Annotated in this window: 54 protein-coding genes and 6 pseudogenes (2 of these 60 running past the window's edge); 32 read left to right on the plus strand and 28 right to left on the minus strand. The window is 58.6% G+C overall.

Features of this window, described 5'->3' with window-relative positions:
• Positions 1-706, minus strand: partial view of a tonB-system energizer ExbB gene (exbB, locus tag JBE38_RS11325; RefSeq protein WP_090367961.1) — the 5' portion only. The gene continues 275 nt to the left of window position 1, outside the view; only the first 706 of its 981 coding nucleotides appear in the window; the start codon lies at positions 704-706; its stop codon lies beyond the left edge, outside the window.
• Between the two features lie 188 nt (positions 707-894).
• Here exbB and JBE38_RS11330 point away from each other — a divergent pair, with 188 nt between their 5' ends.
• Positions 895-1,752, plus strand: coding sequence for an SDR family oxidoreductase (locus JBE38_RS11330; RefSeq protein ID WP_161548603.1), 858 nt, complete (start codon positions 895-897; stop codon positions 1,750-1,752).
• A 163-nt stretch (positions 1,753-1,915) separates the two neighbouring features.
• Here JBE38_RS11330 and JBE38_RS11335 read toward each other — a convergent pair whose 3' ends face one another.
• From JBE38_RS11335 to JBE38_RS11360, 6 genes are all read right to left on the minus strand, one after another.
• Positions 1,916-2,659: a hypothetical protein gene (locus JBE38_RS11335; RefSeq protein WP_060753674.1), complete on the minus strand. Its 744-nt coding sequence runs from the start codon at positions 2,657-2,659 to the stop codon at positions 1,916-1,918.
• A gap of 57 nt (positions 2,660-2,716) precedes the next feature.
• Complete coding sequence (locus tag JBE38_RS11340) at positions 2,717-3,097, minus strand: RidA family protein (RefSeq protein ID WP_060753673.1); 381 nt, start codon at positions 3,095-3,097, stop codon at positions 2,717-2,719.
• A gap of 39 nt (positions 3,098-3,136) precedes the next feature.
• On the minus strand, positions 3,137-5,242 hold the full coding sequence (spoT, locus tag JBE38_RS11345) for a bifunctional GTP diphosphokinase/guanosine-3',5'-bis pyrophosphate 3'-pyrophosphohydrolase (RefSeq protein WP_205344318.1): 2,106 nt from the start codon (positions 5,240-5,242) through the stop codon (positions 3,137-3,139).
• A 60-nt stretch (positions 5,243-5,302) separates the two neighbouring features.
• Positions 5,303-5,566 (minus strand): DNA-directed RNA polymerase subunit omega, encoded by a 264-nt coding sequence (gene rpoZ / locus JBE38_RS11350; protein ID WP_060753671.1) that lies wholly within the window; start codon positions 5,564-5,566, stop codon positions 5,303-5,305.
• Positions 5,567-5,733: 167 nt separating this feature from the next.
• Entirely contained in the window at positions 5,734-6,354 is a 621-nt protein-coding gene (gene gmk / locus JBE38_RS11355; RefSeq protein ID WP_126871035.1) for a guanylate kinase, read from the minus strand.
• Between the two features lie 10 nt (positions 6,355-6,364).
• Positions 6,365-7,228 (minus strand): YicC/YloC family endoribonuclease, encoded by an 864-nt coding sequence (locus JBE38_RS11360; RefSeq protein ID WP_060753669.1) that lies wholly within the window; start codon positions 7,226-7,228, stop codon positions 6,365-6,367.
• Between the two features lie 186 nt (positions 7,229-7,414).
• Here JBE38_RS11360 and rph point away from each other — a divergent pair, with 186 nt between their 5' ends.
• Both rph and JBE38_RS11370 read left to right on the plus strand, forming a co-directional pair.
• Positions 7,415-8,137, plus strand: coding sequence for a ribonuclease PH (gene rph, locus JBE38_RS11365; protein WP_060753668.1), 723 nt, complete (start codon positions 7,415-7,417; stop codon positions 8,135-8,137).
• 22 nt (positions 8,138-8,159) lie between these two features.
• Positions 8,160-8,531, plus strand: coding sequence for a DUF4870 domain-containing protein (locus JBE38_RS11370; protein ID WP_060753667.1), 372 nt, complete (start codon positions 8,160-8,162; stop codon positions 8,529-8,531).
• Positions 8,532-8,604: 73 nt separating this feature from the next.
• Here the strand turns inward: JBE38_RS11370 and JBE38_RS11375 are convergent, their stop codons facing one another.
• Entirely contained in the window at positions 8,605-9,384 is a 780-nt protein-coding gene (locus tag JBE38_RS11375) for an exodeoxyribonuclease III (RefSeq protein ID WP_003195493.1), read from the minus strand.
• A gap of 82 nt (positions 9,385-9,466) precedes the next feature.
• Here JBE38_RS11375 and pyrE point away from each other — a divergent pair, with 82 nt between their 5' ends.
• Positions 9,467-10,114 carry an orotate phosphoribosyltransferase gene (gene pyrE / locus JBE38_RS11380; protein WP_104995021.1) on the plus strand — a complete coding sequence of 216 codons (648 nt, stop codon included), beginning with the start codon at positions 9,467-9,469 and terminating at the stop codon, positions 10,112-10,114.
• A gap of 60 nt (positions 10,115-10,174) precedes the next feature.
• Here pyrE and argB read toward each other — a convergent pair whose 3' ends face one another.
• Both argB and JBE38_RS11390 read right to left on the minus strand, forming a co-directional pair.
• Positions 10,175-11,080 carry an acetylglutamate kinase gene (gene argB, locus JBE38_RS11385; RefSeq protein WP_060753665.1) on the minus strand — a complete coding sequence of 302 codons (906 nt, stop codon included), beginning with the start codon at positions 11,078-11,080 and terminating at the stop codon, positions 10,175-10,177.
• Between the two features lie 19 nt (positions 11,081-11,099).
• Positions 11,100-12,503: pseudogene (locus JBE38_RS11390) on the minus strand (phosphomannomutase/phosphoglucomutase); the annotation flags it as partial.
• A gap of 34 nt (positions 12,504-12,537) precedes the next feature.
• Between JBE38_RS11390 and JBE38_RS11395 the strand changes: the two are divergent.
• Entirely contained in the window at positions 12,538-12,759 is a 222-nt protein-coding gene (locus tag JBE38_RS11395) for a hypothetical protein (protein ID WP_205344319.1), read from the plus strand.
• On the opposite strand, the gene dut is transcribed toward JBE38_RS11395, so the two are convergent.
• Positions 12,760-13,215, minus strand: coding sequence for a dUTP diphosphatase (gene dut, locus JBE38_RS11400; RefSeq protein WP_016975923.1), 456 nt, complete (start codon positions 13,213-13,215; stop codon positions 12,760-12,762).
• 5 nt (positions 13,216-13,220) lie between these two features.
• The gene (gene coaBC / locus JBE38_RS11405; protein ID WP_060753663.1) at positions 13,221-14,429 is read right to left on the minus strand and encodes a bifunctional phosphopantothenoylcysteine decarboxylase/phosphopantothenate--cysteine ligase CoaBC; all 1,209 of its coding nucleotides are present in this window, start codon (positions 14,427-14,429) and stop codon (positions 13,221-13,223) included.
• A gap of 157 nt (positions 14,430-14,586) precedes the next feature.
• On the opposite strand from coaBC, the gene radC reads away from it, so the two are divergent.
• Complete coding sequence (radC, locus tag JBE38_RS11410; protein ID WP_090367974.1) at positions 14,587-15,261, plus strand: RadC family protein; 675 nt, start codon at positions 14,587-14,589, stop codon at positions 15,259-15,261.
• A 28-nt stretch (positions 15,262-15,289) separates the two neighbouring features.
• Here radC and JBE38_RS11415 read toward each other — a convergent pair whose 3' ends face one another.
• On the minus strand, positions 15,290-16,882 hold the full coding sequence (locus tag JBE38_RS11415; RefSeq protein ID WP_090367976.1) for an ABC transporter substrate-binding protein: 1,593 nt from the start codon (positions 16,880-16,882) through the stop codon (positions 15,290-15,292).
• A gap of 459 nt (positions 16,883-17,341) precedes the next feature.
• Between JBE38_RS11415 and rpmB the strand changes: the two genes are divergently transcribed.
• Together rpmB and rpmG are read left to right on the plus strand one after the other, a co-directional pair.
• Positions 17,342-17,575: a 50S ribosomal protein L28 gene (gene rpmB, locus JBE38_RS11420; RefSeq protein ID WP_010207494.1), complete on the plus strand. Its 234-nt coding sequence runs from the start codon at positions 17,342-17,344 to the stop codon at positions 17,573-17,575.
• Between the two features lie 11 nt (positions 17,576-17,586).
• On the plus strand, positions 17,587-17,742 hold the full coding sequence (gene rpmG / locus JBE38_RS11425) for a 50S ribosomal protein L33 (protein ID WP_003176906.1): 156 nt from the start codon (positions 17,587-17,589) through the stop codon (positions 17,740-17,742).
• A 71-nt stretch (positions 17,743-17,813) separates the two neighbouring features.
• Here rpmG and JBE38_RS11430 read toward each other — a convergent pair whose 3' ends face one another.
• Positions 17,814-18,176, minus strand: a complete 363-nt coding sequence (locus tag JBE38_RS11430; protein ID WP_060753660.1) for a cupin domain-containing protein — start codon at positions 18,174-18,176, stop codon at positions 17,814-17,816.
• Positions 18,177-18,406: 230 nt separating this feature from the next.
• On the opposite strand from JBE38_RS11430, the gene JBE38_RS11435 reads away from it, so the two are divergent.
• Complete coding sequence (locus tag JBE38_RS11435; RefSeq protein WP_205344320.1) at positions 18,407-19,900, plus strand: aldehyde dehydrogenase; 1,494 nt, start codon at positions 18,407-18,409, stop codon at positions 19,898-19,900.
• A 150-nt stretch (positions 19,901-20,050) separates the two neighbouring features.
• A complete protein-coding gene (locus tag JBE38_RS11440) occupies positions 20,051-21,193 on the plus strand; it encodes an MFS transporter (protein ID WP_205344321.1) in 1,143 nt (380 codons plus the stop codon).
• A gap of 100 nt (positions 21,194-21,293) precedes the next feature.
• Here the strand turns inward: JBE38_RS11440 and JBE38_RS11445 are convergent, their stop codons facing one another.
• Both JBE38_RS11445 and JBE38_RS11450 read right to left on the minus strand, forming a co-directional pair.
• Positions 21,294-22,868 carry a phospholipase D family protein gene (locus tag JBE38_RS11445; protein WP_205344322.1) on the minus strand — a complete coding sequence of 525 codons (1,575 nt, stop codon included), beginning with the start codon at positions 22,866-22,868 and terminating at the stop codon, positions 21,294-21,296.
• A 62-nt stretch (positions 22,869-22,930) separates the two neighbouring features.
• Positions 22,931-24,355 carry an aminotransferase-like domain-containing protein gene (locus tag JBE38_RS11450; RefSeq protein ID WP_104995016.1) on the minus strand — a complete coding sequence of 475 codons (1,425 nt, stop codon included), beginning with the start codon at positions 24,353-24,355 and terminating at the stop codon, positions 22,931-22,933.
• A 166-nt stretch (positions 24,356-24,521) separates the two neighbouring features.
• On the opposite strand from JBE38_RS11450, the gene JBE38_RS11455 reads away from it, so the two are divergent.
• On the plus strand, positions 24,522-24,734 hold the full coding sequence (locus tag JBE38_RS11455; RefSeq protein ID WP_205344323.1) for a DUF1127 domain-containing protein: 213 nt from the start codon (positions 24,522-24,524) through the stop codon (positions 24,732-24,734).
• A 1-nt stretch (position 24,735) separates the two neighbouring features.
• On the opposite strand, the gene JBE38_RS11460 is transcribed toward JBE38_RS11455, so the two are convergent.
• On the minus strand, positions 24,736-26,028 hold the full coding sequence (locus tag JBE38_RS11460) for an NAD(P)/FAD-dependent oxidoreductase (protein ID WP_205344324.1): 1,293 nt from the start codon (positions 26,026-26,028) through the stop codon (positions 24,736-24,738).
• 114 nt (positions 26,029-26,142) lie between these two features.
• On the opposite strand from JBE38_RS11460, the gene JBE38_RS11465 reads away from it, so the two are divergent.
• Complete coding sequence (locus JBE38_RS11465; protein WP_017135860.1) at positions 26,143-26,496, plus strand: YkgJ family cysteine cluster protein; 354 nt, start codon at positions 26,143-26,145, stop codon at positions 26,494-26,496.
• A gap of 39 nt (positions 26,497-26,535) precedes the next feature.
• Here JBE38_RS11465 and JBE38_RS11470 read toward each other — a convergent pair whose 3' ends face one another.
• Positions 26,536-27,024, minus strand: coding sequence for an Lrp/AsnC ligand binding domain-containing protein (locus JBE38_RS11470; protein WP_003176896.1), 489 nt, complete (start codon positions 27,022-27,024; stop codon positions 26,536-26,538).
• A 155-nt stretch (positions 27,025-27,179) separates the two neighbouring features.
• Here JBE38_RS11470 and dadA point away from each other — a divergent pair, with 155 nt between their 5' ends.
• The 7 genes and pseudogenes from dadA (at position 27,180) to JBE38_RS11500 (ending at position 33,315) form a co-directional block, all read left to right on the plus strand.
• Positions 27,180-28,481: a D-amino acid dehydrogenase gene (gene dadA, locus JBE38_RS11475; protein ID WP_205344325.1), complete on the plus strand. Its 1,302-nt coding sequence runs from the start codon at positions 27,180-27,182 to the stop codon at positions 28,479-28,481.
• The gene (locus tag JBE38_RS11480; RefSeq protein WP_060753653.1) at positions 28,453-28,806 is read left to right on the plus strand and encodes a RidA family protein; all 354 of its coding nucleotides are present in this window, start codon (positions 28,453-28,455) and stop codon (positions 28,804-28,806) included. The genes dadA and JBE38_RS11480 overlap by 29 nt, the downstream gene beginning before the upstream one ends.
• Positions 28,807-28,883: 77 nt before the next feature.
• Positions 28,884-29,957: an alanine racemase gene (alr, locus tag JBE38_RS11485; protein WP_205344326.1), complete on the plus strand. Its 1,074-nt coding sequence runs from the start codon at positions 28,884-28,886 to the stop codon at positions 29,955-29,957.
• Between the two features lie 116 nt (positions 29,958-30,073).
• A complete protein-coding gene (locus JBE38_RS11490; RefSeq protein WP_003176893.1) occupies positions 30,074-30,622 on the plus strand; it encodes a cupin domain-containing protein in 549 nt (182 codons plus the stop codon).
• Between the two features lie 316 nt (positions 30,623-30,938).
• Positions 30,939-31,175, plus strand: a pseudogene (locus JBE38_RS28005) (hypothetical protein); the annotation flags it as partial.
• Positions 31,164-31,256: pseudogene (locus JBE38_RS28010) on the plus strand (c-type cytochrome); the annotation flags it as partial. The pseudogenes JBE38_RS28005 and JBE38_RS28010, both read left to right, overlap by 12 nt.
• A gap of 136 nt (positions 31,257-31,392) precedes the next feature.
• The gene (locus JBE38_RS11500) at positions 31,393-33,315 is read left to right on the plus strand and encodes an acetyl-CoA hydrolase/transferase family protein (protein WP_205344327.1); all 1,923 of its coding nucleotides are present in this window, start codon (positions 31,393-31,395) and stop codon (positions 33,313-33,315) included.
• A 147-nt stretch (positions 33,316-33,462) separates the two neighbouring features.
• Here the strand turns inward: JBE38_RS11500 and JBE38_RS11505 are convergent, their stop codons facing one another.
• Together JBE38_RS11505 and rep are read right to left on the minus strand one after the other, a co-directional pair.
• On the minus strand, positions 33,463-34,035 hold the full coding sequence (locus JBE38_RS11505) for a xanthine phosphoribosyltransferase (protein ID WP_003195447.1): 573 nt from the start codon (positions 34,033-34,035) through the stop codon (positions 33,463-33,465).
• A gap of 58 nt (positions 34,036-34,093) precedes the next feature.
• Positions 34,094-36,103: a DNA helicase Rep gene (rep, locus tag JBE38_RS11510; protein WP_060753649.1), complete on the minus strand. Its 2,010-nt coding sequence runs from the start codon at positions 36,101-36,103 to the stop codon at positions 34,094-34,096.
• 256 nt (positions 36,104-36,359) lie between these two features.
• Between rep and JBE38_RS11515 the strand changes: the two genes are divergently transcribed.
• Complete coding sequence (locus JBE38_RS11515) at positions 36,360-38,024, plus strand: putative bifunctional diguanylate cyclase/phosphodiesterase (RefSeq protein WP_060753648.1); 1,665 nt, start codon at positions 36,360-36,362, stop codon at positions 38,022-38,024.
• Between the two features lie 13 nt (positions 38,025-38,037).
• Here the strand turns inward: JBE38_RS11515 and JBE38_RS11520 are convergent, their stop codons facing one another.
• Complete coding sequence (locus JBE38_RS11520; protein ID WP_205344328.1) at positions 38,038-39,441, minus strand: NorM family multidrug efflux MATE transporter; 1,404 nt, start codon at positions 39,439-39,441, stop codon at positions 38,038-38,040.
• A 151-nt stretch (positions 39,442-39,592) separates the two neighbouring features.
• On the opposite strand from JBE38_RS11520, the gene JBE38_RS11525 reads away from it, so the two are divergent.
• Together JBE38_RS11525 and JBE38_RS11530 are read left to right on the plus strand one after the other, a co-directional pair.
• The gene (locus JBE38_RS11525) at positions 39,593-40,513 is read left to right on the plus strand and encodes a LysR substrate-binding domain-containing protein (RefSeq protein ID WP_060753646.1); all 921 of its coding nucleotides are present in this window, start codon (positions 39,593-39,595) and stop codon (positions 40,511-40,513) included.
• 167 nt (positions 40,514-40,680) lie between these two features.
• Positions 40,681-42,657 (plus strand): methyl-accepting chemotaxis protein, encoded by a 1,977-nt coding sequence (locus JBE38_RS11530; protein ID WP_205344329.1) that lies wholly within the window; start codon positions 40,681-40,683, stop codon positions 42,655-42,657.
• Between the two features lie 38 nt (positions 42,658-42,695).
• Here JBE38_RS11530 and JBE38_RS11535 read toward each other — a convergent pair.
• Positions 42,696-43,574, minus strand: a pseudogene (locus JBE38_RS11535) (YifB family Mg chelatase-like AAA ATPase); the annotation flags it as partial.
• Positions 43,575-43,984: 410 nt separating this feature from the next.
• On the opposite strand from JBE38_RS11535, the gene JBE38_RS11540 reads away from it, so the two are divergent.
• The 4 genes from JBE38_RS11540 to JBE38_RS11555 all read left to right on the plus strand — a co-directional run bounded on the left by JBE38_RS11540 (position 43,985) and on the right by JBE38_RS11555 (position 46,570).
• Positions 43,985-44,173: a hypothetical protein gene (locus tag JBE38_RS11540; protein ID WP_205344330.1), complete on the plus strand. Its 189-nt coding sequence runs from the start codon at positions 43,985-43,987 to the stop codon at positions 44,171-44,173.
• A gap of 43 nt (positions 44,174-44,216) precedes the next feature.
• Positions 44,217-44,543, plus strand: coding sequence for a helix-turn-helix domain-containing protein (locus tag JBE38_RS11545; protein ID WP_205344331.1), 327 nt, complete (start codon positions 44,217-44,219; stop codon positions 44,541-44,543).
• Positions 44,479-45,522, plus strand: a complete 1,044-nt coding sequence (locus JBE38_RS11550) for a reverse transcriptase family protein (protein WP_205344332.1) — start codon at positions 44,479-44,481, stop codon at positions 45,520-45,522. The genes JBE38_RS11545 and JBE38_RS11550 overlap by 65 nt, the downstream gene beginning before the upstream one ends.
• A gap of 400 nt (positions 45,523-45,922) precedes the next feature.
• Positions 45,923-46,570, plus strand: coding sequence for a YagK/YfjJ domain-containing protein (locus JBE38_RS11555; RefSeq protein ID WP_205344333.1), 648 nt, complete (start codon positions 45,923-45,925; stop codon positions 46,568-46,570).
• A gap of 156 nt (positions 46,571-46,726) precedes the next feature.
• On the opposite strand, the pseudogene JBE38_RS27660 reads toward JBE38_RS11555, so the two are convergent.
• Together JBE38_RS27660 and JBE38_RS11565 are read right to left on the minus strand one after the other, a co-directional pair.
• Positions 46,727-47,011: pseudogene (locus JBE38_RS27660) on the minus strand (energy transducer TonB); the annotation flags it as partial.
• A gap of 551 nt (positions 47,012-47,562) precedes the next feature.
• Positions 47,563-47,787: a hypothetical protein gene (locus JBE38_RS11565; RefSeq protein ID WP_205344335.1), complete on the minus strand. Its 225-nt coding sequence runs from the start codon at positions 47,785-47,787 to the stop codon at positions 47,563-47,565.
• Between the two features lie 120 nt (positions 47,788-47,907).
• Between JBE38_RS11565 and JBE38_RS11570 the strand changes: the two genes are divergently transcribed.
• Positions 47,908-48,156 carry a helix-turn-helix domain-containing protein gene (locus JBE38_RS11570; RefSeq protein ID WP_205344336.1) on the plus strand — a complete coding sequence of 83 codons (249 nt, stop codon included), beginning with the start codon at positions 47,908-47,910 and terminating at the stop codon, positions 48,154-48,156.
• A 3-nt stretch (positions 48,157-48,159) separates the two neighbouring features.
• On the opposite strand, the gene JBE38_RS11575 is transcribed toward JBE38_RS11570, so the two are convergent.
• Entirely contained in the window at positions 48,160-49,011 is an 852-nt protein-coding gene (locus JBE38_RS11575; protein ID WP_205344337.1) for an exonuclease domain-containing protein, read from the minus strand.
• A 137-nt stretch (positions 49,012-49,148) separates the two neighbouring features.
• Between JBE38_RS11575 and JBE38_RS11580 the strand changes: the two genes are divergently transcribed.
• Positions 49,149-49,364, plus strand: a complete 216-nt coding sequence (locus JBE38_RS11580) for a hypothetical protein (protein WP_126870595.1) — start codon at positions 49,149-49,151, stop codon at positions 49,362-49,364.
• A 131-nt stretch (positions 49,365-49,495) separates the two neighbouring features.
• Entirely contained in the window at positions 49,496-50,113 is a 618-nt protein-coding gene (locus tag JBE38_RS11585) for a recombinase family protein (RefSeq protein ID WP_126870596.1), read from the plus strand.
• Positions 50,114-50,203: 90 nt separating this feature from the next.
• Here JBE38_RS11585 and JBE38_RS11590 read toward each other — a convergent pair whose 3' ends face one another.
• From JBE38_RS11590 to JBE38_RS11600, 3 genes and pseudogenes are all read right to left on the minus strand, one after another.
• Complete coding sequence (locus JBE38_RS11590; RefSeq protein ID WP_205344338.1) at positions 50,204-51,997, minus strand: recombinase family protein; 1,794 nt, start codon at positions 51,995-51,997, stop codon at positions 50,204-50,206.
• 43 nt (positions 51,998-52,040) lie between these two features.
• Positions 52,041-52,688 (minus strand): annotated as a pseudogene (locus tag JBE38_RS11595) (magnesium chelatase domain-containing protein); the annotation flags it as partial.
• A gap of 164 nt (positions 52,689-52,852) precedes the next feature.
• Positions 52,853-53,113: an accessory factor UbiK family protein gene (locus JBE38_RS11600; protein WP_060753624.1), complete on the minus strand. Its 261-nt coding sequence runs from the start codon at positions 53,111-53,113 to the stop codon at positions 52,853-52,855.
• Positions 53,114-53,535: 422 nt separating this feature from the next.
• Here JBE38_RS11600 and glnK point away from each other — a divergent pair, with 422 nt between their 5' ends.
• The 3 genes from glnK to JBE38_RS11615 all read left to right on the plus strand — a co-directional run.
• Complete coding sequence (glnK, locus tag JBE38_RS11605) at positions 53,536-53,874, plus strand: P-II family nitrogen regulator (RefSeq protein ID WP_002555808.1); 339 nt, start codon at positions 53,536-53,538, stop codon at positions 53,872-53,874.
• A 36-nt stretch (positions 53,875-53,910) separates the two neighbouring features.
• The gene (locus tag JBE38_RS11610; protein WP_104995009.1) at positions 53,911-55,251 is read left to right on the plus strand and encodes an ammonium transporter; all 1,341 of its coding nucleotides are present in this window, start codon (positions 53,911-53,913) and stop codon (positions 55,249-55,251) included.
• Positions 55,252-55,462: 211 nt separating this feature from the next.
• Positions 55,463-55,854, plus strand: the 5' portion of a protein-coding gene (locus JBE38_RS11615) for a secondary thiamine-phosphate synthase enzyme YjbQ (RefSeq protein ID WP_060753622.1). 34 nt of this gene lie beyond the right edge of the window; 392 of the gene's 426 nt are visible here — the first part of the coding sequence; its start codon is at positions 55,463-55,465; the stop codon falls past the right edge of the window.

Below are 55,854 nucleotides of genomic sequence, written 5' to 3' on the forward strand. Positions count from 1 at the left end.
CCCATACGGTGCCGAACAGGCCGACGAATGGCGCGGTAGAGCCGATGGTCGCGAGTACACCGGTGCCGCTGCTCATGTTGCGACCGCAGGCGGCCACCAGGCGCTCCAGGCGGAAGCTGACGCGTTCCTTGATGCCTTCTTTTTCACGCGTGTTGGCCGACAGGCGCATTTCTTCCAGTGCGTCGTGCACCAGCAGGTTGGCCAGGGTGCCCTTTTTGGTCGCGGTGTCGCTCGCTTCCTTGAGGGTAGTGGCCTTTTTCAGGTGGGCGATTTCACTGCGCAGACGACGCTTGGCGCCCAGCAGTTCAAAGCCTTTGGCGATCCAGATGGTCCAGGTAATGATCGAGGCGATGGCCAGGCCGATCATCACGGCTTTTACCACCACGTCAGCGTTCTGGTACATGCCCCACGGCGACAGGTCATGGGCCATGCCCAGGGTGTTGTCTTCTTCCAGCACAACGCCGGGTTCGGCGGCAGGCGCTGGAGTGGCGGCCTGGGATGGGTCAGTGGCAACCGGTGCGGCGGCAGGAGCCGCCGGGGTTGCAGCGCTGTGCTCGGCAGTGGCCGGAGTGGCGGGGGCAGTGGCGTCAGCGAATGCGGCGGTCGGCGCCAGCAGTACGCTGAACAGCATCGCAGCCACCGCACGCCAGGCGCGGGAGGGACTGTGAAGCAGGGTTGGCGAAGCGGGGTTGATATTACGTGTCATGCTGGCCGGACCTGAGAGAAGAAAATGGGTGATCGCCCTTCCAGACCCTTTGGGCCGAGGACAAATGGGCGGACATTATTGCAAGTAATTCTTGTTAACTAAAGTAATACAGTTACTTTATTTGTCCTTTTGCTGGCCGCTGGTCATCTTCGGCGGCTAATCTGCGCCTTTAAGAACGGAGTTTGGAAATGTCTGCGCCTTCTGTTGTGATTGCCGGTTGCGGTGATGTGGGTAGTCGGTTGGCTAGCCAATTGCTGGCCTCGGAATGGGAGGTTCACGGCCTGCGTCGCGATATTTCGCGGCTGCCCGACGGCGTAATCGGCATTGCCGGTGACCTGTTCAACAAGGACTGCCCTGACACCTGGCCGATCGGCGGGGTGGATTACCTGGTGTATTGCGCTGCCGCAACGGACCACGATGAAGCCGGCTACCGCGCCGCTTATGTGCAAGGCTTGCAGCATGTGCTGGAGTGGCTGCAGGACTACGGCCAGGCGCCGAAGCACCTGTTGTTTGTGTCCAGCAGCAGCGTGTATGGACAGCAGAATGGTGAGTGGGTCGATGAAACCTCCGACACTCAGGCCAAAGGTTACTCCGGCCAAGTGATGCTGGAGGCTGAGCAAGTCGCCCTCAACAGCGGTATTCCCGCGACCGTCGTGCGCTTGACCGGTATTTACGGCCCGGGCCGTGAGTGGCTGTTGACCCAGGTTCGCCAAGGTTATCGCGTGGCGATCGAGCCACCTTTGTATGGCAACCGGATCCATGCGGATGATGCGGCAGGCCTGCTGGCGTTTTTGTTGCGCCATGTGGAGCAGGGTGGCTCGCTGGACAAGATCTATATCGGTGTCGACGATGCGCCTGCGCCGCTGGCTGAAGTGGTGGCTTGGCTACGCGAGTACCTGGGCGTGACCGAATGGGCCGAAGACGCCAGTGTGCGGCGTGCCGGCAGCAAGCAATGCAGTAATGCTCGAGCTAAAGCACTGGGTTGGCGCCCGGCCTATCCGAGTTACCGCGAAGGGTATGCGGCGATTCTTGAAGGTAAGTGCTGAATAAAACGACTAATTCTTGTAGTGAGCGGGCTTGCCCCGCGCTGGGTGGCAAAGCCGCCCCAACAAAGACGCCGCGGTATTTCAGGAGGACTGAGGTGCCTGGGTTTGGGGCGGCTGCGCCGCCCAGCGCGGGGCAAGCCCGCTCACTACAGAGCTGCGTGCGTCATTGCTTTTCCAATAGCCATTGACGAGGCCCCGGCGTAAACGAAGGTACTTCGTCCGCCTGAGCAGTGTTCACCGCCTGGAATATTTCCAGTTGCTTGCCCTTGCGGGCGAAGATCCATGGGTTGCCCTTGCCGTTCAGTTGCAGCCAGATGCTGTCGTAGCCGCCGCTCATGGAGGCGCAGTCGCCGGCCAGGCACAGCGAGTAGTGATCGACCCCAGGCAGGCCGGCGACCTTGCCGTTGGCCTGGAACTGCACCGTGGAGCCGTCACCGTTGCCGTCGGTGATCTTCCAGTCGCCGCCCATATAAGCTGCATACAGTGCCCGCTCGAAGTTGGCACCCAGCGGTGCGCCTTCCGGGGCCGGGTCTTTGGCGCGGGCGAACAACTGTTCAGGCTCGTTGTCGTTGGCCACTTGCAGCAGTTGTTTGCCTTTGCGCTTGAGTTCGGTGGCTGCGCTGCCGTAGAAGTCGACGCTCCAGGCACCTGGTTTCTCGCCGATCAACTTGCCTTCGGCGACTTCAAAACCGTTGTAGTAGCGCGCCTGCAGCGCTTTGGTATTGACCTCCCATTCGAGGTTCGGCCCATTGCTCTGCAGTGCTTCACGCAAAGGGCCGCCCTTGGCTGCTGCGTCGATGGCGGCCTGGTTGATCCAGGTGCCACTCACATCCAGGTCTGCAGGGTTGCTGGCGCAGCCGCCCAGCAGCAGGGCGAGCAACGAAGAGGCTACAAGCGCTTTGCGCATTACGAAATCCTTTTAAAACAAAGTCGGCGCGGCCTGTGGAGGCTGCGCCGGGTGTTTTTACTCGATGACCAGAATCGCGTCCATCTCAACCTGCGCGCCCTTTGGCAGAGCGGCCACGCCAATGGCGGCGCGGGCTGGGTAGGGTTGTTCGAAGTACTTGCCCATGATCTCGTTGACCTTGGCGAAGTGGCTCAGGTCAGTCAGGAAGATGTTCAGTTTGACGATGTCCTTGAACGAACCACCAGCAGCTTCGGCGACGGACTTGAGGTTTTCGAAGACCTGTACGGTCTGTGCTTCGAAGCCTTCAACCAGTTCCATGGTCTTTGGGTCCAGCGGGATCTGGCCGGACATGTAGACGGTATTGCCTGCCTTGATCGCCTGGGAATAAGTACCGATGGCGGCCGGGGCCTTGTCGCTGTTGATAACAGTCTTGGTCATTTGAGACTCCTTGTAAGAGAGGATGACTTATTTGATGCGCTAAGCACGCATGCGGGTGATGCGGATCACCCCGGTCAGGGCGCGCAGTTTCTTGATCACGCGGGCCAGGTGCACGCGGTCGTGGACGCTGACCACCAACTGGACCACGCTGATGCGGCCGTCGCGTTCATCCATGCTGATTTTTTCGATATTGCCATCGGCCGCGTTGACGCTGCTGGCCAACAGGGCAATCAAGCCGCGCTGGTGTTCCAACTCCACTCGCAACTCGACGTTGAATTCGCCGGTGACATCCTTGGCCCACGAGAGCTGGATGCATTTTTCCGGGTTGTGGCGGATTTCGCTGATGTTGCGGCAGTTGTCCAGGTGCACCACCATGCCTTTGCCGGCGGACAGATGGCCGACAATCGGGTCGCCCGGGATCGGCGTGCAGCACTTGGCGTAGCTGAGCACCAGGCCCTCGGTGCCGCGAATCGCCAGCGGGCCTTCGGGGCTTGGCAACTGCTCGCCTTCGCCCAGCAAGCGACGGGCGACCACGTAGGCCATGCGGTTTCCCAGGCCGATATCTTCCAGCAGGTCTTCGATGTTTTGCTGGTGGTACTCGTTGAGTATCGCCTGCACACGCTCGTGCGGGATCTTGTCGAGGGCGCTGTCGAAACCGTTGAGCACCTTGTTCAGCAGGCGTTCGCCGAGGCTGATGGACTCGGAACGGCGTTGCAGTTTCAGGGCGTGGCGGATGTGCGTGCGTGCCTTGCCGGTGACGACGAAATTGAGCCACGCCGGGTTCGGGCGTGCGCCCGGGGCGCTGACGATCTCGACCGTGGAACCGCTTTGCAGGGGCTCGGACAGCGGCGCGAGGCGACGGTTGATCCGGCAGGCAATGCAGCTGTTACCCACGTCGGTATGCACGGCGTAGGCAAAGTCGACCGCCGTGGAGCCTTTGGGCAGCTCCATGATGCGGCCTTTGGGCGTAAATACGTAGACCTCGTCCGGGAACAGGTCGATCTTCACGCTTTCGATGAATTCCAGGGAGTTACCGGCACGTTGCTGCATTTCCAGCACGCCTTTTACCCATTGGCGGGCGCGGGCATGGGTGCCTTTGGGTTGCTCGTCGCCGCTGGACTTGTAGAGCCAGTGGGCAGCGATGCCATTGTTGGCCATTTCTTCCATTTCCCGAGTGCGGATCTGGATCTCGATCGGCACCCCGTGCATACCGAACAGTGTGGTATGCAGCGATTGATAGCCGTTGGCCTTGGGAATGGCGATGTAGTCCTTGAAGCGACCCGGCAGCGGCTTGTACAAATTATGTACGGCGCCGAGTACGCGGTAGCAGGTGTCGACCTTGTCGACGATGATCCGGAACGCATACACGTCCATGATCTCGTTGAAGGCCCGACGCTTGCCGCGCATCTTTTTATAGATGCCGTAGATGTGTTTCTGCCGGCCGCTGACTTCGCCTTCGATCTCGTCGATCGCCAGGCAATGGCTCAGGGACTCTTCGATCTTGTTGACGATTTCCTTGCGATTGCCACGGGCGCGCTTGACGGCCTGGTAGATGCGCGCCGAGCGCATCGGGTGCATCGCTTTGAAGCCGAGGTCTTCGAATTCGATACGAATGGCATGCATGCCCAGCCGGTTGGCGATGGGTGCATAGATTTCCAGGGTTTCCTTGGCAATGCGCCGACGTTTTTCGCCGGACAGCACTTCCAGTGTGCGCATGTTGTGCAGCCGGTCGGCCAGCTTGACCAGGATCACCCGGATATCGCGGGCCATGGCCATGGCCATCTTCTGGAAGTTTTCCGCCTGGGCTTCGGCCTTGGTCTCGAAGTTCATCTGGGTCAGTTTGCTGACCCCGTCGACCAGTTCGGCCACGGTTTCGCCAAATTGCGCGCTCAGCGCTTCCTTGGCGATGCCGGTGTCTTCGATCACGTCATGCAGCATCGCGGCCATCAGGCTTTGATGGTCCATGTGCATGTCGGCAAGAATATTTGCCACCGCAAGAGGATGGGTGACATACGCCTCGCCACTGCGGCGGCGTTGGCCGTCGTGGGCTTGTTCGGCGTAGAAATACGCTCGGCGGACCAGGTTGACCTGGTCTGGGCCGAGGTAGGCCGATAAGCGATCGGCGAGGGCGTCTACGCTCGGCAAAGTGCGAACTCCTGCCGTTGGCTGTGACCCTGCGCCGTGCTACGTCGACCAGGCATAGGCTTAGACGGCCTCGTTGGACTCGTCCTCGAACGCTGCAAACAGCGGTTCGTCCTGAACGATTTCCTGCTCGGCGATGAACTCGTAGCTCATCAGGCCTTCAGCGATTTCACGCAGGGCTACAACGGTAGGCTTGTCGTTTTCCCACTGGACCAGAGGCTCTTTGCCACCGGTGGCCAATTGACGGGCACGCTTGGTAGAGAGCATGACCAGCTCAAAGCGGTTATCCACGTGTTCTAGGCAGTCTTCAACGGTTACGCGGGCCATGGTATTCCTCGGAGCGAATGCAAGATGCGCGCTGCCCGGTTGGGCGAGCGGACTAAACAGTTTAAAAAATCACCAGCGTTTAGGGAAGCGCTGATTTTCCGCAGGCCCTCGCAAAACCGCTACAGGCATCAATGTAAAGCCCTTGCGGCGGTTTTGGGAAGAGCCAATCAACCAAGCAGTTCGGCGAGCAATTTGCCGAAACGCTGCTGTTGGCGCTTTTGCTGCAGCTGATTGGTGCGGAAAATGGCCTTCAGATCATCCAGTGCGTGGGCAAAGTCGTCATTGATGATCAGGTAATCGTAATCGACGTAGTGGCTCATTTCACTGACGGCTTCGCGCATGCGACCTTCGATGATCTCGTCGCTGTCCTGGCCGCGATTGGTCAGACGCTGGTGCAAGGCTTCCAGGGACGGCGGCAGGATAAAGATCGAGCGCGCCTGGGGCATCAGCTTGCGTACCTGTTCGGCGCCCTGCCAGTCGATTTCCAGGATCAGGTCGTGGCCTTCGTCCAGGGTCTGCTGCAAGTGGCTCTGCGAGGTGCCGTAGAGGTTGCCGAAGACTTCGGCGCGCTCCAGGAAGTCGCCGTGCTCGATCATCTTGACAAACTCGGTGCGCTCGACGAAATGGTAGTGCTCGCCGTTGACCTCGCCCGGGCGCATGGCGCGGGTGGTGTGGGAAACCGAGATGCGGATGTGCTCGTCAGCGTCGGTCAGGGCCTTGACCAAGCTGCTCTTGCCCGCGCCCGAAGGGGCGGAAATGATGTAAAGGGTGCCGGTGCTGTGGGTCATGGAAGTTGCCTTACTCAATATTCTGTACTTGTTCGCGCATCTGCTCGATCAACACTTTGAGGTTGACCGCCGCTTGTGTGCTGCGTGGGTCAAACGCCTTGGAACCCAGTGTATTGGCTTCGCGGTTGAGTTCCTGCATCAGGAAGTCCAGGCGCCGACCGGCGGCACCGGCGGACTTGAGTACGCGGCGCACTTCGAGGATGTGGGTGCTGAGGCGGTCGAGTTCTTCCGCAACGTCGCTCTTCTGGGCCAGCAGGACCATTTCCTGCTCCAGGCGTGTCGGGTCCAGGTCGGCCTTCATGTCGGCAAAGCGATCGAGGACCTTCTGGCGCTGGGTGGCGAGCATTTGCGGCACCAGTTCGCGCAGGATGACCACGTCTTCTTCGATTGACGTCAGGCGTTCGTTGATCAGGCGGGCCAGTTCGGCGCCTTCGCGCTCGCGGCCGGCCTTGAGCTCCTTCAAGCCCTGATTGAACAGGGCCAGGGCTTCGGCGTTGAGCGCTTGCGGGTCGGTAGCGTCGGCTACCAGTACGCCGGGCCAGGCCAGCACTTCCAGTGGGTTAAGCGCGGCGGGCTGTTGGATCAGGCCGGCGATGGTTTCTGCTGCAGCGACCAGTTGCGCGGCGCGGTCGCGATCAATCTGCAAGGGCTTGCCGGTGGTTTCTTCGGTAAAGCGCAGGGTGCATTCCAGCTTGCCGCGCGAGATGCCTTGGCGCAGTGCTTCACGCACGGCGCCTTCGAGGTCACGGAAAGACTCCGGCAGGCGCAGGTGCGGCTCCAGGTAGCGGCTGTTGACCGAGCGCAGTTCCCAGCTCAGGGTGCCTTGGGCGCCGGCTTTTTCGACGCGGGCGAAGGCGGTCATGCTGTGCACCATGGAGGTACCTCGCGTTGCAGCCCAGCAAATACGGGCTGATGGTTAGGAAGGCGCAGGATTGTAGCGTAGTGGGGCGGGCACGCCCAAACCCGAGCATTCGTAACCGAATTTTTTAGCAGTGCCCCGAATCGGCTCGCGGCTCTATAATGCTCGGCAGTTTTTCGTCCTCAGTACAGGTGTCTCCCTATGAAACGTCCAAGTGGTCGCGCTGCCGATCAGCTCCGCTCGATCCGCATCACCCGCAACTACACCAAACACGCCGAGGGATCTGTACTGGTCGAGTTTGGCGATACCAAAGTCATCTGTACGGTCAGCGTCGAAAATGGCGTACCACGCTTCCTCAAAGGCCAGGGTCAGGGCTGGTTGACCGCCGAATACGGCATGTTGCCGCGTGCAACCGGCGAGCGGAACCAGCGTGAAGCCAGCCGTGGCAAGCAAGGTGGCCGTACCCTGGAAATCCAGCGCCTGATTGGTCGGTCCCTGCGCGCCGCGCTGGATATGTCCAAGCTGGGAGACGTGACCCTGTATGTCGACTGCGACGTGATCCAGGCTGACGGCGGCACCCGCACGGCGTCTATCACCGGCGCCATGGTGGCCCTGGTCGACGCGTTGAAAGTGATCAAGAAACGTGGCGGCCTGAAGGGCGGTGACCCGCTCAAGCAAATGATCGCCGCCGTTTCGGTGGGCATGTACCAGGGCGAGCCTGTGCTGGACCTGGACTATCTGGAAGACTCGGCTGCCGAGACCGACCTGAACGTGGTGATGACCAGCACCGGTGGTTTCATCGAAGTGCAGGGCACCGCTGAAGGCGCACCGTTCCAGCCGGCTGAGCTGAATGCCATGCTGGCCTTGGCCCAGAAGGGCATGACCGAAATCTTCGCACTGCAGACCGCCGCACTGGCTGACTGAACCCGCCTCAAGGAGAAGCGCCATGAATGACAACAGCCAAATGCCTGTACCTACGCCTTCCTACGAAGTGCGCCAGGGCGCGATGTTGTGCCATCTCGCGGCGTTCCTGGGGTTTGTGTTCCCCTTCGGCAGCGTCGTGGGGCCGCTGATCCTGTGGCAGATGAAGAAGGAAGTGGACCCGTTCATTGATGACCAGGGCAAGGAAGCCTTGAATTTCCAGATCACCGTGGCCATTGCCTGGATCGCTTGCATCGTGCTGGCCTTTGCGGTGATTGGCTTTTTCCTGATGTTCGCCCTGGCGATCGCCACGGTGGTGCTGACCATCATTGGCAGTATCAAGGCCAACAAGGGGATCGCCTACCGCTATCCCTTGACCTGGCGTGTGATCAAGTAACGCGCGCCCAGCTGACCGGCAGGCACAAAAAAACCGACAGCGATGTCGGTTTTTTTGTGCCTGGAAAAAGACCTCAGATGGTCAGTGTCCAGTCGTAGTCCACGATCAGCGGCGCGTGCTGCGAGAAGCGTGGCTGGCGTGGCAGGCGTGCGCTGCGTACAAACCGGCGCAGACCAGGGGTCAGCAACTGGTAGTCGAAACGCCAGCCCAGGTTGAGCATCTCAGCCTGTTCGTTATCCGGCCACCAGCTGTACTGGTCACCTTCGCGGCTGACTTCGCGCAGGGCATCGACATAACCCATGTTGCCGACAATCTCGTCCATCCAGGCCCGTTCCGGCGCCAGGAAACCCGGGGATTGCTGGCTGTCGCGCCAGTTCTTGATATCCAGCTTCTGTTGCGCCACGTACAGCGAGCCACAATAAATGTACTCGCGACGTTTGCGCCGCTGTTTATCCAGATAACGGGCGAAATCGTCCATTAGCTTGAACTTCTGGTTCAAGTCTTCATCGCCGTTCTGCCCCGAAGGGAGCAGCAAGGTCGCGATGCTGACCTTGTCGAAATCGGCTTGCAGGTAGCGCCCGTAGCGGTCGGCTGTCTCGAAGCCGAGGCCGCTGATGACCGCCTTGGGTTGCAACCGCGAGTACAAAGCCACGCCACCTTGGGTGGGCACTTCGGCATCGCAGGCATAAAGGAAGTAGCCATCCAGTTGGAAGGCTGGGTCGTCCAGTTCAAAGGCGGAGGCGCGGGTGTCCTGCAGGCAGATGACGTCGGCATTCTGTGCTTGCAGCCAACTGAGCAAACCACGCTCGACTGCAGCCTGAATACCATTAACGTTCACACTGATGATCCGCATAAATGGCCCCAAAAATCGCGTGCGTGTATGATACACGCCGTCTACCTAATTAGCTAAATCCGTGGTATCTGAGGCTTTTTTCATGCAGGCGTATCAACGCGATTTCATTCGTTTTGCCATCGATCGCGGCGTTTTGCGCTTCGGTGAGTTCACTCTCAAGTCCGGGCGCACCAGCCCGTACTTCTTCAATGCGGGCTTGTTCAACTCGGGTTCGGCCCTGGCCCAGCTGGGTCGTTTCTACGCGGCGGCCATCGTTGAAAGCGGTATTTCGTTCGACGTGCTGTTCGGTCCAGCCTACAAGGGTATCCCCCTGGCGGCGGCTACTGCTGTGGCCCTGGCTGAACATCATGGCCAGGACCTGCCATGGTGCTTCAACCGCAAAGAGGCCAAGGCCCACGGCGAAGGCGGTAGCCTGGTCGGGGCACCGCTCAAGGGCGAAGTGCTGATCATCGACGACGTGATCACCGCCGGTACTGCGATCCGCGAAGTGATGCAGATCATTGCGTCCCAGGAAGGCGCCAAGGCTGCCGGCGTACTGATCGCGCTGAACCGTCAGGAGCGTGGCAATGGTGAATTGTCGGCCATCCAGGAAGTCGAGCGCGATTTCGGCATTCCCGTAGTGAGCATCGTATCGCTGAACCAGGTGTTGCAGTTCCTGGAAGATGATCCGCAGCTCAAGCAGCACCTGCCGGCGGTGAAGGCGTACCGCGAGCAGTTCGGCGTCCAGTAAGCGCCGCACAACAAAAAGCCCCACCTCCTACAGGAGGTGGGGCTTTTTAGTACCTATTGATCAAGGACGCTTGCGGTTACTGATCAACGTACCCATGCCGGTATCCGTGAAGATTTCCAGCAGTACCGCGTTCGGTACACGCCCATCAATGATCAACGAGCTGCCGACGCCGCCTTGCACCGCTTCCAGCGCGCAACGGATCTTTGGCAGCATGCCGCCATAGATGGTGCCGTCGGCGATCAGGTCGTCCACTTGTTGGGTGGTCAGGCCGGTGAGGACCTTGCCTTGCTTGTCCATCAGGCCGGCAATGTTGGTCAGCAGCATGAGCTTTTCAGCTTTCAGCGCTTCAGCCACCTTGCCCGCCACAAGGTCGGCGTTGATGTTGTAGGACTCACCGTTGGCACCTACGCCGATTGGTGCGATTACCGGGATGAAATCACCCTTGACCAGCAGGTTCAGCAGGTCGGTATTCACGCCAACCACTTCGCCCACCTGGCCGATATCGATGATTTCCGGCTGGGTCATTTCCGGCGTCTGACGGGTCACCGTCAGTTTTTTCGCACGGATCAGTTCGGCGTCCTTACCGGTCAGGCCGATGGCGCTGCCGCCATGGCGGTTGATCAGGTTGACGATGTCTTTGTTCACCTGGCCGCCGAGGACCATCTCCACCACGTCCATGGTCTGTGCGTCAGTCACACGCATACCATCGATGAAATGACTCTCGATCGACAAGCGCTTGAGCAGGTCGCCGATTTGCGGGCCGCCACCGTGAACCACCACCGGGTTGATGCCCACCGCCTTCATCATAACGATATCGCGGGCAAAGCCGGTCTTGAGCTCATCGCTTTCCATGGCATTGCCGCCGTACTTGATCACCAGCGTCTTGCCGACGTAGCGTCGGATATAAGGCAACGCTTCGGACAGGACCTTGGCGGTGTTGGCGGCGGCTTCGCGTTCGAGGGTCATTCAGGGCTCCGGTAAAAAATCAGAACGGTAATTGGAGATCAGGGGCAACACGTTTCAACTGGGCGTGGAACACGTCCTTGATGCGCTGCAACTCAGCCTCGGTATCCGCCTCGAAACGCAGCACCAGCACCGGTGTGGTGTTGGATGCGCGAACCAGGCCCCAGCCTTTGGCGTAATCGACTCGCACACCATCAATGATGGTCAGGTTGGCGCCTTCACCCCATTGTGCATCGTGCAGTGCATCAATGATGCTGAATTTGCTCTCCTCGGTCACATGGATATTGATCTCTGGAGTAGAAATATCATTCGGGAAGGTCTGAAACAGTTCTTCGGCGGAGGAGTTTTCCTTGCTGAGGATCTCCAGCAGGCGGGCGGCGCTGTAAATACCGTCGTCAAACCCGAACCAACGCTCCTTGAAGAACACGTGGCCGCTCATTTCGCCGGCCAATAACGCACCGGTTTCCTTCATTTTCTTTTTGATCAACGAGTGACCGGTCTTCCACATTAGCGGGCGACCGCCATACTCCTTGATCAGCGGGGTGAGGCGGCGGGTGCATTTCACGTCGAAGATGATCTCGGCGTTGGGATTGCGGGCCACCACATCACGGGCGAAAAGCATCAGCAGGCGATCCGGGAACACGATCTCACCGGTTTCAGTCACCACGCCCACACGGTCGCCGTCGCCGTCGAAGGCCAGCCCCACATCTGCGCCTACTTCCTTGACCTTGGCGATCAGGTCCACCAGGTTTTCAGGCTTGCCTGGGTCCGGGTGGTGGTTGGGGAAGTTGCCGTCGACTTCGCAGAACAGCGGGATGACTTCACAGTTCAGGGCTTCGAGCAGTTGCGGCGCAATTACGCCGGCCGCGCCGTTGCCACAGTCCACCACCACTTTCAGGCGGCGTGCGAGTTTGACGTCGCGGGTGATTTCATCAGAGTAGCGCTGCAGGATGTCGACTTTGGTGATGCTGCCCTTGCCGCTGGTCAGGTCGTTGGTTTTCAGGCGGTGGTGCAGGGCCTGGATCTGTTCATTGGCCAGGGTGTCGCCCGCGATGACGATCTTGAAGCCGTTGTAGTCCGAAGGGTTATGGCTGCCGGTGAGCATCACCCCGGACTTGCCTGCCAGGACGTTGGCTGCGTAGTACAGTGCCGGCGTCGGCACCAGGCCGACGTCGCTCACATGGCAGCCGCTATCGGCCAGGCCCTGGATCAGTTGTTCCACCAACTCGGGGCCGGACAGGCGACCGTCACGGCCGACCGAAACGTTGGGCTCATTCTGCGCCAGGCTTTGGGAGCCGATAGCACGGCCAATCCAGTAAGCGGTTTCAGCGGTCAGGGTCTTGGGCACCACGCCACGGATGTCATAGGCGCGGAAGATGCTGTCGGGGAAGGTCGGGGCTACTCGGGCTGCGGTACTCATCGCGGGGGGACTCCATCTGAAGGGGGCAAAGCTGGCCTTAATGTGGCTGACCGGCAGGCTCAAACTGAAGGGTAAGACGACGTTTTCGGCAGAGAGTTCGTGGTGCAAAAATGCCATCGGCGTGCTGGCTTCGCTATGGCAGTCGCGTAATCCATTGATTTCTTTAGGGAAATATCGCTGGTTAAATCCGCGCATTCTTCATCCTGAAAAGCCGTGCGGTGGTATCGGGCCGGACAGCAGCATCCGGCCTGATTCAGCTTAGTCAGTGGCTGCCGGAATGCCCAAAACCACCTGCGCCGCGCTGGGTTTCGTCGAACTCCTGTACCAGTTCGAAGTGCGCTTGTACCACCGGTACCAATACCAACTGGGCGATGCGTTCGCCGACGGCAATGTTGAAGGCTGTCTGGCCACGGTTCCAGCAGGACACCATCAGTTCGCCCTGATAATCGGAGTCGATCAGGCCCACGAGGTTGCCCAGCACAATCCCGTGTTTGTGGCCCAGGCCGGAGCGCGGCAGGATCAATGCCGCCAGGCCTGGGTCACCCACATAGATCGATAGCCCAGTGGGGATCAGGATCGTCTGGCCTGGTTCGAGGACCGTGTCCTCTTTGAGCATGGCGCGCAGGTCCAGCCCGGCGGAGCCCGGTGTGGCGTAGGCCGGCAGTGGGAATTCGTTGCCGATGCGTGGGTCGAGGATCTTGGCTTGCAAAGCGTGCATGGAAATTAAACCTGGTTCAGCCGTTGGGCGATAAAGGAGATCAGTTGGCGGGCAATCTTGCCCTTGCTGGTCTGGGCGAAAAGGGTGGCGTGCAGTTCGCGGTCGATCACGCTGCAGGCATTTTCCTCGCTGTTGAAGCCGATGCTCGGGTTGGCGACATCATTGGCAACGATCAGGTCGAGGTTTTTGTCTTTCAATTTACGTGCGGCATAGTCCAGCAGATGCTCGGTCTCGGCTGCAAAGCCGACGCTGAAGGGGCGATCCGGGCGCGTTGCGATGCTGGCAAGAATGTCCGGGTTGCGCACCATTTGCAGGAGCAGGCCGTCACCGTTTGTAGGGTCTTTCTTGAGCTTTTGCGGGGCTACGACTTCCGGGCGGTAATCCGCTACCGCTGCCGAGGCGATAAACAGGTCGCACGGAATGGCTGCTTCGCAAGCCGCCAGCATGTCGCGGGCGCTCACTACGTCGATTCGCGTGACGCGATCAGGGGTCGGCAAATGAACCGGGCCGGTGATCAGGGTGACGCGTGCGCCTGCCTCAACCGCGGCCTCTGCCAAGGCAAAGCCCATTTTTCCTGAGCTATGGTTGGTGATGTAGCGCACCGGGTCGATGTTTTCCTGAGTGGGGCCGGCAGTAATCAATACGTGCTTGCCGGTCAGGGCCAGGTGCTGGAAGCACTCTGCGGCACACAGTGCCAGGTCCGTGGCTTCGAGCATGCGGCCCATGCCGACGTCGCCGCAGGCCTGGCTGCCGGATGCCGGGCCGAATACCTTGAGGCCACGGCTTTGCAGGAGCTGGGTGTTGGCCTGGGTGGCCGGGTCGCGCCACATGGCCTGGTTCATGGCCGGTGCAATGGCAACGGTGGCGTCGGTGGCCAATACCAGCGTGGTCAGCAGGTCATCGGCGATGCCTTGGGCCAGGCGGGCGATCAGGTCGGCGGTGGCCGGGGCGATCAGTACCAGGTCGGCCCATTTGGCCAGTTCGATATGGCCCATGGCGGCCTCTGCCGCCGGGTCGAGCAAGTCCAGGTGAACCGGGTGGCCGGACAGGGCCTGCATGGTCAGCGGGGTGATGAACTCACTGCCGCCGCGGGTCATGACCACCCGTACTTCGGCGCCTTGGTCCAGGAGCCTGCGAACCAGCTCTGCGCTCTTATAGGCGGCAATGCCGCCTCCGACGCCGAGAACGATGCGTTTCCGATACAGACGCTGCATTGGTTTGCCTTTCCAGTTCAGTGTTGCCAGTTCAGTGACGCCTGCGATCCCCCCTCCCCAGGTGAAATCGCACGCAAAAAAGAGGGCCTACGATAACACAGCGTCCGCCAGGCAACAGCGACGCACATGCCATGGGGCGTATGGAGAGGGAGGCGGTATGAGTATTCGTGATTGGCCCGTGGCGGAACGTCCGCGGGAGAAACTTCTGGAGTGGGGTGCGGCAAGTCTGTCCGATGCCGAGTTGCTGGCAATTTTCCTGCGCACTGGGGTTTCCGGCAGAAGCGCGGTCGACCTGGCGCGCCATCTGTTGGTGCAATTTGGTGGGCTTCGTCAGCTTCTGGAGGCCAGCCAGGCACTGTTCAGCCAGCATCTGGGGCTGGGGCCGGCGAAGTTCGCGCAGTTGCAGGCGGTATTGGAAATGTCCCGGCGTCACCTGGCCGAACGGCTGCGCACAGACTCCGTACTGGAAAGCCCGGTGGCCGTGCGCGAATACCTCAAGGCATTGTTGCGCCATGAGTCCCACGAAACCTTCGGCTGCCTGTTTCTCGACTCGAAACACCGGGTGCTCGGGTTTGAGGTGTTGTCCCAGGGCACCATCGATGCGGCGATAGTCTACCCCCGGCAAGTGGTCAAGCGTGCGCTGTCGTACAACGCAGCAGCCTTGATCCTGTGCCACAACCACCCCTCTGGAAGTCTGGAACCGAGCGCAGCTGATCGGAAATTGACCAAGTTGCTGCAAAAGACGCTGGAGTTGGTGGATGTACGGGTGCTGGATCACATCATCGTGGGGGATGGAGACCCGTTATCGATGGCGGAATATGGGTGGATGTAAGCCCGCCCCGGTGGGGCGGGCCTGGTTTTCAGGGCTTGACGCTGACCTTGGAAAAATCCTGGCGACCAAACGGGCTCACCTGATACCCCTCGACATTCTTGCGTGTGAGGGCAAACGCCGTCGGATGCGCCAACGGCAGCCACAGCGCCTGTTGCTGGATCTGCGCCTGGGCCTGTTGATACAGCTTGCTGCGCACGCCTTGCTCGCTGGTGGTCTTGCCGGCGCTGATCAGTTTGTCCAGCGTCGGGTCGCAGTAGCGGGCGAAATTCGTCCCGGATTTCACCGCGGCACACGAGAATTGCGGGGTCAGGAAGTTATCCGGGTCGCCGTTGTCGCCAGCCCAACCCATGAACAACAGGTCATGCTCGCCCGCCTTGGCACGACGAATCAGCTCACCCCACTCGATCACCCGAATCTCGGCCTGGATGCCTACCTTGGCCAGGTCCGCTTGCAGCAGCTGCGCGCCGAGGTTCGGGTTGGGGTTCAGCAGGCTGCCCGTAGGGCGCGTCCAAATGGTGGTCTTGAAGCCGTCCTTGAGCCCGGCACGCTCCAGAAGCGTCTTGGCCTTGGCGAGGTCCTGCGGGTAACCCAGCAAGTCCTTGGCGTAGCTCCAGGTGTTGGGCGGGTAGGGTCCATTGGCGGCTTCGGCGGTCCCTTCGAACACGGCCTTGAGGTAACTGCCCTTATCGAAGGCGAGGTTGATTGCCTGACGCACTTCCGGTTTGTCCAGAGGCGGGTGTTGGCTATTGATGGCCACGAAGGCCGTCATGAAGGCGGCCGTTTTCTCCACCTTGAGCGCTGGGTCCTTTTCGGTTTCGCCGACGTCCAATGGCTTGGGCGAAAGAGCGATCTGGCATTCGTCACGATGCAGTTTCTGCAAGCGCACATTGGCATCCGGGGTGATGGCGAAGATCAGGTTGTCCACAGCCGGTTTGCCGGCGAAGTAGTCCGGGTTGGCCTTGTAGCGAACCACGGCATCTTTTTGAAAACGCACAAACACGAACGGGCCAGTCCCTATCGGTTGGCTGTTGAGTTTGTCCGGTGTGCCGGCCTTGAGCAGTTTGTCGGCATATTCCGCTGAATAGATCGATGCGAATCCCATGCTCAACGCCGCGAGGAAAGTGGAGTCGGCGTGATCGAGGGTGAAACGCACGGTGAGCGGGTCAAGGGCGTCGATTTTTTTGACCAGTGTGGGCAGTTGCAGCGACTGCGCATGGGGGAAGCCGCTTTGGGCGATCTGGTGCCATGGGTTGGCCGGGTCGAGCATGCGCTCGAAGCTGAAACGCACGTCTTCGGCGGTCAAGGTGCGGCTTGGGGTGAAATATTCGGTGCGATGAAACTTCACATTCGGGTGCAGTCTGAAGGTATACGTCAGGCCGTCCGGGGACACTTCCCAGCTGTCTGCCAGGCTGGGTACCAGCTTGCCGCTGGCTACGTCGTAATCCACCAGGCGATTCATCAGTACGTCGGCCGAGGCGTTGGTGGTGGTCAGCGAGTTGTATTGCACCACATCGAACCCTTCGGGGCTGGCTTCGGTGCAAACACTCAAGCTGGTGGCGGCAACGGCCGGCGGCGCGATAAATAGAGGGGCTAGCAGTAGCGGTAGGGCTGCGAGGCGCATATTCGGTTTCCTGTGCAGATCGAAGGCCCATCTGCGAGTGCAGTCTGGAAAAAAGCCTACCGTAGTGGTCTGCCGGATAAATGACTAGCCCATTTTTGCCTGTGCTTTTGCCTCAAATGCTGTTTTGATGACGGCCTGGTGCATTTCGCTGTGCGCTTCATCCGCGCGCGCAGGCTGTGCAAATCATTCTGTGCGACGAGCGGTCGGCTGTTCAGCGGGCCCTGCCGGCAATGGTTCAGGCGTCCGAAGCCGAGATTTAAGTCGGCAAAAACGCACGGGCTGTTGTTGCACCTGGGTCTTTCTGGTATAAAGCAGCGCTCTTTTCTAGGGGCCCGGTTCCTTCGCTTGTAGGTGTAGCCGGTAAGACCCTAAAGAAACGCGGCGCCTGGCGCCAAATGACTGAGAGATTAAGCGGCCAACCCATGCCGGGTTGGGCATGTGGTTTTAGAGGGCTGAGGCATGTCGAGAGTCTGTCAAGTTACCGGTAAGGGTCCGGTGACTGGGAATAACATTTCCCACGCAAATAACAAAACCCGTCGTCGTTTCCTGCCGAACCTGCAGCATCACCGCTTCTGGGTTGAAGAAGAGAAACGTTTCGTCCGTCTGCGCGTATCTGCCAAAGGCATGCGCATCATCGACAAGCGTGGCATCACTGTCGTGCTGGCTGAATTGCGCCGCGCTGGCACAATCTAAGGAGCTATATCATGCGTGAATTGATTCGAATGATCTCTAGCGCCGGTACTGGTCACTTCTACACTACCGACAAGAACAAGCGTACTACCCCGGACAAGCTCGAAAAGAAAATGTTCGACCCGCGCGTTCGCAAGCACGTGATCTACAAAGAAGGCAAAATCAAGTAATTGGTTGCCTTTCTTGTGAAAAAAAGCCCGTATCTCACGATCCGGGCTTTTTTTTGCCTGAAATTTGCGGTTCAGGCTTTCTGTTCGAACACCACGTAGATCTTGCGGCACGCCTCCAGCACTTCCCAGGTGCCGCTGAAGCCTGCGGGGATCACGAAGCGGTCGCCGGCGCGCAAGGTCTTGGCATTGCCGTCGACATCCCGCAATACAGAAACACCCTGCACAATCTCGCAGTACTCGTGTTCGGTGTAATTGACCTTCCAGTGCCCGACCTCGCCTTCCCACACTCCGGCGCTCATCTGTCCGCACGGACTGTTGTAGTGGTTGTAGAGCGTTTGTTCGGGATCGCCCTTGAGGATTTTTTCGGCGGCAGGGCGGTAGCGCTCGGGGGCGGTGTTGGCTTGGCTGAAGTCGACGATGTCCTGGATGCTCATTTGCGTGTCCCGTCTGGCCTGGGGTTGGAGAGACCAAAGTCTATGTTTATTAAAATGAACATCGCAAGGGCGTTTGCCGGGGTTGTGTCAAATATATTGAAACATCCCCAGCCGCTGGTTTAGGGTGGCAGCTGCCTTGAGCCGAACAGCAGGCTGGCCGGGCAAGAATTCTTTGAGGCTGCCGTGGGACATCACCCGGGCCTTGTATTCAATAAGAGGAGGACACTCGAATGACCACCCTGACCCGTGCCGACTGGGAACAACGCGCCAAGGAGCTGAAGATCGAAGGCCGCGCCTACATCAATGGCGAGTACACCGCCGCTGCTTCCGGCGAGACTTTCGAATGCATCAGCCCGGTCGATGGCCGCGTACTGGCCACCATTGCCAGCTGCGACGCCGCTGACGCCCAGCGTGCCGTGGAAAATGCCCGTGCCACGTTCAATTCCGGTGTCTGGTCGCGCCTGGCGCCGGCCAAACGCAAGTCCGCCATGCTGCGTTTCGCCGCGTTGCTCAAGGCCAACGCCGAAGAGCTGGCACTGCTTGAAACCCTGGACATGGGTAAGCCGATCAGCGACTCCTTGAATATCGACGTACCCGGCGCGGCGGGCGCCCTGAGCTGGAGCGGCGAAGCGATCGACAAGATCTATGACGAAGTGGCTGCCACCCCTCACGATCAGCTGGGTCTGGTAACCCGCGAGCCGGTGGGCGTCGTAGGTGCCATTGTGCCGTGGAACTTCCCCTTGATGATGGCCTGCTGGAAGCTCGGCCCGGCCCTGTCCACCGGTAACTCGGTGATCCTGAAGCCGTCCGAAAAATCGCCGCTGACGGCCATACGCATCGCGGCCCTGGCCGTTGAGGCCGGTATTCCAAAAGGTGTGTTTAACGTGCTGCCGGGTTACGGCCATACCGTGGGTAACGCACTGGCGCTGGACATGGACGTCGACACGCTGGTGTTCACCGGCTCCACCAAGATCGCCAAGCAACTGTTGATCCGCTCCGGCGAGTCGAACATGAAGCGCGTGTGGCTGGAAGCGGGCGGCAAGAGCCCGAACATCGTGTTTGCCGATGCGCCGGACCTGCAGGCCGCTGCCGAATCCGCTGCCAGCGCGATTGCCTTCAACCAGGGCGAAGTCTGCACCGCAGGTTCGCGCCTGCTCGTCGAGCGCTCCATCAAGGACACCTTCCTGCCGCTGGTGATCGAGGCCCTCAAAGGCTGGAAGCCGGGCAACCCACTGGACCCGGCGACCAACGTCGGTGCGCTGGTGGATACCCAACAGATGAACAACGTGCTGTCCTACATCGAGGCTGGCCATGCCGACGGCGCCAAGCTGGTGGTCGGTGGCAAGCGTACGTTGGAAGAAACCGGCGGCACTTATGTCGAGCCGACCATCTTCGACGGTGTGACCAATGCCATGAAGATCGCGCAGGAAGAGATCTTTGGCCCGGTTCTGTCGGTGATCACCTTCGACAGTGCCGAGGAAGCGGTCAAGATTGCCAACGATACCGTCTATGGCCTGGCTGCAGCCGTATGGACAGCTGATATCTCCAAGGCGCACCTGACCGCCAAGGCCTTGCGCGCCGGTAGCGTGTGGGTCAACCAGTACGACGGTGGCGACATGACTGCACCGTTTGGTGGTTTCAAGCAGTCGGGCAACGGTCGCGACAAATCGCTGCATGCGTTCGACAAGTACACCGAGCTTAAGGCCACCTGGATCAAGCTCTAAGCAACACCGCAGGTCTAATGTGGGAGGGGGCTGGCCCCCGATAGCGGTGTATCAGTCACCCCATGCAGTGACTGGCACTCTGCTATCGGGAGCAAGCCCCCTCCCACTTTCATTTTGTGTGTTTTGATAATTCTCCACAGGAGCGTGGACATGCGTTGGGCGACTTATTTCGCCGTGCTGGCTTCGGTGCTGAGTGTGGGCCTGGCCTTGGGCGTCAGCATGCCGCTGGTATCGCTGCGCCTGGAGGGCTGGGGCTACGGCAGCTTCGCCATTGGGGTGATGGCCGCGATGCCGGCCTTTGGCGTGCTGCTCGGCGCCAAGGTTTCCAGCCGCATGGCTTCCTGGTTGGGCACCGCCAACCTGATGCGCTTGTGCCTGTGGGCCGGGGCGGTCTCCATAGGGTTGCTGGCGATCCTGCCGAGTTACCCGGTTTGGCTGGTGCTGCGACTGATGATCGGGGTGATCCTGACCATCGTATTCATCCTCGGTGAAAGCTGGATCAACCAGTTGGTGGTGGAGCAATGGCGTGGCCGCCTGGTGGCGCTGTATGGCTGCAGCTATGCCTTGAGCCAACTCTCGGGGCCGCTGCTGCTGGGCCTGCTGGGCACCGATCAGGATTATGGCTTTTGGGTTGGCGTGGGTCTGTTGATGGTTGCACCGCTGCTGCTGTTGGGGCGGTCCGGCGCACCCACTGCCGAATCTTTCAGCGTGACTTTCGGCGACCTGTGGCGCTTCTGTCGCAGCTTGCCGGCGATTGCGTGGGCGGTGGCGTTATTTGCGGCGTTCGAAGCGATGATTCTGACGCTGCTGCCGGTGTATTGCCTGCAGCAAGGCTTCACTGCCGAGATCGCCCTGGCGATGGTCAGCACCGTGGTGGTCGGTGATGCTCTGTTACAATTGCCGATCGGCGCCTTGGCCGACTACCTGCCGCGGCGTACGTTGTTCTTGAGTTGTGCGGTGCTGTTGCTGGCCTCAAGCCTGGCGATTCCGGTGCTGATGCACACCTTGCTGATCTGGCCGGTATGGGTGATCTTCGGCGCCAGTGCCGGCGGGTTGTTCACGCTGTCGTTGATCCTGATCGGCGAGCGCTACCGCGATGATACGCTGGTACGCGCCAATGCCCATGTGGCGCAGCTATGGGGCATCGGTTGCCTGATCGGTCCGTTGGTGGCTGGCGCGGGCAGTCAGTGGATCAGCGGGCATGCATTGCCATTGCTGATGGCCGCCGGCGCGTTGGGCCTGGTGCTGTTGTTACTGCGCCAGGGCGCATTTGGCGTCGCGCAACCGGCCTGAATTCGATCAACTGTGGGAGGGGGCTTGCTCCCGATAGCGGTCCACCAGTGACCCATGCACTGACTGATCCACCGTTATCGGGAGCAAGCCCCCTCCCACCCTAAAGCATGCGCTCCAGCCCAACACTCGTAGCGAACCAGGCATTGAACCGCCGCCACCAGTTGCCTGGTTCGCGAGTCAGCGTGTGCATCTGGCCGTTGTCCTCGGTCACCCACACCAGCTGGCCGTCCTGCAATTTCGCCTGGTAGCTCAAGGCCGGTGACATACCTTCCAGCGCCAGGTTGCGCACGTGTTCCGCCAGCTCGGGACTGTCCACCAGCACGCCGACTTCGGTGTTCCACAGCACCGAGCGTGGGTCGAAGTTGAACGAACCGATAAACGATTTTTCCCGGTCGAAGATCATGGCTTTGCTGTGCAGGCTGGAGTCCGAGCCGTGAAAAGCTCCCCGGCGAAACAGGTGCGCGCCACTGCCACTGCCGCTGCCGCCTGCGCCCGGCTGACGGCGCAACTCGTAGAGTTTCACTCCATGTTCGAGCAGCGCCTTGCGATAAGGTGCGTAGCCGCCATGGACCGCCGGTACATCGGTGGCTTCCAGGGAATTGGTGAGCAGGCTCACCGACACGCCGGCATCGGCGCGGCCGGTCAGGTAAACCAGCCCGGGCTGCCCCGGCACAAAATACGCCGAGATCATCATCAGTTCATGGCTGACGCTGTTCAGCTCCGGCGCCAGTTGGGTGGTGAGCAGCAAGCGCGGGTCCGGGTCGGCTTTGGCCAGCACCTTGCTCGGCGCGTCCCACAGCGCCTGGTTCCAGGCCCAGATCAGCTCGCGTCGCCAGATGTCCATGCGCGGTTGGGTCTGGTAAGTACGCAGCCGGTTATACAGGACGTGATGCTGCTGACGGTATTCGGCCAGCGAGTCTTGCAGGCGTAAGCGGGCTGCGGTCAGGTCGTCTGTGGACGGGCTGCTTGAGACAAAGTCGTCGATGGGCTTGCTCAGTGCGCTGTTCCAGTACTGATCAAAGCTATGCCCGAGCTGCTCAGCCACCGGCCCCACGCTGAGCATGTCGATATCGGTGAAGTTCAGGTTCGGCTCGGCGTCAAAGTACTCATCGCCCAGGTTGCGTCCGCCGACGATGGCCACGCTGTTATCCGCCAGCCACAGTTTGTTGTGCATGCGCCGATGTTGCAGCGACAGGTTGAACAAGCGCCCCATGGCCCGCGTCACGCCGGTGCTGCGCCCGAGGTGCAGTGGGTTGAACAGGCGAATCTGGATCTGCGGGTGGGTGGCGAGGGTGGCGATGACCTGGTCGAGACCGTCGCTGGTGGTGTCATCCAGCAAAATGCGGATACGCACGCCACGATCCGCCGCCTTGAGCAGTTCATCCACCAGCATGCGCGTGCTGAGGCCGTCGTGGACGATGTAGTACTGCAGGTCGAGGCTGCTCTGGGCGTTGCGGATCAGTTCGGCGCGCGCCATGAACGCTTCGCTGCTGTTGGGAAGCAGGCGAAAGCCGGAGCGGCCCTGGTAGGGCGCGGCCTGGGCCTGGATCGAGCGGCCGAACGACGATTGCGCGGCGGGCAGCGCGTCGCTGGGAATGCGCGGGGCGTCCACCGTGGCGCAGCCACCCAGGGCTAGGGCGCCCAGCAGGAAAAAAGGTAAAAGCCGTCGAGTCATCAAAGGCGCTGCATTCCGATCAGGGCGGTTGTGGGCATATGACGGTTAATTTTGAGGAAAGGTCAGTCTTCGGCCTCAGCCAGTAACTTGATCGCGGCTGCGCCGACCTTGCGTACCGCTTCTTCGATCTGCGGGGTTGGCTTGGCAGAGTAATTCATGCGCAGGCAGTTCCGGTATTTGCCTGATGCGGAAAAGATGCTGCCCACAGCCACCTGTACGCCTTGTTCCATCAGCACGCGATTGAGCTTGAGGGTGTCGAAACCTTCCGGCAGTTCGACCCACAGCATGAAGCTGCCCTGAGGCCGGCTGGCGCGGGTGCCGGCCGGGAAGTAGCGGCTGACCCAGTCGAGGATCAGGTCGCGATTGCGCTGGTATTGGGTGCGCATCCGCCGCAAATGCGGTTCGAAATGACCGTTCTTGAGGAATTCGGCAATGGCAATCTGCGGCTGTGTCGCCGTGGAGCCGGTGCTGATGTATTTCATGTGCAGTACCCGCTCCAGATACCGGCCCGGAGCCACCCAGCCGATACGCAGGCCCGGTGCCAGGGTTTTCGAAAAGGAGCTGCAGAGCAAGACACGGCCATCTTCGTCGAAGGACTTGATGGTGCGCGGGCGCGGGTAGCTGTAGGCCAGGTCGCCATATACGTCGTCTTCGATGATCGCCACATCAAAGCGTTGGGCCAGCGTCAGCAGCGCACGTTTTCGGGCCTCGGGCATGATGTAGCCCAGCGGATTATTGCAGTTGGGGGTCAGCTGGATGACCTTGATGGGCCACTGCTCCAGTGCCAGCTCCAGGGCTTCCAGGCTGATGCCGGTGATGGGGTCGGTGGGGATTTCCAGGGCTTTCATGCCCAGGCCCTTGAGGGTTTGCATGGCGCCGTGGAAGCTCGGCGAGTCCACCGCAACGATGTCGCCCGGCTCGCAGATGGCATGGATGCTGGCCGACAGTGCCTCATGGCAGCCGGTGGTGATGACGATATCTTCGGCGGTGAGTTGGCAGCCGGAATCCAGCGACAGCCGGGCGATCTGCTCACGCAACTCCATACAGCCGAGGATGTTGTCGTAATACAGCCCAGGCAGATCCTGGCGACGACTCACGCGGGCCAGGCTGCGCAGCAAAGGCTTGATGGTGGGAGACAATACATCCGGCATACCGCGGCCCATCTGTATGACATCTTTGCGTGGCACCGCACGAATCAGTTCCAGGACCTGGTCCCACTGGGAAATCTCGACCGGCCGTTGGGCCGGGCGACCCACCTCGGGGAGGGCCGGCAGCTCGCGGCCGACGGGCACGAAGTAGCCGGACTTGGGCTTGGGCATTGCCAGGCCATTGTCTTCCAGCACGCGATACGCCTGTTGCACGGTACTCAGGCTGACCCCGTGTTCCACACTCAGCGCTCGCACGGAGGGCAGGCGATCACCGGGGCGATAGAAGCCTTGCTCGATGCGCGTGCCCAGTAGTTCGGCAAGGTTGACGTAAAGGGTCATGGTGGCCGCTCCTGAGGGACCAGTACAGATGCAAGGAAAATACAGGATTCAAGGGACTAAAGGCAGTATCTGTATGGATTTAATAAAGCTGAGTTGAATCTGTAATGGTTTCATCCGCTCGGTGATCCTAGTCACTCATGGCAACAGGCAAATGAGGGGCGGCAAAATGAGAGGCATGAGCGATGTGCGGTTGGTGTTACACGGAGCGGGGCAGGCACGCACGCTGTCGATGTCGACCCGCTGCCGCTGGAACCTGTTCTGGCACCGCCGTCACACGCGCAAGGCTCTGCTGGCGCTCACCCCGGAGCAATTGCGCGATGTGGGGCTGACCGCGGAGCAGGCCCGTGAGGAAGGTTTGAAACCCTTCTGGCGCGGCTGAATCAGACCCACTCCCTGAAACGGTGCCAGAGCATTCCCAATGCCAACAGCGGCGAGCGCAAATGCTTGCCGCCGGGGAAGGTGATGTGCGGCACTCGGGCGAACAGGTCGAAGCGGCCCTGTTGCTGGCCGCTGATGGCTTCGGCCAGCAGTTTGCCGGCCAGGTGCGTGGCATTGAGGCCGTGGCCCGCATAGGCTTGGGCGTAATACACATTGGGTTGGTCCGCCAAGCGGCCGATCTGCGGCAGCCGGTTGGCGCCGATGCCGATCATGCCGCCCCACTGGTAATCGATCTTTGCGTCAGCCAATTGTGGGAACACCTTGAGCATCTTCGGTCGCATATAGGCAGCGATGTCCTGGGGATCCCGGCCGGAGTAATGGCAGGCACCGCCGAACAGCAGGCGGCGGTCGGCGGACAGGCGGAAGTAATCCACCGTCACCCGTTGGTCACACACCGCCATGTTCTGCGGCAGCAGGTTGGTGGCCTGGGCTTCGCTCAACGGCTCGGTGGCGATGATGTAGCTGCCGGCGGGCAGCACTTTGCCGCTCAACTGCGGGTTCAGGCCATTGAGATAAGCGTTGCAGGCCAGCACCAGCGTCTTGGCGCGTACGTTGCCTTGAGCCGTGTGTACGTTGACCTCAGGGCCATAGTCGATGCGTGTGACGGCTGATTGTTCGAACAGCTTCACCCCCAATTGCTGCGCAACGGCGGCCTCGCCAAGGGCCAGGTTCAGCGGGTGCAGGTGGCCGGAGCCCATGTCGATCATGCCGCCGGCATAACGCTCGGAGCCGATCACGCTGCTCATTTCGCTGGCTTGCAGCAGGCGCACTTCATGCCGGTAGCCAAGGCTGCGCAGTTCTTCGGCGTCTTCTGCCAGGCCCTGCAGGTGCTGAGGTTTGTTCGCCAGGTCGCAATAACCCCAGGTCAGGTCACAGGGGATCTGATAGCGCTCGATGCGCTCGCGCACGATTTGCACCGCCTCCAGGCCCATCAACTTCATCTGGCGCACGCCGTCGGTGCCGATAACGTTGGCGAACTGGTCCAGGCCGTGACCGACGCCCCGAATCAACTGGCCGCCGTTACGCCCGCTGGCGCCCCAACCGATCTTGCGGGCTTCCAGCAGCACTACGCTGAAGCCGCGCTCGGCCAGTTCCAGCGCGGTATTGAGCCCGGAATAACCACCGCCGATCACGCACACATCCGCACGCATTTCGCCGGCCAGCGCCGGGTAGTCGGGTTGCAGAACGCTGCTGGCAGCGTAGTAAGACGTGGTGTGCCGGGCGCTGGCAGTCATGGGCGCATCCCTGTTTGGAAAATTTGACGCAGGATACAGCGGTCGGATGAAGCTGTCTGCGCAGGGCGTTTTGCGTCAGAATTCATGCCTATTCGCCGTTCGGTAACTGTGTTGATGAGTTGCAACAGTCAGAAAATCAGCGCGCTGCGCCGACAGATTCCCTCGTTCGAGTGCGTTCCCGGTTGCCACGACTGCTGTGGGCCAGTGACCACGTCACCTGAAGAAATGTCGCGCCTGCCACGCAAGACTGCCGCCGAACAGGAGGCGGCCATGGACGAGCTGAACTGCGTGCACCTGGGCCCCAACGGTTGCACGGTGTATGACGAACGCCCGTTGATCTGTCGGTTGTTCGGTACCACCAAGACCTTGCCGTGCCCCAATGGGCGGCGCCCGGTGGAGCTGATTCACCCACGGGTGGAGAAGCAGATCCACGAATACATGGCGAGTACGCGACAGGTGCTGGTCTGACGGATATAGGCAGTCAAAAAATGTGGGAGGGTGGGCCAGTCAATCCGGGATCGGCAGGTTCAGGCTCTCTTTGACTTCTTCCATCACGATATAACTCTTGGACTCCCGCACATGGGGCAGCTTGAGCAGGATATCGCCAAGCAATTTGCGGTAGGAGGCCATCTCCGAAATCCGCGCTTTCACCAGGTAGTCAAAGTCCCCCGACACCAGGTGGCACTCCAGCACATGGGGCAGTTTCAGTACGGCGCGGCGGAATTCTTCAAAGGTGTCGCCGGACTTGTAATCGAGGCTGATCTCGACAAATACCAGCAAGCTACCCTTCAAGTGCTGCGGGTTCAGCCGCGCGTTGTAGCCCATGATGATCCCTTCGCGCTCCAGCCGACGCACGCGCTCGGTGCATGGCGTGGTCGACAGCCCCACCTTTTCGCCAAGCTCCGTGAATGAAATGCGCCCGTCGGTTTGCAGGATGCGCAGGATATTGCGGTCGATCTTATCCAGCTCCCGCTTGGTCTGAGTGTTGGTACGCATAGGGGATACGCCTCTGTGAAAAGGGTTACTGCCGAGAATTGTCGCCAAATATAGGCAGTTATATAGTGAAATGCACTGGCGATTGCTTTTTATACTGCGCGCATCATTGCTCGAACAACACACGTCAGCGGCCAAGCCGCGATGAGGATATAAAAATGCGCGTTCTGGTCTTGGGTAGCGGCGTCATTGGCGTGACCAGTGCCTACTATTTGGTTCGGGCCGGCTTTGAAGTCGTGGTGGTCGACCGTCAGCCTGCCGCTGCCATGGAAACCAGTTTCGCCAACGCAGGCCAGGTTTCCCCTGGTTATGCCTCGCCCTGGGCCGCGCCGGGCGTGCCGCTCAAGGCCATCAAGTGGCTGTTGCAGCGTCATGCACCGCTGGCGATCAAAGCCACCGCCGATATCGATCAATACCTGTGGATGGCGCAGATGCTGCGCAACTGCACCGCCAGCCGTTATGCGGTGAACAAGGAGCGCATGGTCCGCCTGTCCGAGTACAGCCGCGACTGCCTCGATGAGTTGCGCGCCGAGACCGGCATTGCCTACGAGGGCCGCAGCCTGGGCACAACCCAACTGTTCCGCACCCAGGCCCAGCTCGATGGCGCCGCCAAGGACATCGCCGTGCTGGAAGAGTCTGGCGTGCCGTTCGAGCTGCTTGATCGCGCTGGAATTGCCCGCGTGGAGCCGGCGTTGGCCAGTGTCACGGATATTTTAGCCGGTGCCCTGCGCCTGCCCAACGACCAGACCGGTGATTGCCAGATGTTCACCACGCGTTTGGTCGAAATGTGCAAGCAACTGGGCGTCGAGTTCCGTTTCGAACAAGACATCCAGCGCCTGGATTATGCCGGCGACCGCATCAATGGCGTGTGGGTCGACGGCAAGCTGGAAGTTGCCGACCGCTACGTGCTGGCCCTGGGCAGCTACTCGCCGAAATTGCTCAAGCCCCTGGGGATCAAGGCGCCGGTATACCCGCTCAAGGGTTACTCGTTGACCGTACCGATCACCAACCCGGCGATGGCGCCGACATCGACCATTCTCGACGAGACCTACAAGGTCGCCATCACCCGTTTCGACAACCGCATCCGGGTGGGCGGCATGGCTGAAATAGCCGGTTTTGACCTGTCGCTCAACCCGCGTCGGCGGGAAACCCTGGAGATGATCGTCAACGACCTTTATCCTCAGGGCGGCAATTTGGCCGAAGCCACGTTCTGGACCGGCCTGCGCCCGACCACCCCCGACGGTACACCGATTGTCGGTGCAACCCCGTTCAAGAACCTGTTCCTGAACACCGGCCATGGCACGCTCGGCTGGACCATGGCCTGCGGCTCCGGTCGTTTGTTGGCCGACCTGATGGCCAAGAAAACCCCGCAGATCAGCGCCGAAGGCCTCGATATTTCCCGTTATGGCAACCACCAGGAGTCCGCAAAACATGTCAATCCAGCGCCAGCTCACCAATGAGCGCATGAGCCAGATCGTCGTTCACAGCGGTACCGTGTATCTGGCCGGTCAAGTCGGCGACGACATGAGTGCCGGGATTGAACAGCAGACCCGTGAAACCCTGGCCAATATCGAGCGCTTGCTCGACCTGGCCGGCACCGACAAAACCAGACTGCTGTCGGTGACGATCTACTTGAAAGACATCGACGCCGATTTCGCCGGTATGAACGCGGTATGGGACAAATGGCTGCCCAAAGGCGTCGCTCCGGCGCGTGCCACGGTTGAAGCCAAACTGTGCGAGCCGCAAATTCTGGTAGAGCTGTCCGTCGTGGCCGCTCTGCCTTAAACCCGGATTCTTCCCGGTGCCGACGTTATGGGTCGGTGCCGGTTTTTCTTCACTTTGCCGCCTAGAAGCCTGCCGCCATGCGTCCTGCCCGTGCCCTGATCGATCTCCAAGCCCTGCGCCACAATTACCAACTGGCCCGTGAAGTCACGGGGGCCAAGGCCCTCGCCGTGATCAAGGCCGATGCCTACGGCCATGGTGCCGTGCGTGTGGCACAGGCGCTGGAAACCGAGGCGGACGGGTTTGCCGTGGCGTGTATCGAAGAGGCGCTGGAACTGCGCGCCGCCGGTATTCGTGCGCCGGTACTGCTGCTGGAAGGTTTTTTCGAAGCCAGCGAGCTGCCGCTGATCATCGAGCATGATTTCTGGTGCGTGGTGCATTCGTTATGGCAACTGGAGGCCATCGAGCAGGCCCGCTTGAGCAAACCGCTGACGGTCTGGCTCAAGCTGGATTCGGGCATGCACCGCGTGGGCCTGCACCCCAAGGACTATCACGAGGCTTACCATCGCCTGCTGGCCAGCGGCAAAGTCGCCAAGATCGTGTTGATGAGCCACTTCGCCCGCGCGGATGAGCTGGATTGCGTGAGCAGTAATGAGCAGGTTGCGGTGTTTGAAGCGGCGCGCCAAGGCTTGTCGGCCGAGGTGAGCCTGCGCAATTCGCCGTCGGTGATGGGTTGGCCGGGGGTGGGCAGCGACTGGGTACGCCCGGGCATCATGCTGTATGGCGCCACGCCGTTTGGTGAAGACCAGGCCATTGCTGCGCGTTTGCAGCCGGTGATGACCCTGGAGTCCAAAGTCATCTGTGTGCGTGAGTTGCCGGCCGGCGAGCCGGTGGGCTACGGCGCAAAATTCGTCACGCCCAAGCCGATGCGCATCGGTGTGGTTGCCATGGGCTATGCGGACGGTTATCCACGTCACGCGCCTACCGGCACACCCGTGCTGGTGGCTGACCAGCGCAGCCAATTGCTGGGCCGTGTTTCCATGGACATGCTGTGTATCGACCTGACGGACGTACCCCAGGCCGGTCTCGGTTCGACGGTGGAGCTATGGGGTAAAAATATCCTGGCCAGTGACGTCGCCACCGCTGCGGAGACGATTCCCTACCAGATCTTCTGCAACCTGCGCCGCGTGCCAAGGCTCTATTGCGGCGCTTGAGCGCCAGGTACGAACACAGCTGCCCGGGATTTAGGTCCAAGTGTTGTAAATACTGAACGCTGTCGCCATGATAACGCTCAATTACAACAACGCCTGAATCCTAGGAGGCTCCTGCATTGGACGTCGGCGAACGACTGCAATCCATCCGTAAGCTCAAAGGTCTTTCCCAGCGTGAGCTCGCCAAGCGCGCGGGCGTCACCAACAGCACCATTTCGATGATCGAAAAAAACAGCGTCAGCCCCTCGATCAGCTCCTTGCGCAAGGTGCTGGGCGGCATCCCCATGTCCATGGTCGAGTTTTTCTCCGAGGAGATCCTCCAGGAAATACCGACGCAGATCGTCTATAAAGCCAATGAGCTGATCGACATCTCGGACGGGGCCGTCACCATGAAGCTGGTGGGCCGTGCACACCCCAGCCGGGCGATTGCGTTTCTCAACGAAATCTACCCGCCGGGTGCCGACACCGGCGAAGAGATGCTCACTCACGAAGGCGAGGAAACCGGGATTCTGGTGGAGGGGCGGCTGGAGTTGGTGGTCGGTCTTGAAACTTTTGTGCTCGAAGCCGGCGATAGCTACTACTTTGAAAGCACCAAGCCGCACCGTTTTCGCAATCCGTTCGACGTGCCGGCGCGACTAATCAGCGCAGCCACACCCGCGAACTTTTAAAGAAGAGGCGCCCTGCCAGCGTTGCAGAGGCATCCGTCGCTGTATTCCGTGAGGTCGAATCTCCCTTTATTTAATAGGGTTGTTTCGGCCCAACGGGCTAACCGTTATACTTTCGCCGCCTGCGAAACCGTGGCCGCAGGCGTGAATAGCCACCATTGAGGGTGAACGCGTGAACCTAATTATGAAAATGCTGGCTGCACCAGCAACCGTATTGGCCCTATGGGCTGTCAGCGCTCAAGCTGCGACCAATGATGAGATTGCCAAACGCTTGGAGCCTGTCGGCCAAGTCTGTGTTCAGGGCCAGGAATGCAAGGGAATGGAGGTTGCCGTGGCGGCGGCCGGCGGTGGCGCGGCTAAAACGCCGGATGATGTGATTGCCAAGCATTGCAACGCGTGCCATGGCACCGGACTGCTGAACGCGCCGAAAATTGGTGATACGGCCGCCTGGAAAGAACGGCTTGGCCATGTCGATGCCGTACTGGCAGAACTCAAGATCGAGGCTCCCGAAAAAGGTACCAAAGGTTTGGCGCAGGTCGCCAAGCATGGCTTGAACGCAATGCCGCCGATGGGCACCTGTGCTGATTGCAGCCTTGAAGACCTTGAAGGCGCAATCAAGAAGATGTCTGGCCTGTAATCCGCCGAACTTCGCCAAAAAGCCGCTGACCAGCGGCTTTTTTGTGCCCGTTGTTTATGATTCGCAGCTGTTCATTGCAGCAAAGACCCGGCAAGCTCGGTCCAACCCCTAATCACGGAATGTTCAGGAGTGTCGGATGGTGCAGTTGTGTTCAATCGAGCAAGCAGTTGACGACGTGCTGGCGCGCTTGCCGGCGCATATCCACATGGGCATGCCGCTGGGGCTGGGCAAACCCAACCTGTTCGCCAACGCGCTGTATCGGCGTATCGCCAAGCTGCCGGAGCGGTCGCTGACGATCTACACCGCACTGAGCCTGGGCCGTCCCACCCTGGGTGATGGTTTGCAGAAGCGCTTTCTCGAACCCTTTATCGAACGGGTATTCGGCGATTACCCGGAACTGGATTTTCTCGCCGACCTGCACCAGGACAGCTTGCCCAGCAATATCCGCGTACAACAGTTCTTCATGCAGCCTGGCAGCCTGCTCCACAGTGCGTCGGCCCAGCAGGACTACGTCAGCAGCAACTACAGCCATGCCGCTCGCGACATCAACTTAGCCGGCCTGAACCTGGTGGCGCAGTTGGTGGCCAGCAGCGCCGAACATCCTGACCGCCTGAGCCTGAGCTGCAACCCGGATATCACCCTGGACCTGTTGCCGCTGATCGCCAAGCGCCGCGAAGCGGGTGAGACCATCCTGATCGTCGGCCAGGTCCACAGCGATTTGCCTTACATGCCTGGCGATGCCGAGCTGGGAATGGACGCGTTCGACTACCTGCTCGACGAAAAGGACAGCACCACGCTGTTCTCCACGCCGAATATGCCGGTGGGTTTCCAGGATCACTTTATCGGCCTGCATGCCAGCACCTTGGTGCGCGATGGTGGCACCTTGCAGATTGGTATCGGCTCCATGGGCGATGCGCTGACCGCCGCTCTGCTGGCGCGCCAGGCGGATAACGAAGCCTACCGGCTACTGTTGACGGACCTGGATGTGTACCAGTGGGCACCGCTGATCAGCCGTGAAGGCGGCGTCGCGCCTTTTGCGCGGGGCCTCTATGGCTGCAGTGAAATGTTCGTCAATGGCCTGCTGGTGCTGGCCGATGCCGGCATTGTGCGGCGTAAGGTCTACCCCGATGTGGCGACCCAGGCGCAAGCCAACGCCGGCACTCTGGATGACGCAGCGCAGCCCGACGGCGTATCGATCCATGGCGGTTTCTTCCTCGGGCCACGCAGTTTTTACCAGCGCTTGCAGGAAATGACCCACGCCAAGCGCCTGGAATTCAACATGACTCGCATCAGCTACATCAACGAGTTGTATGGCCAGGAAGAACTCAAGCGTTTGCAGCGCCAGGATGCCCGCTTTATCAACAGCGCGATCATGGTGACGTTGCTTGGTGCGGGCGTGGCCGACCAGTTGGAAGACGGTCGCGTGCTCAGCGGCGTGGGAGGGCAGTACAACTTTGTCGCCCAAGGCCATGCGCTGGAAGGCGCGCGTTCGATCCTGATTCTGCGCAGTTGGCGCGAGTCGGCAGGGGAGGTCAGCTCCACTCTCGTCTGGGAGTATGGCCACTGCACTATCCCACGGCACCTGCGGGACATCGTCATCACCGAATACGGCATTGCCGACCTGCGTGGGCAGACTGACGCCAAGGTGATCGAGGCGCTGCTCAACATTACCGACTCCCGTTTCCAGGACGACTTGATCAAACAGGCACAGAAGGCCGGCAAGCTGCCCGAGGATTTCCAGCTGGAGCCGCGTTTTACCGACAATACGCCGCAGCGGCTACAGGCGCTTCAGGCTCGGCATCGGCGGTTGTTTCCCGAGTATCCCCTGGGCACTGATTTCACTGATGAAGAAAAAGATCTGTTGCGCGCATTGAACTGGCTCAAGAGCAAATTCAAGCTGACGGAGATTCTGGAGTTGGGCAAGGCTGCGCTGGATGCGCCGGAGCCGGGGGCGTTTCCTGAGCACCTCAAGCGGATGCGGTTGGATAAGCCCGAGGGGTTGAAAGAGGACCTGTATCAGCGCCTGCTACTGGCCGGCTTGCAGGCCACCGGGCACTGACAGCTAACCTGAATAAAATGTGGGAGGGGGCTTGCCCCCGATAGCGGTGCGCCAGTCAACGAATGTGTTAGCTGACCCACTGCCATCGGGAGCAAGCCCCCTCCCACATTTTGATCTGTATTCACCGGGTATTTGCTGTGCAGCAAATCACTCGATGAAGGTGACAACACCACCGGCCAGCGATTTAACCCGCGCCAGCGACTCAACCCGATAACCCTGCGCGTCCAGCTCCGCACGGCCACCCTGGAAGGATTTCTCGATCACGATGCCCAGGCCCGCGACGGTTGCGCCGGCTTGCTTGATGATCGAAATCAGCGCCTGCGATGCCTTGCCGTTGGCCAGGAAATCGTCGATGACCAACACGCGGTCGCTGCTGGTCAGGTGGCGCGGGGAAATGGCCACGGTGCTTTCGGTTTTCTTGGTGAAGGAGTACACCGTGGCCGACAGCAGGTTTTCAGTCAGGGTCAGGGACTGTTGTTTGCGGGCGAAGATTACCGGCACGCCGAGATTCAGACCGGTCATGATCGCTGGTGCGATGCCCGAAGCTTCGATGGTGACGATCTTGGTGATGCCCGAATCCTTGAACAGCGCGGCGAATTCGTCGCCGATCAGCTTCATCAGTGCCGGGTCGATCTGGTGGTTCAGAAAGGCGTCGACCTTGAGTACCTGATCGGAAAGCACGATGCCTTCTTCGCGAATTTTCTTGTGCAGTGCTTCCACGGAAAGCTTCCTCTGTTGACGCAGCGTGCGTCGAAAGTAGATTAAAAAGTAGTCGATTCTAGCGCTTTAACATCGCGCGTATATCTGCCAAGGCGGTGTTGCCGCGAACGGCCTTCACCTCGGTGGGGGTGTCGTCATTGCCTTCCCAGGCCAGATCATCCGGCGGGAGTTCGTCGAGGAACCGGCTGGGGGCACAATCGATGATTTCGCCATATTGCTTGCGCTTGGCAGCAAAGGTGAAGGCCAGGGTCTGGCGCGCGCGGGTAATACCCACGTAGGCCAGTCGCCGTTCTTCTTCAATGGTGTCGGCTTCGATACTGGAGCGGTGCGGGAGAATTTCCTCCTCCATGCCCATGATGAACACGTAGGGGAACTCCAGGCCCTTGGAGGCATGCAAGGTCATCATTTGCACACCTTCGGCGCCGTCTTCCTCTTCCTGCTGGCGTTCGAGCATGTCGCGCAGCACCAGCTTGCCGATGGCGTCCTCGACGGTCATCTCGCCGTCTTCGTCTTTTTCCAGGGTGTTCTTCAGCGCTTCGATCAGGAACCAGACGTTGCCCATGCGGTAATCCGCGGCCTTGTCGCTGGAGCTGTTGGTGCGTAGCCAGTTCTCATAGTCGATGTCCATGACCATGCTGCGCAGCGCGCTGATCGGATCTTCGCCGGCGCACTGCTCGCGCACCTTGTCCATGAAGCGCTTGAAGCGCGACAGACGGTCGGTGAAGCGGGTATCCAGATGCTCGCCCAGGCCGATTTCATCGGTGGCCGCGTACATCGAGATCTTGCGTTCGGTGGCATAGTTGCCGAGCTTTTCCAGGGTGGTGGAACCGATTTCCCGACGTGGCACGTTGATCACGCGCAGGAAGGCGTTGTCGTCGTCCGGGTTCACGATCAACCGGAAGTAGGCCATCAGGTCCTTTACTTCCTGGCGTCCGAAGAAGCTGTTGCCGCCCGACAGGCGATACGGCACCTGGTGGTGCTGCAATTTCAGTTCGATCAGTTTGGCCTGGTAGTTGCCTCGGTACAGAATCGCGAAATCGCTGTAGGGCCGGTCGGTGCGCAGGTGCAGGCTGAGGATTTCCACGGCCACGCGCTCGGCTTCGGCGTCTTCGTTACGGCAGCGGATCACGCGGATCTCATCGCCATGCCCCATCTCACTCCACAGTTGCTTTTCGAACTCGTGGGGGTTGTTGGAGATCAGCACGTTGGCGCAGCGCAGGATACGGCTGGTGGAGCGGTAGTTCTGCTCCAGCATCACCACTTTCAGGGACGGGTAGTCCTCTTTGAGCAGCATCAGGTTTTCCGGGCGGGCGCCACGCCAGGCGTAGATCGACTGGTCGTCGTCGCCTACCACGGTGAACTGGTTGCGCTTGCCGATCAGCATTTTCACCAGCAGGTATTGGCTGGCGTTGGTGTCCTGGTATTCGTCCACCAGCAGGTAGCGCACTTTGTTCTGCCATTTTTCGAGGATATCGGCGTGTTCCTCGAACAACTTCACCGGCAGCAGGATCAGGTCGTCGAAGTCCACCGCGTTGAACGCCTTGAGCGTGCGTTGATAGTGGGTGTAGACGATGGCGGCGGTCTGTTCCTTGGGGTTGCGCGCATTTTCCAGGGCCTGGGCCGGCAGGATCAGGTCGTTTTTCCAGGCGCCGATCATGTTCTTGATCTCATCCACGCCGTCGTCGCCTGCGTACTCCTTCTGCATGATGTCGGTCATCAGCGACTTCACATCGGTTTCGTCGAATATCGAGAAACCTGGCTTGTAGCCCAGCCGCACATGCTCCTTGCGGATGATGTTCAGGCCCAGGTTGTGGAAGGTGCACACAGTCAGGCCACGGCCTTCGCCGCTCTTGAGCAGCGTGCCGACACGCTCTTTCATTTCGCGCGCCGCCTTGTTGGTAAAGGTCATGGCGACGATGTACTGGGCGCGGATGCCGCAGTTCTGGATCAGGTGCGCAATCTTGCGGGTGATCACGCTGGTCTTGCCGGAGCCGGCGCCGGCGAGCACCAATAGAGGGCCGCCGACGTAGTTCACGGCTTCTTGCTGCCGGGGATTGAGTCGGGACATACGGAATTCAGGGGGTCGTTGTTCAAAAGGGCGGGCATTTTAACAGGCTGGCAGGATTCTGCTCTCACAGAACGACGGTGTGACGTACCACTCGATCTAAATTTGCCGGTTTTGATACTTTGTCGCAGGATGTGGGAGCTTTTTGCAGCGGATGTGTGCAGCCTGTGCCTCTGATAAGCCTTATCATGGGTGATTCTCAGGCCGCACGTCATACTGCCCGCCGCCATTGAAATCTTGCAGAGTCTAGGGAGCTAGCTTGTCTACGCCTGTCGAACCCTTGCGTTTGCTGCTTCTGGCCGATCCGCCTGAGTGGGCAGCGTTGTTGCGCGAGTGCCTGGTGCCGATGGGCGATGGGGCTGTGCTGATCAGTGCGCCCAACTGGGACTCGGTGAGTCGTCTGTTCGATGACGACCACAGTGCCGTGCTATTGACCACGCCCAGCCTGCAACCCGGCCCTGGCCGTTGCAGCCTGCCGTGCGTCTTGCTGTTGGAGCAGGAACCACTGGTTTCGCCGCTGGGTGTCAGCGACTGGCTGGTGCGCAGTGTATTGGATGCCGATACGTTGCGCCGCTGCCTGCGCCATGTCCGTGAGCGCGGTGTGTTGGAGAACACCTTGCAGCGCCTGGCCGAACAGGATCCGCTCACCGGTATTGCCAACCGCCAGGGTTTCCAGACCCTGCTGGCCGCGCGACTGGCGGAAAACGAAGGGCGAGGCCTGGCGCTCGGCCATCTGGACCTCGATAACTTCCGTCATGCCAACGATGCCCTGGGCCACCAGGCCGGCGACCGGTTGATCCTGCAAGTGGTCTCACGGCTCAAGAGCCAGCTTGAAGCCGGGGACCAGTTGGCGCGCCTGGGCAGTGATGAGTTCGCCCTGCTGATCGATACCCGGCGTGCGCCCCAGCGTGCCGAATGGATGGCCGAGCGCATCACCGAAGTGATGGCTGAGCCGTACTGGGTCGACGGCGAAAGCTTGTTGATCGGTTGCAGCCTCGGTGTGGCGCATGCGCGCGCACGCGCCGGTGCCGACCCGTTGATGTGGCACGCCCATATCGCCATGCAGCAGGCCAAGAGCACCCAGGGCTGTACCTTTCATATCTTCAACGAACGCATCAACCGTAACGCCCGCAGCCTGGCCGACCTGGAAAGCGAGCTGCGCCGCGCGTTGCGCCGTGACGAGCTGGAATTGCATTACCAGCCGCGCCTGGACCTGGACGACGGGCATATCGTTGGCCTGGAAGCCCTGGTGCGCTGGCGCCATGGTGAACGGGGCCTGTTGCCGCCCAGTGAGTTCGTACCCCTGGCCGAACAGAGCGGTTTGATCGTGCCGCTGGGTTATTGGGTGATCTCTCGAGCCTTGCGCGACATGCAAGACCTGCGCGAGCGCGATCTGCCGCGGCTGCACATGGCCGTCAACCTGTCGTTTCGCCAGTTCCAGGACAGCCAGTTGCTCTCCACTCTCAGTCGGTTGATCGCCGAGCGTGGTGTGGAGGCCAAGTGGCTGGAGTTCGAGTTGACCGAGACCGCCGTGATGCGTCGCAGCGATCTGGTCAAGCAGACCATGGATGCCTTGGGGCGCCTCGGTGTGCGGTTCTCCCTGGATGACTTCGGCACCGGTTTCTCATCGTTCGTGCACCTCAACAGCTTGCCGATTGCCTTGTTGAAGATCGACAAGAGTTTCGTGGGGGGCATGGAAGAGCGCGAAGAGAACCGCAAATTAGTCCACGCGATGATCAACCTGGCCCACAACCTCAACCTCGAAGTGGTGGCCGAAGGCGTGGAAACCCCTGAGCAGCTGGCGTTGTTGCGTCTGTTTGGCTGCGACCAGGCCCAGGGTTACCTGATCAGCAAGCCGCTGCCCTTGCCGGAGCTGGTGGAGTACCTGACGTTCGGCAAGAGCCAGGAGGCGCTGTTGGGCTAGTGGCTTGCAGGCCCTAGTCCGGCAGCATGGCCTGAAATTCAGTGCGAATTTCAGGCTCCTGGCGAATCATCCGCTTCATCTTCGCTTCAAACGCCCAGGTCAGGGCGATGGCCGCGCACGCCAACCCCAGCGCCAGGCCCCACCACACCCCGGTCGGTCCCCAGCCCAGGGTAAAGGCCATCAACCACGCCGAGGGTGCGCCGATCAGCCAATAGCAACCCAAGCCCACCAGAAAAGTGGTCTTGGCGTCCTTCAGTCCGCGGATGCAGCCCATGGCGATGGTCTGCACGCCGTCGAACAGCTCAAACCAGGCGGCCACGGCCAGCAGGCTGACTGCCAGGACGATGACATCGTGGAAGGCGGGGTCGTCATGGTCCAGGAAAAGCCCGATCAGCGGGTCGGAAAACAACCAGAGTACCGCCGCAAACCCTAGCATGATCATCGCGCCAAAACCGATGCCGACTCGCCCGGCCAAGCGCGCCTGCAGCAGCTGCCCGGCACCGTAATGCTGGCCGATGCGCATGGTTACCGCGTATGACATGCCCGCCGGCACCATGAACGCTACCGAAACAATTTGCAGCGCGATCTGGTGCGCCGCCAGCTGCGTGCTGCCCATGGTGCCCATGCACAGCGCCGCGAAGGCGAACAGCCCGACTTCCACCGCATAGGTGCCACCAATCGGCAGGCCCAGGCGCCACAGCTCGCGCAGGTATCGGGTGTTGAGGCGTAGCAGGCCCGAACCCAGCGGGTAGGCCGCGTAGGCCCGGTTGCTGCGGATGTACCACATCAGTGCCAGGGCCATGCTGGTGGCTACGATGGCCGTCACCAGGCCGATGCCCATCAAGCCCAGTTTCGGCAGGCCGAACATACCTTCGATCAACGCATAGTTGAGCAGGTAGTTGAGCACGGTGCCGCACAGGCTGATCACCATGACCGGCGTCGCCTTGCCGATGGCGCTGGTAAAGCCGCGCAGCGCCATGAAGCTCAGGTAGCCGGGCAGGGCGAACGGCAGGATCGTCAGGAATTGCCCCGCCGCGTGCACGTTGGATTCGGTTTGGCCGAACATCAATAGCACTGGCTTGAGGTTCCACAGCAGCAGAGCCGCCGCCAGGGCCATCAGCCAGGCGAGCCACAGCCCGGCCTGGGTCAGGCGGGTGGCGCCTTCGATATCGCCCGCGCCGTGACGAATGGCAACCAGGGTGCCCACGGCGGCAATCACGCCAATGCAGAAAATGGCCACGAATGAGTAACTTGCTGCACCCAGGCCACCACCGGCCAGGGCTTCGGGACTCAGGCGGGCCATCATCAGGGTGTCGGTCAGCACCATCAGCATGTGGGCCAACTGTGAGGCAATCAACGGCCCCGACAGCCGCAGAATGGCCCAGAGTTCGCTACGCGCCGGATGTTGCATGATCATCACGCTCGAAAAGTCAGAGGGTTGGGGAAGGGTTGATTCTCGACGCTCTGGGTTCAATGCACAAAACGATAAATGCGATCATCAGCATGATTAAAACTCATGCCTGAGGAATTCTGGTAGGGTTTGGAGACTGCCCCGTAGGAGCTTCTCAATGTCTCGTCGTATGCCTGCGCTATATGCCTTGCGCGCCTTTGAAGCCGCTTCCCGGCATAACTCCTTCACCCGTGCGGCGCAGGAGCTGTCGATTACCCAGAGTGCGGTGAGCCGGCACATTCGCACGCTGGAGGAGCATTTTGCCTGCCGCCTGTTCCAGCGCAGCGGTCGGACCTTGCAGCTCACTGAAGCCGCGCGCCTGTTGTTGCCCGGCGTGCGCGAAGGTTTCGCTGCCCTGGAGCGGGCCTGCGAGACCTTGAACGCCGAAGATGACATTGTGCGCATGAAGGCGCCGCCCACGTTGACCATGCGCTGGCTGCTGGCGCGGCTCAGTCGCTTCCGGGCGCTGCAGCCGGGCAATGAGGTGCAACTGACCAGCGCGTGGATGAGCGTGGATGAGGTGGACTTCAATCAGGAGCCCTTCGACTGCGCGGTGCTGCTCAGCTACGGGCATTTTCCGGCGGATCTGGAGGCCGTTTACCTGTTCCCCGAGTTGCTGGTTCCAGTGGGGGCGCCGAACCTGCTGGAGGATGGGCCTTGGGACGTCGCGCGCCTGGCCGGCGCCGAACTGTTGCATCCCACGCCCGACCGCCGCGATTGGCGCAACTGGTTGGAGCGCATGGGGCTGTCATCCCAGGTGTCGCTCAAGGGCGGGCAGGTGTTCGACACCCTCGAGCTGGGCATGATCGCTGCCGCGAGAGGTTACGGGGTCTCCATGGGCGATCTGTTGATGGTGGCCGAGGATGTGGCTCAGGGGCGCTTGAGCCTGCCCTGGCCGACAGCGGTGGCCAGTGGGGAAAACTATTACCTGGTATGGCCGAAAACCCGCCCCGGTGGTGAGCGCTTGCGGCGGTTGGCGGAGTTTCTTCAAGGGGAAGTCCGTGCGATGGAATTGCCACAGGTTGAGCGCCTGGATTGAGCGTGGGTTGCAATCGTTTGCGCGATACCTCTGCGCAGCACTCAAGTATTGCCCGCACCCGCCGAAGAAGGGGTGTTGGAACTATCGTGCACCATTGCTACCCACTAGATAATTTGCCGAGCAACGCTATGAGATCAGGATGATCCTGGCCTCGGCCAGGAGCTGTCATGTCTCAACCTCGCGCTCGGATCGCCTCCCAATTGGGTCTCGCCTTGGCCGTGATTCTGGCTGTCGCCATCAGCGGCAGTACGGTTTTCGCCCTGCGTTCCCTCGACTCCGCCAACCTCGACACCCGCGAGGAACACCTGGCCAGCGAGGCACGCCTGCTCGCCGATCAACTCAACACCTTCCACGGCACCTTGCGCGAAAGTACCCAGCGTTTGAGCGGGCTGTTTGAAAAGCGCTTCGGCGCCGGGTTGAGCGTGCGGCCGGACCAGCCGGTTACCGTGGCCGGTGTGCAAACGCCGAGCCTGTACCTGGGCGACGTGGTGTTGAACAACAACTTCGGGGAAGTGGACGCTTTCAAGCAAATGTCCGGCGGTGTGGCGACGGTATTCGTACGCAGCGGTGAAGACTTTGTCCGCGTCAGCACTTCCCTGACCAAGCAGGACGGCAACCGCGCCATCGGCACCGTGCTCGATCACCAGCACCCGGCGTACCAGCGCCTGCTGGCTGGGCAGGGTTATGTAGGCCGTGCGGTGTTGTTCGACCGGGCCTATATGACCCAGTACACCCCGGTGCGTGACGCTGGCGGCAAAGTGATCGCCGTGTTGTTCATCGGTTTTGACTACACCGATGAGCAGAAGGCCCAGTTCGACAATCTCAAGCGTTTCCGTATCGGCCAGACCGGTTCCCTGGCCTTGCTCGATGAACAGAAACACTGGCTGGTACCACCCGCTGGCGTGCAGGCACCGGACCAGGCCATCCCCGTGATGCTCGAACTGGCGAAAGCGCCGGGCGAAGGGCAATTCTGGAGTGACAAGAACGAAGACTTCTATAGCGTCGCGGTGCCCTTTGAGGGCGGCCCGTGGTCGGTTGTGGCGAGCATGCCGAAGTCCGAGATTCGCTCGGTGACCTGGGCGGTGGGGATCCGCCTGGTGATCGGCAGCGTGTTGGCGATGTTGCTGGCGGTGGGCGCAGTGGTGTGGTTGCTGCGCCGCAAACTGCAGCCCCTGAGTGACCTGGTGCGCCAGGCCGAAGCCCTGGGTGCCGGCGATTTGAACGCACGCTTGAACGTGTCCAGCCATGATGAAATCGGCCAGTTGGCGCGCGCCTTCAACCAGATGGGCGAAGCGCTGTCGACCATGGTGTCGCACATCCGCAAGGCAGCCGAAGAGGTCAATAGCCGGGCGCAGGCATTGTCCGGTCTGTCCGGCGGCGCGTATGAAGGCATGGAGCAACAGTCCGGCGAGATCACCAGCATGGCCGGTGCGGTGGAAGAATTCAGCGCCACGTCGTTGAACATTGCCGACAACATGGGCAATACCGAACGCCTGGCCCAGGAAAACGCCCAGCAAACCCGCATTGGCCGTACCTCGATGCAAGAGGCGTCGTCGTCCCTGGAACACATCGCCGCCGCGCTGAACAGCACGGCCACGGTGATCAACACCTTGGGCCAGCGTTCCCAGGAAATCGGCGGGATTGTGGGGGTGATCACCTCGATCGCCGAACAGACCAACCTGCTGGCGCTCAACGCCGCGATCGAGGCCGCCCGTGCCGGTGAGCAGGGGCGTGGCTTTGCCGTGGTTGCTGACGAAGTGCGCAACTTGGCGTCGCGTACCCGCCAAGCCACTGACGAAATTTCCGGGATGATCCAGAGCATCCAACAGGAAACCGGCAACGCCATCAGCACCATGGAACACGGCAATGTGCTGATGCAGGAAGGCTTGTCGCGTAACGCCGACGTGGCCTCGGCCCTGGCACGTATCGACGAACAAAGCCGCTCGGCCGGGCAGCAGTTCGCGGCGATCACCACGGCGACCCAGGAGCAGAGCAGCACCGCAAATGTGCTCAGCAGCAATCTGCAGAGCATTGCGTTGGCCAACAGCGAGCAGCGTGAAGTGGTGTCGAACCTGGCGATTACCGCCAAGGAGTTGGAAACCCTGGCGGCGGGCTTGCGCCATGAAGTAGATCGGTTTCGTTGATCGTCTTGGCCTGAGTGGCGGCGCTGGCTTCGAACGGTTCATCGTTGATCGGCCGGGCTGGACGCCGCAGGCCGGTACTGCAGCGCTTCGGCAATGTGGTCTCGACCTATTTTGGTCGAGCACTCCAGATCTGCGAGAGTGCGCGCAACTTTCAGCAGCCGGTGGGCTGCTCGAAGGGATAGGGTGAGCCGCTCGCACGCACTCTCCAGCCAGGCCTCATCCGGTTTGGATAGCGCGCAATGCTGGCGTAACCCCGGTAGATCGAGAAACGCATTGGCGCAGCCCTGACGCGTTTGCTGGCGCTCGCGAGCCTCGGCCACGCGTGCTGAAGCCTTCTGCGTGTTATCGCCAGGCTGCGGCGTCGGATTAAGTGCGGTTGTTTCCCGGGCGACGGTCAGGTGCAGGTCGATGCGATCCAGCAATGGCCCCGAGAGTTTGTTGCGGTAGCGCTGGACCTGCTCCGGTGTGCAACGGCAGCGCCCACTGGGTTCGCCCATGTAGCCGCAAGGGCAGGGGTTCATGGCGGCCACCAACTGGAAGCGGGCCGGGAAACTGACGCGATCACGGGCGCGGGAGATGACGATATGCCCTGACTCCAGCGGTTCGCGCAGCACCTCCAGTACCTTGCGATCAAACTCTGGCAACTCATCGAGAAACAACACGCCGTGATGGGCCAGGGTAATTTCGCCCGGCTGTGGTTTTGAACCGCCGCCTACCAGCGCCGGCCCGGAAGCCGAGTGGTGCGGCTGGCGAAAGGGTCGGTGCGGCCAATGGCTCAGCGGCGCCTCGCTGACCACCGACTGAATCGCCGCGACTTCCAACGCTTCCTGCTCACTCAACGGTGGCAATAACCCGGGCAGCCGGCTGGCGAGCAAGGTCTTGCCGGTGCCGGGCGGCCCGCTGAGCAACAGGTTGTGGTACATAACACCCAATTATAACCTGACACATCCAAACACAGGGTGTGCGCCGCAAATGACTTCATGTCAGCGAAAAAAATTCGCTATTTGCGAAAAAATGTTTGACAGGGGAAGATGCATCGTAGATATTACGTCTGCGGTCGGTGACTTAATCTCGCTGCTGTAGGTACGAAGCCCTTGGGTGAACGTACTGTGGAGTTGAAAAACTCTACCCCTTTGTTTTCAGTAGTTGGGTCCGGTGTACGCCATGACTCTACGCTACGAGACATAGACGGCTTCGTCGAGAGCGACGAAGCCGGTGTCCCAGAGGGGGGAAAAGCATTGCTCAACCCGATTCACTTTTCTTGTTTAGTTATGCGCGAGAGACATGTACAGCCGTACGTGTCATAACTAATACAGGAGCTGTAAAAATGCAAAAAAGTGAAAGTAGTAACACCGCAGAGCAATGTCTGGTTAGCCCAGAAAAGAAGAAAAAGTGGAGCGTTGTAACGGTATTTGTGGCTTGTTTAAAAGCTGTTCGGTTCCTCGTGAATCTGTTCGCTTTGGTTGATAAATATGGGCCTAAAGTACTTGCTTTCTTTGGAATCGATCTCGAATAACCTACCCCCGCTGTAGTCACACACACATCACAGGTGCTCAGTCATGCTCAATAAAGCCCTGAAAATCATCAGAACCTTTTATGATGTATCACAATCTGAAATGTCTGGTCGTTTAGGGATATCTAGCTCGTATCTTTCAGAAATCGAGTCCGGTAAGAAGCAGCCATCAATCGACATTCTCACTCGATACAGTGAATGCTTTGATATACCACTATCATCCATCCTGTTTTTTTCGGAAAACTTGGACAGCCCAAAGCCATCTGACAAGTTAAGATTGCATGTGGCCAAAAGGATTGTCTCAATACTTGAATGGAATCAAAACCGAAATGAGGCCTCAACAAAGTTCGGCAAAAAAGCGAAGGTCTTTTAAGCTATACACAATCAATCAGTCTGCATTGTACAAAATCACTTCTCCTAAGAAGCTGTCGAGTGCGCTTAACCGCAGCGAGCTTGAGATTGATGTCCTTCTAGAAAGTGATGAGAATTATCGTGAGTTCACTTTATTGGAAGAGCTCAATCCGTTTTCGCACAAACGGAAAAAAGCCAGACTGGTCCAAACGCCCAATAAAGGCTTGCGTTCAGTTCACGAACGTATCCTAAAGCTTCTGCAACGTATTGAGTACCCAGAATATGCTCATGCTGGTGTAAAGAAGCGTTCATATCGTTCCAACGCACAAGCGCATCAGAAGTCAAAGGAAGTTGCGACCTTTGATTTAAGCAACTATTACGGTTCGGTGAAGGCGCACCATGTATACGACTTCTATTTGAAGCAGTTGCAATGTGTTCGAGACGTATCGGGAATTCTGACTAGGCTTTCAACGCATAGGAACTGTATCCCTACAGGCAGCCCGCTAAGCCCATTGCTAGCCTTGCATAGCTCCCGCACCATGTTTGACAGCCTTGATTGTCTTGCAAAAAGGTACGGTTTAGTCTTCACATGTTACGTCGACGATCTGACATTTTCAGGGGATGCAATTCCGCCGTCGCTTGAGCGAGAGGTTGTCTCCATCGTTAGACGTAATGGGCATAGCATTAACAGGAAGAAAACAAGGATCTTCAGGGCGCACCAGGCGAAACATGTTACTGGAACGGTGATCATCAACGGAAATATTACCGTACCTCATGCGCGACTGGTCACTGTTCGTCGGCTCGAAGATGCAATCAATGGCAAAATGGATAGCTTTGGTTTTAGTGAAGCTAAGCTACTGGAAAAATTGGCGGGCGTGCTCAATGAAGCGTCCTATCTTGATTCAAAGTTTCGATCCAAGGCGCTCGCTGCCCGGAGCAACCTTTCCAGCCCCAGCCCCAGCCCTAATCCCGCCCCGCAGGTTGCTGACGCATCTATCTGACCTCTCATAGTGCTCCCATTTCGTAGTGGCGTGCTATCCGCCACTTGCCCTCTCGCTTTCTCATACAGATTCAGCAATGAGTGATGTGACTGAATCGTCCAGTTGCGACTGCACCTGCAAGCGATTTTGCGAGCAGCAAAATTCAGTAGATAATGAAAATTTATTTGGTCTCAATGTTTAACATCTGACTTTTCCGCGTTACTCTGTATTCACAGCGACAAGGTACAACCTCTTTTGTCGGACTGAAAATCCATCTGCACTCAGCCAGCAACAAGCCCTGGAAGGCATTTTGCTGCGTGCAATTTTGTAATATCTATTATATGTTCCAATAATATATTATATATTATGTGTGTAATATATTTTCAACTGTAATTAAGGCAAGGGCTAGGAAAACGAAAAGATGAAAATGAAAGAAAGCTTCCGCGATACATATAATGGTTTGAAGGTTAATGCCAGCAAAGATAAAGGATATGGGGTGTATCCCGTTATTTTGAAACGCATCCATGATCAATTGATGAATCTTCAAGAACACCATTCTCGTATCACAATTGTCCGAATTGATTTGCATTTTCCTTGGAATCATAAAACCAACAATAAGTTAGAAAATCAATTGCTCAGTCGATTCATTAAAATGTGCAAGGCTGATCTTGGTTCGTTCGGTTGGGGGCAACACAAAAGGTTCATTCATGGTTGGGTTAAAGAAGTTGGCGAATTAGCAAAGTCTCACTATCATTTATTCTTCGGCTTTCAGACTCTACAGCGCCTGCTGGGGAAGATTTCGGGTGACGGTCATACCGGCATGTGGAAAATGTTCGAAGACCGCTGGATCGAGCTCACAGGCGGCACAGTACACTTCGTTAAGAATCCACACTTCCTGAGCCGAGACGATAAGCGAAAGTTTGCAGATTGTTTCTACCATCTCAGTTACCTTGCCAAAATCAGGGATAAACATTTCGGTACTGGCGAAACGCATCGTCGATTTGGGTTTTCGAAACTGGCACCAAAACAGATGCCACCAACTGTGCTGGAAGAGTTAATGGCAGCTTGATTAACTTTTGGCTATTCAGGCTGCCTGTGAGCGCGCAGGGACGGTTTTAACTTGGTGGTAATGATACTTCTGCTCTAATGGATTAAATCCCCCCAAAACCACCTATGCGGCTTTGTAGGTGTTGCGCTCAATGTTAGCTCCATTTCACTGCATTTTTCATAAAGCTAAATCATCTGGTGTAAATGTCATGTCGAATGAACGATATGCTTTGATGTCACTTGGATTCATGCCTTGAATTTCATTCAACCGGCCAATATTCCTAATGGCTGCCACCACTGAATGATCATAAGGGGTATCTCCGCTCGACTTTGTTATGTCCGTCGATGTGATGGTTCCGTCGGCAGTCATACCGATTTGAACTGTGGCAGCCATATTGCGTCGCGCACTTGGAGGGCGAACCCAGCCCTCGGAGGCCCTGGCCTTAATCAAGTCACCAATACTCGCGGTTTCCAGATCGTAGATCACTTCAGGTCGAGCCTTGCCTAATGCAATGTTCGGCGGAAGCGCGATGCAGTTAACGAGGTATACGCCAATACCGAATTCAAGTCGCATGCACTGAAAGTACATTTCACGACCCGCATCGATATTGGCAGCGAACTCCCGATTAGGCTTCAACTCGCCGGCCTTCAATTGATTACCAACAACTGACCAAGATGCGGCTTGAATGGGCGCCAGGATGACTGTCACAGCCGTTTTCTTTCCTAAATCCAAGATGAAACTGGCATTACCGTTGTCCGCGACGATCTTATCAATACGACCGTGGTAGAGCAGAGGTTGAGAATATTTGATTTCTGCACGCGGTTGATTCGCCCGCCAGTCGTTGAAGATTTGGGTAGGGCCTATGGCCTTTGAAAAATTCCAACCCGTGGTTTCGACGACATTTAACAACCGTGTATTGAAGTAGCTCGACGCCCCATTATCGTAGTCAGCTTGAGCCACGGATGAGACCGACAGCAACGCGACCATCAGCGAATATTTCATCTGCGCTCCTGTTACGGACGGGAATAGGTTTGGGCGCGCAGACGTTTCAAAGTCGAGGGAATCCCGGCTAGGAACAAGATTAACGCCACTAGTAGCATCACAGAGCCCACTAGGACACCAATGCCAAGCGCCTGTCGGAAATTCCAGACATAGCCAAGCTCCATGGCAAGGATTCCGACCATGCTGGCCACCGGCATGCTTGATGTTGCGATGAACATTGCGATGTAAAGCTTCATATCGATTCCTTGATCGAGGCGCTCAACCCAGTGTTGGCGCTCCCGTGAACAAAATATCTGAAAATCAGATATCCGGAAACCAGATATACGTTGTTGGGCTGCTCACCATCGGCCAGCCACATGCCTAAAGCAATTTACAGAACTGAATACAGCGTCTTCTTGGCGCTGCTGAAAAATCGAAGAATTGCTGCCGGACTCACGCAGGTGCAATGTTCAACCGCTTTGGGGCGTCCGCAATCCTTCATGAGCGATGTGGAGCGTGGGGTCCGTCGACTGGACATAATTCAGATATGCGACCTGTGCGCTGTGCTTGGATGTGACGTCGTTGAGTTGATCAAAGATTTAAAAAGCGGCATCCAAGCGCTGTAGCGATTAGGTTGGTATTAGTAACGCCTGAAAGTCGCTCTCACCTAAAATGCGGATCTTTTGACCTTTTGAAATTAACTGCTCGGCTTTGATGTGCTTTGAGCTCTTGTTTTTGCCGGCTAGCCGAGTGATATCCTGATCCCCAACTACCAATAATGTGGTTTGTTTGGTCACGCCAGAACCAATCTCGCATCCGCCCGCTGCTGCCAAGGCGGACGCATCTTGGCGTGGGATGGATAGTGCTCCGGTGAACACCACTACGTTACCAGCCAAGATTCCATCCGGATTGACCGTAAGCGTATCTAGATGGTTTCGCGTTGATAGCGGGATGTTGACGAGTGAGCACCATTCAGCAGCCGTAGAACCCGTGTGAGCGATTGCGCGAAGTAGTATTTCCCCTGCCGCCTTTGCATCTTCCAAGGCATCATGGTGTTCAAAATTGATGTCGAAGGTGGAGGCAAGATTTTTGAGTCCATATCCCGACCGTGAAAACTCCGCCCACGCTCTGCGGGCGACCTTTGCTGTATCAAGCCAAGAACAATCGAAATGCGCTAAACCAGCATTCTGACAAGCACGCAGTGTTGCAGTACGATCAAACGGCATATGACTGGCCACGATTTGACCCGTCACGAATGGCAAAATCTGGCTATAAACATCAGCCCAAGAGGGAGCCGACGCGATCGCCGCTTCGTCAATTCCATGTACGGATACGTTCATAGGGTGAAAGTAGTCGTTAGGGTTGACTAGGGAGCTCCACGTATCGTGAAGTTTCCCGTCTCGGAATACGGCGATTCCAACCTGACAAATGCTTGCAAGGTTGGGGTTAGCTGTCTCAACGTCAATCACAGTGAAGTCCATTTCTTTCTCCGGAAGCAGTCGATCAAAAAGACGTGAACCAGAGTGGAACGTATCAACAGTGAAAGACGCTTGCAAACTGATAGCAGTACCAACTGATGTTCCTGACTTCCAGTATCACCCATCAAAGGATGACCCAAATGCCAGGTAATGCAGAAGCCAACATCGTAACCGCTGACGTACTGACCTTGCTGTTGTACAACCAGTATGCGTTATCAGCAGCACTGGAAGAGGTTGCAGTGTGGGCAAAGTCAACTGGTGCGCTCGAAACACATAGCAACGCCATCGGGGCGCTGAATGCCCTCGACGAAAATGCTTCGGCAATCACTGCCGGGATTCTCAAGTTGAGACAGTAACTGCTATCAAAGGAGTCTACTTTTTTAGTAGTCCGACGGAACTTCGTTTGCGCCTATCAAAAATCTATTGCTGATAGCTATATGATCGATTTATCATAGGCCTATCAAATCAATCTATAAAGGATAAAAAATTGAAAGCACATCTGTACCTGCGTGCCAGCACCAAAGACCAAGATGCCTTGCGGGCGAAAGCTAGCTTGGATGCATTCGTAAATGAAAAAGGCCTTGTCATTGCAGGCGTGTATTCTGAAAACATCAGTGGAACAAAGCTAGACCGTCCAGAATTAATGCGGTTGCTGGACGCAGCACAACCCGGTGAATGCATTGTATGTGAAAGCGTTGATCGTCTAAGCCGTCTGTCCCAGTCAGACTGGGAAACTTTGAAAGCCAAGATCAAAGCAAAGGGTTTACGCGTTGTGATAGCGGATTTGCCTACAAGTCATATGTTGATTGAAGACATGGGGATGACTGGTCAGATAATGGACGTTATCAACAGCATGCTGTTGGACCTCATGGCGACGATGGCTCGTCTTGACCAGGAAAAACGTGTTGAGCGAATCAAACAAGGATTGCAAAACAAACGTCTAGTAGACCCAGACTGGACACCAAAGGGAAAAAGCAAGAACGTTGAAAAGTGGGCAAAAGTAAAAATGCTAATGGCTAAGCACCCAACAATGTCAGCAGAAGATATTGCCAAACTTGCAGGGGTTGGCGTTGCAACGGTTTACCGAATCAAGCGTGAGGCCTAGTCTCCCCCCCCCCGCAGGCCCGGATGGGTTAGATTTAGGTGCCATCTACGGTTCCATGCAGCGAAGATCAGTTCAGGCATTCGACACCCTCTAGGTATCCCCTTTGTCTCCACCCCAAAATTGTTTTTCAAAAATCTTCAATAACTTTTGATTAGCGGCTTCATTATCTGCCGCACTGAACCGAAACTGATGCACGTCAATATCACCCTGCACATTACTCTTGTACATTGCCATCGATTCATCTGATAACGCTTCTTTCAGCATTCTATCTGGCTTGGTTATAAACTTTGTCGCTTGCATGTCATTTTGACGGATGCCGGCACGCAGTATTTCAATAGAAAAAGGTACAAATAGCGGGTCTTGTCCGTGATCTGCCATATAGATAAACTTAGGAAACTCTCCCACCATCACAGTGTATTGAGTCCGGATGTCATCGTGTTTAATCCGGACTGCTATTCCAAGCCGCTGGACCTGCTGGTTCGCTAAATATCGTCCTTCATATGAAATTAAATCAAGCTTCTTGAAAAAATCAAACTTGTCGGTTATATACTCAGATGAAAGGTCGGCTTTGCATTTGTCAAGCTCAAATACCATTTTTGAGATATCTCCCTCTACGCTAGCGGCTGTTTCTGCCAGTGTTCTCGAGGGGTAGGATTGCAACAGTGCAGAAACATCGACGAGCTTAAGTCTTGCTGATTCAATCCGGCCATCGAGTTCACTAATACGCTTACGCAACACTTGTGCGTTGTCTTTGATCAGTGATGCCATATTAAGTTTGGCAAGCATTTCTTGAAAAACGATCTCACTTTCATCTAGTCGAACTGATCGGTTAATGCAAGCACCCTTCTCAGACTTTGAGCAGCGAATATATTTTCGTCCTTTCGGTGGCTTTCCTTTATTAACTAGATGCATTGGTGATTTGCAATATGCGCAAACTGCAATTTTTGTCCAGACATTAAAGTTGGAGGACGTCTTCGCTGCCTTTGACACATTTCTCGATTTGCGGCTATCCAAGGCAGCATAGTACAGTTCTTCATCGATCACTGGCGGGTAGAAACCTTTAATGGGCTCGCCAGAAGTGCGGCGCTGACCGTCTGTCCAAATATTTGGCTGATACTCTCCAAGTACCGATCTGTTTACCAGTATCTTGCCAATTGAGCTATTCCCCCATAGCCCAGACTTGTTCCTATTTTCAGAGCCAAATACTGGCACACCTTCACTATTGAATAACTTTACAATCGCTCGTTGTCCATATCCTTGAATCGTCAGGTCGAACACCCTTTTGACAACGCTGGCACGGTCAGGAATTACCTTGTAGGCCTCGCCATCAAACGCTAACCATTGCGGGCACGCAGCACCAAGGGGGACACCCTCTGCGCGCGCCATAGCTTGTTTCTGCCGCCATGCGTCCGAAACCCTTTGCCCTTTTATCGAGGATTCGGAATGAGCGCGGGACATATGGAATATAGACATGACCAACTGCATCGTTTCGGCAGACTTTTTGTAGACAGTGCCATCGCCGAACGTAACGACAATAATCCCGCTATTCAAAAGGTCCAGAAAACGCGGTAATGCCTCTGTGACCTGTTCTCGGCTTAGGCGGTCAAGTGACTCAACCAGCAAGTAAGAGCCAGGAGCAATCACGCCTTCTTTCACGTAGTCGTAAAATCGGCCAAGACTGCTTGAAACCCGATTCACGTTACTTCCTCTGTATGCGCTTACACCCGCATCCAAGAATGCGTAGTTACTGTCTTTTACTAGCTCCAAATTATGTTTGTCTGCGTATTCGATAGCCGCTTTGTATTGGCGTCGACGACTGTCCCCTTTTGCCTGCTCTGGCGTTGAAAAACGGACATAACTGTAGGCTTTCGGTCTGTTGGACATCGGTCAAATACTGATGAGTTTCGGTGGGTGTATTGTAATACAACATTAGCAGGTTATGCGCGCCCGCAGCGGCAATCAGCAACGCGCGCTTGGCCGCAAGCTGGCCCTGTACTTCGCTCAGGTCCGGATAGGGTTTGTTCAGGCACAGCAAGCCGTCGGACTTATAGGGCTCAATCGGCACATGCCCATTCAAGTGCGCCACCACCTGCAGCAGGTGATCCACCGCAATCACCTTCAACCCCGACGCCAGGCAGGCTTCTTCGGCATTCGCCCGAGGCACTATTACAGTGCGCCCAGCCTTGCGCGCTGCCAGCGCCGCCGGCAGCACCCCTTTGACTGCCCGCACCTCGCCGGACAGCGCCAACTCTCCCAGGCATTCCACATCATCGAGCATCAATGCCGGCACCTGCACACTGGCTGCCAGGATCCCCAAGGCAATCGCCAGATCAAAACGCCCGCCGTCCTTGGGCAGGTCGGCGGGCGCGAGGTTGAGGGTGATGCGGCGGGACGGGTATTGCAGTGCGCAGTTGAGGATCGCACTGCGCACGCGGTCCTTGCTTTCCTTCACAGCCGTTTCCGGCAAACCCACCAATGTGAGCGATGGCAGGCCATTGGCCATGTGCACTTCGACGGTCACTGCGGGGGCTTCGACGCCAACCTGGGCGCGGCTGTGGACGATGGCGAGGGACATGCGCGTTCCTTGAAAAGGGTGCCGCTTCTTGCGGTTTTTCAAGGGTAGACGAGGCGGGGAAGAGCGAAGCGGGGGAGGTTTTACAGAACGTATCCGGCGCAGGCAGCAGCGCTTTATGTGGGCTCTGCCGGGCTAACGCTCGACAGCGCCCACACTGACCGTGCTCATTCGGCGGGTGGCGTCAGCCTGGCTTCCAGTTCCGCCACCTTCGCCTCCAGGCTCTCGAGTCGCGCTCGCGTGCGGGCAAGCACGACCATCTGGCTGTCAAATTCTTCCCGGCTCACCAGGTCGAGCTTGCTGAAGCCGCTTTGCAACAGCGCCTTGAATTGGCTTTCGATTTCAGTGCGAGGCAGCGGGGTTTCGCCGCTGAACAAGCGAGAGGCGTGGCCGCTGAGGGCGTCGAGGAAGTCTTTGGGCGCGAGCATGGGAAATATTCCGGAAAACTGTTGGGCGCCAGTGTATCACGCAGCGTCTATAGTCTTTTTCACGGCCGCGAGCGCACGCTTTTCGCGCAGGAGGTCTGGCGGTGGCGCACTGTTTTTGTGCGCATTGGCGTCGTCAAAACGCCCCGCGGGTGGGCACAAGTGGGCAATGGACTGATTTCAATGATTTTTACGGAGCTGGCAAGGTTTCTGCTTAGACGATCATGACCCATGCACTGATGCAGTCGCTGTGACGAATGCAGTGCGCCGACGGATCAGGGGTACAGGTTTCGTCACCAGTGGTTCGCTGGCGTCGCCACGGTAATTGTCGAGGCGACGATGCGTTACAAAGCCAGGCACTGCGCTTAGACTTGAGACGGGTTTGTTTTCCTGGGGCAAGTCCACCAATTCGGGAGAGAGTTTTCATGAAGCTAGTCACTGCCATCATCAAGCCGTTCAAGTTGGACGATGTACGCGAGTCACTGTCCGAGATCGGCGTGCAGGGCATTACCGTTACTGAGGTCAAAGGCTTCGGTCGGCAGAAGGGTCATACCGAGCTGTATCGCGGCGCGGAATACGTGGTCGATTTCCTGCCGAAGGTGAAGATTGATGTCGCCATTGACGACAAGGATCTTGACCGGGTTATCGAGGCGATAACCAAGGCGGCCAACACCGGCAAGATCGGTGACGGCAAGATCTTCGTGGTCAATCTGGAACAGGCTATTCGCATCCGTACCGGCGAAACCGATACCGACGCAATCTAAGCCGCCAAACCCCTTAACGCCCCAGGAGAAAACAATATGACTCTGCGTAAATTCGCAGGGCTAGGAGCCCTGTTGTCCCTCGTAATGCCTGCCCTGGCATTGGCGGCGGACCCAGCACCTGCTCCAGTCCTCAATTCCGGCGACACGGCATGGATGCTCACCTCCACCGCGCTGGTGCTGTTCATGACCATTCCGGGTCTGGCGCTGTTTTACGGCGGCATGGTGCGCTCCAAAAACATTCTTTCCGTGATGATGCAGTGCTTCGCCATCACCGGCCTGATCACCATCCTGTGGTTTGTCTACGGCTACAGCATGGCGTTCGATACCACCGGTATGGAAGCGGGCGTCGTCAACTTCAACTCCTTCGTGGGCGGCCTGTCCAAGTTGTTCCTGTCGGGCGTGACCCCAGCGAGCATCACGGGCCCTGCGGCGCTGTTTCCCGAGGCAGTGTTCGTCACCTTCCAGATGACTTTCGCCATCATTACTCCTGCGCTGATCGTCGGTGCTTTTGCCGAGCGTATGAAGTTCTCCGCGATGCTGATCTTCATGGGCGTCTGGTTCACCCTGGTCTACGCACCGATTGCCCACATGGTATGGGGCGGTCCGGGTTCGTTGCTGGGCGACTGGGGCGTGCTGGACTTCGCCGGTGGCACCGTGGTGCACATCAACGCGGGTGTGGCTGGCCTGGTGGCGTGCCTGGTACTCGGCAAGCGTAAAGGCTTCCCGACCACCCCGATGGCACCGCACAACCTGGGTTACACCCTGGTCGGCGCGGCCATGCTGTGGGTGGGTTGGTTCGGCTTCAACGCCGGCTCCGCAGCGGCTGCCAACGGTACTGCCGGTATGGCAATGCTGGTGACCCAGATCGCTACCGCTGCTGCGGCACTGGGCTGGATGTTCGCCGAGTGGATCACCCACGGTAAGCCGAGCGCACTGGGCATCGCCTCGGGCGTGGTGGCTGGCCTGGTGGCAATCACTCCAGCCGCCGGCACCGTGGGCCCGATGGGCGCACTGGTGATCGGCCTGGCCGCCGGTGTGGTGTGTTTCTTCTGCGCCACTACCCTGAAACGCAAGCTGGGTTACGACGACTCCCTGGATGCCTTCGGCGTGCACGGTATCGGCGGTATCCTGGGTGCGATCCTGACTGGTGTGTTCGCGGCACCTTCGCTGGGCGGCTTCAACGCAGCCACCACTGATATCGCGGCGCAAGTCTGGATTCAGTGCAAAGGCGTCGGCTTCACCGTGATCTACACGGCCATCGTGACCTTCATCATCCTCAAGGTGCTGGATGTGGTGATGGGCCTGCGGGTTACCGACGAAGAAGAGGCGGTCGGCCTCGATCTGGCGCAACACAACGAACGCGGTTACAACTTGTAAATCCGCGAAAAAAAGATGCCCGGCTTGCCGGGCATTTTTTTGTCTGGCGTTTGTCAGTTCCAAAAGGCTGTAACGGTTTTTGTGCGGACTTTGTGATGCGGCGCACACGGCACTTTTTACCGTGCGAATGTCTTACAGGCATGTAGGCGTATTCGGCACTTTGTTTTTTTCCAGAGCACGCTAGAATGCGCGCCGATAGGCGGAGAACTGTATGTGGCAACAGACCCTGATTACTCTGCGGGCCAAGCCCCGGGGCTTTCACCTGGTAACCGATGAGTTGCTCGCCGGCTTGCCTGAATTGAAGGCATGTCGCGTGGGCCTGTTGCATCTGTGGCTGCAGCACACCTCGGCTTCGTTGACGGTCAACGAGAACGCCGATCCGGCGGTTCGCCGTGACTTCGAACGTTATTTCAACTCACTGGTGCCGCAGGGCCGTGCGGGGTTTGAACACAACGACGAAGGTCCGGATGATCTGCCGGCGCACTTCAAGGCCAGTCTCCTGGGCTGCCAGCTGAGTCTGCCGGTCAAGGCCGGCCGCTTGGCGATGGGGACCTGGCAAGGTGTTTATCTGGGCGAGCACCGTGATCATGGCGGTGCTCGTAA

It is taken from the genome of Pseudomonas sp. ICBG1301 (assembly GCF_016918385.1).
Classification (GTDB): domain Bacteria; phylum Pseudomonadota; class Gammaproteobacteria; order Pseudomonadales; family Pseudomonadaceae; genus Aquipseudomonas; species Aquipseudomonas palleroniana.

Coding starts and splice junctions, on each gene's coding strand:
- JBE38_RS11330 (WP_161548603.1), top strand. CDS start 895: ATGTCTGCGCCTTCTGTTGTGATTGCCGGTTGCGGTGATGTGGGTAGT.
- JBE38_RS11335 (WP_060753674.1), bottom strand. CDS start 2,659: ATGCGCAAAGCGCTTGTAGCCTCTTCGTTGCTCGCCCTGCTGCTGGGC.
- JBE38_RS11340 (WP_060753673.1), bottom strand. CDS start 3,097: ATGACCAAGACTGTTATCAACAGCGACAAGGCCCCGGCCGCCATCGGT.
- rpoZ (WP_060753671.1), bottom strand. CDS start 5,566: ATGGCCCGCGTAACCGTTGAAGACTGCCTAGAACACGTGGATAACCGC.
- gmk (WP_126871035.1), bottom strand. CDS start 6,354: ATGACCCACAGCACCGGCACCCTTTACATCATTTCCGCCCCTTCGGGC.
- JBE38_RS11360 (WP_060753669.1), bottom strand. CDS start 7,228: ATGGTGCACAGCATGACCGCCTTCGCCCGCGTCGAAAAAGCCGGCGCC.
- rph (WP_060753668.1), top strand. CDS start 7,415: ATGAAACGTCCAAGTGGTCGCGCTGCCGATCAGCTCCGCTCGATCCGC.
- JBE38_RS11370 (WP_060753667.1), top strand. CDS start 8,160: ATGAATGACAACAGCCAAATGCCTGTACCTACGCCTTCCTACGAAGTG.
- JBE38_RS11375 (WP_003195493.1), bottom strand. CDS start 9,384: ATGCGGATCATCAGTGTGAACGTTAATGGTATTCAGGCTGCAGTCGAG.
- pyrE (WP_104995021.1), top strand. CDS start 9,467: ATGCAGGCGTATCAACGCGATTTCATTCGTTTTGCCATCGATCGCGGC.
- argB (WP_060753665.1), bottom strand. CDS start 11,080: ATGACCCTCGAACGCGAAGCCGCCGCCAACACCGCCAAGGTCCTGTCC.
- JBE38_RS11395 (WP_205344319.1), top strand. CDS start 12,538: ATGTGGCTGACCGGCAGGCTCAAACTGAAGGGTAAGACGACGTTTTCG.
- dut (WP_016975923.1), bottom strand. CDS start 13,215: ATGCACGCTTTGCAAGCCAAGATCCTCGACCCACGCATCGGCAACGAA.
- coaBC (WP_060753663.1), bottom strand. CDS start 14,429: ATGCAGCGTCTGTATCGGAAACGCATCGTTCTCGGCGTCGGAGGCGGC.
- radC (WP_090367974.1), top strand. CDS start 14,587: ATGAGTATTCGTGATTGGCCCGTGGCGGAACGTCCGCGGGAGAAACTT.
- JBE38_RS11415 (WP_090367976.1), bottom strand. CDS start 16,882: ATGCGCCTCGCAGCCCTACCGCTACTGCTAGCCCCTCTATTTATCGCG.
- rpmB (WP_010207494.1), top strand. CDS start 17,342: ATGTCGAGAGTCTGTCAAGTTACCGGTAAGGGTCCGGTGACTGGGAAT.
- rpmG (WP_003176906.1), top strand. CDS start 17,587: ATGCGTGAATTGATTCGAATGATCTCTAGCGCCGGTACTGGTCACTTC.
- JBE38_RS11430 (WP_060753660.1), bottom strand. CDS start 18,176: ATGAGCATCCAGGACATCGTCGACTTCAGCCAAGCCAACACCGCCCCC.
- JBE38_RS11435 (WP_205344320.1), top strand. CDS start 18,407: ATGACCACCCTGACCCGTGCCGACTGGGAACAACGCGCCAAGGAGCTG.
- JBE38_RS11440 (WP_205344321.1), top strand. CDS start 20,051: ATGCGTTGGGCGACTTATTTCGCCGTGCTGGCTTCGGTGCTGAGTGTG.
- JBE38_RS11445 (WP_205344322.1), bottom strand. CDS start 22,868: ATGACTCGACGGCTTTTACCTTTTTTCCTGCTGGGCGCCCTAGCCCTG.
- JBE38_RS11450 (WP_104995016.1), bottom strand. CDS start 24,355: ATGACCCTTTACGTCAACCTTGCCGAACTACTGGGCACGCGCATCGAG.
- JBE38_RS11455 (WP_205344323.1), top strand. CDS start 24,522: ATGAGAGGCATGAGCGATGTGCGGTTGGTGTTACACGGAGCGGGGCAG.
- JBE38_RS11460 (WP_205344324.1), bottom strand. CDS start 26,028: ATGACTGCCAGCGCCCGGCACACCACGTCTTACTACGCTGCCAGCAGC.
- JBE38_RS11465 (WP_017135860.1), top strand. CDS start 26,143: ATGAGTTGCAACAGTCAGAAAATCAGCGCGCTGCGCCGACAGATTCCC.
- JBE38_RS11470 (WP_003176896.1), bottom strand. CDS start 27,024: ATGCGTACCAACACTCAGACCAAGCGGGAGCTGGATAAGATCGACCGC.
- dadA (WP_205344325.1), top strand. CDS start 27,180: ATGCGCGTTCTGGTCTTGGGTAGCGGCGTCATTGGCGTGACCAGTGCC.
- JBE38_RS11480 (WP_060753653.1), top strand. CDS start 28,453: ATGTCAATCCAGCGCCAGCTCACCAATGAGCGCATGAGCCAGATCGTC.
- alr (WP_205344326.1), top strand. CDS start 28,884: ATGCGTCCTGCCCGTGCCCTGATCGATCTCCAAGCCCTGCGCCACAAT.
- JBE38_RS11500 (WP_205344327.1), top strand. CDS start 31,393: ATGGTGCAGTTGTGTTCAATCGAGCAAGCAGTTGACGACGTGCTGGCG.
- rep (WP_060753649.1), bottom strand. CDS start 36,103: ATGTCCCGACTCAATCCCCGGCAGCAAGAAGCCGTGAACTACGTCGGC.
- JBE38_RS11520 (WP_205344328.1), bottom strand. CDS start 39,441: ATGATCATGCAACATCCGGCGCGTAGCGAACTCTGGGCCATTCTGCGG.
- JBE38_RS11525 (WP_060753646.1), top strand. CDS start 39,593: ATGTCTCGTCGTATGCCTGCGCTATATGCCTTGCGCGCCTTTGAAGCC.
- JBE38_RS11530 (WP_205344329.1), top strand. CDS start 40,681: ATGTCTCAACCTCGCGCTCGGATCGCCTCCCAATTGGGTCTCGCCTTG.
- JBE38_RS11540 (WP_205344330.1), top strand. CDS start 43,985: ATGCAAAAAAGTGAAAGTAGTAACACCGCAGAGCAATGTCTGGTTAGC.
- JBE38_RS11545 (WP_205344331.1), top strand. CDS start 44,217: ATGCTCAATAAAGCCCTGAAAATCATCAGAACCTTTTATGATGTATCA.
- JBE38_RS11555 (WP_205344333.1), top strand. CDS start 45,923: ATGAAAATGAAAGAAAGCTTCCGCGATACATATAATGGTTTGAAGGTT.
- JBE38_RS11565 (WP_205344335.1), bottom strand. CDS start 47,787: ATGAAGCTTTACATCGCAATGTTCATCGCAACATCAAGCATGCCGGTG.
- JBE38_RS11570 (WP_205344336.1), top strand. CDS start 47,908: ATGCCTAAAGCAATTTACAGAACTGAATACAGCGTCTTCTTGGCGCTG.
- JBE38_RS11575 (WP_205344337.1), bottom strand. CDS start 49,011: ATGGACTTCACTGTGATTGACGTTGAGACAGCTAACCCCAACCTTGCA.
- JBE38_RS11580 (WP_126870595.1), top strand. CDS start 49,149: ATGCCAGGTAATGCAGAAGCCAACATCGTAACCGCTGACGTACTGACC.
- JBE38_RS11590 (WP_205344338.1), bottom strand. CDS start 51,997: ATGTCCAACAGACCGAAAGCCTACAGTTATGTCCGTTTTTCAACGCCA.
- JBE38_RS11600 (WP_060753624.1), bottom strand. CDS start 53,113: ATGCTCGCGCCCAAAGACTTCCTCGACGCCCTCAGCGGCCACGCCTCT.
- glnK (WP_002555808.1), top strand. CDS start 53,536: ATGAAGCTAGTCACTGCCATCATCAAGCCGTTCAAGTTGGACGATGTA.
- JBE38_RS11610 (WP_104995009.1), top strand. CDS start 53,911: ATGACTCTGCGTAAATTCGCAGGGCTAGGAGCCCTGTTGTCCCTCGTA.